The organism is Kaistia algarum (genome assembly GCF_026343945.1).
In the GTDB taxonomy this organism is placed as follows: Bacteria; Pseudomonadota; Alphaproteobacteria; order Rhizobiales; family Kaistiaceae; genus Kaistia; species Kaistia algarum.
Map to the genome: position 1 here is coordinate 625471 of NZ_JAPKNJ010000003.1, position 55002 is coordinate 680472.

Genomic DNA, 55002 nt, shown 5'->3' on the forward strand with positions numbered 1-55002 from the left:
ACGACGCTGTCGCCGGCGCCAAGCGCGGCCTTGACGATTTCCGCGCCGATGCCGCGCGTCGCGCCGGTGACGAACCAGATCCTGCTCATGGGTAACTCCTTGGGTCAGCGTTCGGAAGATGGCGCTTGCGCCGCCATGGCGTTAGCCGGATGCTGGCGCCTTCTTGCACGATCCTCGCAGAATGCCGATCTTGAGCATGGCGGGGATTGCGCGGGGTGCCGCCTCGCGCGAAAGGAAGCGCATGCCTCAACTGGATGAACTGCGCGAGATTGTCTTGCGCAACGCCGTGCCCGGCCGCACATCGACGGCGGTTCCCCGCCTCCATTTGCTTCGTTCCGACGGAACCACGCTTCCGGCTCCCGCCTTTTACGAGCCTGTCTTCGTCATGGCCGTGCAGGGCGCCAAGCGGCTGCTGGTCGGCGGGCAGGCGCTTGTCTACGATCCCACGCGGTTTCTTCTCGTCGCCGTGGACCTGCCGGTAACGGCCTGCATCGTCGACGCCACGCCCGATGCTCCCTATCTCTGCGTTTCGCTGCGCCTCGATCGTCTTGCCATTGTCGACATCCTGGCGAGCCTGCCCCCGGCTGCCGATAGACCGATGCAGGATGTCAGTCTGGTCTTGGGCGAGATCGGGCCAGAATTGCTTGATCCTGTCTTGCGCCTCGCGCGCCTCATCGAATGCCCGCAAGACGCGGCGATCCTCGGTCCTCTGGTCGAGCGCGAGATTCTATACCGGCTGCTCATCGGCCCGGCCGGCGGTGTCCTCCGCCAGATGGTGGCGCAGAGCAGCCGCCTCGCGCGGGTCGACCGCGCGATCGACTGGATCAAGCGCCATTTTCACGAGCCGATGCGTATCGATGCGCTGGCTGAAATCGCCGGCATGAGCCCGGCGTCGCTGCATCGCCACTTCAAGGCCGTGACGGCGATGAGTCCGCTCCAGTACCAGAAGCAGATGCGCTTGCAGGAAGCACGACGGCGGCTCGTTTCCGAATCGGACGGCGCCGGGACAATCGGATTTTCGGTCGGCTATGAGAGCCAGTCGCAATTCAGCCGCGAATATGCGCGCCTGTTCGGAGCGCCGCCAGCTCGTGACGCCGAGCGGCTGCGCGCCTTCGCCGGCGGCGATCCGGGGCGTATCCTGTCACAGGCCTGAGCCTTCGTTCATCATGGAAATCAAAATGCGCCTCTCCCGCCCCGCTCTTCTCGCTGCTGCGCTCATCCTGACATCCGCCGCCGGTGCCGCCGCCACGGAGGGACCAGCGGGTCATTGGCGCGCCCTGACGATCTGGGGCAAGTCCGTCGCAGAAAAACCGGCAAGCGAGCTCGACCTGTCGGAAAAGGGAAACGTGACCGGAACGGGCGGCTGCAACCGCATGTTCGGCAAGGCAAAGATTTCCGGCTCCAAGATCCATTTCGGGCCGCTCGGCAGTTCGATGATGATGTGCGAGCCGGCTGTCGTGAAGCAGGAACAAAAGTTCCACGCTGCGCTCCACGACGTCCGAAGCTGGCGGATCGAGGGGAAGAAGCTGGTCCTCGAGAGCAAGACCCGCAAGCCGATCCTGGTGCTCGAACCCAAATAGGCGCGCCGGCCGGAAGTCTGGCCCCTTCCAGCGAAGCGGGAACCCGGCCGCGTGAAGGAAAACAGCTCATCCGGAGGAAGGAGCCATTCGGCGATTTCTCGGCCGCCGAATGGCTTGATAGGCCTCAGGCCGACATCGCCTTGTTCAGGTTCTCGCTGACCTTGTCGAGGAAGCCAGTCGTCGAGAGCCATTTCTGGTCCGGGCCGACGAGCAGGGCGAGATCCTTGGTCATGTCGCCAGCCTCGACGGTGTCGACACAGACCTTTTCCAGCGTCAGCGCGAATTTCGCCAGCTCGGCATTGTCGTCGAGCTTGGCGCGATGGGCGAGGCCGCGGGTCCAGGCGAAGATCGAGGCGATCGAATTGGTCGACGTCTCCTTACCCTTCTGGTGCTCGCGATAGTGGCGCGTCACCGTGCCATGGGCGGCCTCGGCCTCGACGGTCTTGCCGTCGGGGGTCAGCAGCACCGAGGTCATCAGGCCGAGCGAGCCGAAGCCCTGCGCAACCGTGTCGGACTGGACGTCGCCATCATAGTTCTTGCATGCCCAGACATAGCCGCCGGACCATTTCAGCGCCGAGGCGACCATGTCGTCGATCAGGCGATGCTCATAGGTGATGCCGGCGGCCTTGAAGGCGGTCGCGAACTCCGCGTCGAACACTTCCTGGAACAGATCCTTGAAGCGGCCGTCATAGGCCTTGAGGATCGTGTTTTTGGTCGAGAGATAGACCGGGTACTTCCGCATCAGGCCGTAATTCAGCGAGGCGCGGGCAAATTCGCGGATCGATTCGTCGAGGTTGTACATCGCCATGGCGACGCCGGCGCCCGGGAACTTAAAGACTTCCTTCTCGATGATCGTGCCGTCCTCGCCCTCGAACTTGATCGTCATCCGGCCCTTGCCGGGAACGAGGAAGTCGGTCGCCTTGTACTGGTCGCCGAAGGCATGGCGGCCGACGATGATCGGCTGGGTCCAGCCGGGTACGAGGCGCGGCACATTCTGGCAGATGATAGGCTCGCGGAAGATGACGCCGCCGAGGATGTTGCGGATCGTGCCGTTCGGCGACTTCCACATCTCCTTCAGGCCGAATTCCTTCACGCGCGCTTCGTCCGGCGTGATGGTCGCGCATTTGACGCCGACGCCGACGCGCTTGATAGCCTCGGCGGCCTCGATCGTGACCTTGTCGTTGGTCGCATCGCGATGTTCGACGCCGAGGTCGTAATATTCGAGGTTCAGATCGAGGTAGGGATGGATCAGCTTGTCTTTGATCGCCTGCCAGATGATCCGAGTCATCTCGTCGCCGTCGAGTTCGACGACCGGATTGGCTACCTTAATCTTCGCCATGGAAACAGAGCCTCGTTGGGGTTGATCGGACCCGGCAGGCGGTGAAGACCGCGAAGGCGGGTGCGAGTGCAATGCGGAATTTGCTATAGCATCGAGGGGAGGGGGCGCAAAGGCGCGTGACGACGTTCGGCGCCGCATGACGAAGGTCAAGGCGCCCGGCGGCGATCGCGGCTATGTCGGCCTCGGTCTTTCCGCCAGACCTTCAAACAGCCTCCGAGGTACCGATGGCCCGACTTTTTCGATCGTCCGCGATCGTGCTTCTCACCCTGGTGGGTCTTGCCGGCAGCGCCATCGCGCAGCCGGAGGACGCCGCCCACCGGCTCGGCGACAATCTCTATACCGGCGGCATGGATGTCGGCGTCAGCGGGCAGGGGCTGAAGAGCGTCTTTGCCGCCGGCGAGAGCGTATCGCTCAAGGCCGCCATTGCCGGCACCGCGCATATGGTCGGGCGCGACGTTCGCTTCGAAGCGCCGATCGGCGGTAGCCTCTACGGGGCCGGCTTTTCCGTTGCGATCGACGCGCCGGTCACCGGCAGCGCGATTGCGGCAGGCTATGATGTCGAAATCACCGCCAAGGGATCGCTCGGCGGCGACGCGCTTCTGGCGGGCCGCTATGTCCGCCTCGATGGACCGGTCGCCGGCCACGCGCTTCTGACGGGCGACGTTGTCGAGATCGGCGCCCCGATTGGCGGCTCGGCCGAGATCCGCGCGCGGGAAATCCGCTTCAAGCCGGGCGCCCGCATCGACGGAACGCTGAGCTATTGGAGCGACAAGACCCTGGCCATTCCGGCGGAAATCGTCTCAGCAGACCGGGTCACGGCCCATCTCCTCGATCTCCCGGTTGACCATTTCGCCCGCGATCTGGTTGGCGGGCTGGTCGTCATGCTGCTGGTGCTGCTCGTCGCTGGGGCGCTGTTCATCCTGGCGCTGATGCCGCTGCTTTCCGGGGCCCGCACAGCGCTGGTGAAACGGCCGTGGTGGACCTTCCTGGCCGGCATCGTCGCGCTGTCGGTGCTGTTCGGATCGATTTTCGTCCTGGCGATTTCGTTGATCGGGATACCGCTCATCCCGGTCGTGCTGCTGCTGACGCCGTTCCTGCTCGCCGCGGGATACCTCACCAGCGCCTATGCGCTGGGCGGCGCTCTGGTCGATCGGTTCCGGGTGCGTTCGTCGGAGAATCGCTGGGCCGCGCTCGCCGCGCTGGTGGTTGGCCTGATCGCGCTCGGCCTCCTGCACTCCATCCCGATTTTCGGATGGGTCGTCGGCGTGGCCGCGACACTGCTGGGGCTCGGGGCGCTGGCGCGCCGTCTCTTCGCCGGGCCGGCTTCAGCCATGGCGGCGTAGCGCGCATACTGCGACAGGGCTTTCCGCCCGGTCGCAGCCGTGCTTGGCATACTCCGGCGCCGCAGTGGGCGCCGGGATTGGCCTGTTCCAGGCTTCTCTCGCCCTCAGGCGATCCGCTTCGCCGCGAGGCCTAGCGCGATATAGCTCCAGCCGGTGAAGAGCAGCGAGATGCCGGCGAGCGTGCCGGGAACCCAGAGGCCCGAGAACGGGTACTGCGAGAGGATCATCACGCCGACCAGCAGCGCGACGATGCCGGCGGCGAGGATCCAGCCCCAGCCATCATGCGGCCGGAGGCGGAAGCCCAGCACGATCTGGAAGACGCCCTTGGCGATGAAGACGGCCGCGATGACCAGGGTCAGCGCGATGCTACCGGTCGCGGGCGACATATAGATCGCTATGCCGCCGATGAGCATGATGATGCCAATCAGGAGTTGCCAGATGAAGCCGGTCCAGCTCTGCACGCTGAAGGCCTGCCAGATCTGGAAGATGCCCGCCACGACGAGAACCGCCGCCAGGAAGATGCCGACCGCGATCGACGAGACCAGCGGCATGGCGATGGCGAAAAAGCCACCGATGAGGAAGACGATGCCGAGGAGCATGAACCAGCCCCATTTCTCCTGCACCGTCTGCGAAATGCTCTTATAGACCGTCGTTGCCATGACCCAACCCTCCGACTCGACTTCGCAATTGTCGCGCAATGGAGGCGGGGAGACAATTGAATGTTGCATACAGCCGGAAGCCCGTATGGGCGCGGCTGGCATGCCAGGCACGGATGCGGTAGGACCGGACCAGCATGTCTTCCAACATTCTTGCCCGATGAACGATATTTCACTCTCTCTTCTCGCCGATGGGCCTGCCGTTATTTTGGTCGAGCCGCAGCTCGGCGAGAACATCGGCACGGCCGCGCGGGCGATGGCGAATTTCGGCCTGATGGACCTCCGGATCGTCAAGCCGCGCGATGGCTGGCCGAGCGACAGCGCCCGCCGGGCCGCGAGCCGGGCCGATCATGTGTTCGACCGCATCCGCCTCTTTCAAAGCGTCGAAGAGGCCGTCGCCGATCTCGGCTATCTGGTGGCGACGACGGCGCGCCCCCGCGATCTGGCGAAACCCGTGCGCGGGCCGGCCTCGGCGGCGCCGATCATGCGCGGCCACATCGCGGCCGGCATTCGGCCCGGTATACTGTTCGGCCGCGAGCGCATCGGGCTTACCAATGAAGAGATATCGCTCGCCGATGAGATCGTGACACTGCCGATCGATCCGCGCTTCGCCTCGCTCAATGTGGCGCAGGCCGTGCTGATCCTCGCCTATGAATGGCGCCGCAGCGGTCTGGAGAGCGAGGAGGAGGGGCTGCGCTTCACCACGCGTCTCGATTCCCGTCCGGCCAGCAAGGAAGAGATGCTCGGCCTCTACGAGCATCTGGAGCGGGCGCTCGACGCCGTCACCTTCTTTCGCCCGCCGGAAAAGAAGCCGTCCGTCGTCGCGACGCTTCGCGCCATGTTGCAGCGGGCGAGCTTCACCGAGCAGGATGTGCGCACGCTGCGCGGCGTTGTCGCGGCGCTGGAGAACAGACCCACCCGGCCGCGCCAACGCGCTGATGGCTCGCTTACCACCAGCCGGGAGAGCGAGGATTGAGCCTCCGCCTCCTCGTCTTCGATTCGGGCGTGGGCGGCCTTTCGGTGCTGAAGGAGATTCGCCGCCGCGTGCCGGCCGCCGAAATCGCCTATGTCGCGGACGATGCGGCCTTTCCCTATGGCGACTGGGAAGGCGAACCGCTCAAGGATCACATCGTCGCGCTGATGGGCCGCCTGATCGAGCGGCACCGGCCTGACGCCGTCGTGATCGCCTGCAATACCGCTTCGACGCTGGTGCTGCCGCCGCTGCGGGCCACGCATGCCATTCCCTTCGTCGGTACGGTCCCGGCGATCAAGCCGGCGGCGGAGACGACGAAGAGCGGTGTCATCGGCGTGCTGGCGACGCCGGGGACGATGAGGCGCGACTATACGCGCGAGCTTATCCGCCAGTTCGCGCAGAGCTGTCACGTCCGCCTTGTCGGCTCGTCGGAACTGGCGCCGCTGGCCGAGGCGGCCATGCGCGGCGAGATCATTGAGGACGAAGCGATCCGTATCGAGATCGAGCCGGCCTTCATCGAGGTCCAGGGACGGCGCACCGACAAGGTCGTGCTCGCCTGCACGCATTATCCCTTCCTGCTTGAGCGCTTTCAGGCGCTCGCTCCCTGGCCGGTCGATTGGATCGACCCGGCGGAGGCGATCGCCCGCCGAGTCGTCTCCCTGCTCGGCCTCACCGAGGCGCCGGAAGAGCCGCGTGGCGCCGGATCGGCTTACCTGACTTCGGGTAAGTCTTGGCCGGCGGCGCTGCTACCGCTGCTGGCTGGATTCGGGCTGAAGGCGGGATAAGGATCAGGCGCCACCGGACTTTGCCGCCGCGATGATATCGAACGATCGCATCCTGTCGGCGGGCTCGTAGAAGTCCGAGGTGATGATCAATTCGTCGGCACCAGTCTGCTCGACAAAGGCTTCAAGGCGTTGCCTGACCGTTTCCGGGCCGCCGATGATGGCAACACCGAGATGCGAGCGCACATAGGCTTCTTCGCGCTCGTCCCAAAGGCCGTCCATGCTTTCGACCGGCGGCACCAGCACGGTGGGACGACCGCGGACGAGGTTGATCAGGCGTTGATAGGTCGAGGTGGCGAGGTAGTGCGCCTGCTCGTCGCTGTCGGCGGCGATGACCGGCAGGCCCACCATCAGATGCGCCTTCTCCAGATATTCCGACGGCTTGAAGAAATGCCGATAGACGTCGATCGCCTCCATCAGCCGCTGCGGCGCGAAATGGCTGGCAAAGGCGAAGGGCAGGCCGAGCATGCCGGCCAGTTGCGCCGAGAAGGTCGAGGAGCCCAGCAGCCAGACGGGCACGTTCGAACCTGAACCGGGGACGGCGCGCACCCGCTGCAATTCGCCCGGCGCGGCGAGGAGCGCGAGCAATTCCTGCACATTGCGAGGGAAGGCGTTTTCGTCATCGGCGAGATCGCGGCGCAGTGCCCGCGTCGTCAGCGGATCGGTGCCGGGCGCGCGGCCGAGGCCCAGATCGATGCGGCCGGGATAGAGCGCCTCCAGCGTGCCAAACTGCTCGGCAATGACGATCGGGGCGTGGTTCGGCAGCATGACGCCGCCGGAGCCGACACGGATCGTCGAGGTCTGGCCGGCGATATGCCCGATCAGCACCGAGGTTGCCGATGAGGCGATGCCCGGCATGTTGTGATGCTCGGCCAGCCAGAAGCGCTTGAAACCGAGGCCCTCGACATGGCGGGCGAGCGCAACGGCCTGCGCGAAGGCCTCCGTGGCCGTTCCTCCCTGGCGGATCGGGGCGAGATCGAGGACGGAGAGAGGCGTATCGGCGAGCTGCGGCATGGGAGGTTCCCGATTGGCTGTCGCCCCTATCTGGGGTTTCCGATCGCGCTTGGCGAGGGGCAAACCGTAAGACGAGCTTATCGATTTTTGAAGAGCGCCGTGCGCCGCTTCAGCAGGAAGCGCCGGACGGCCGGATCGCTGGCAAGGCCGATCGCGCGATCGAAGGCTTCCGCTGCGCTGTCAGCGTCGTCGGCGCGGGCGAGGAGATCGGCGCGTGCGGCCCAATAGGGCTGATATTCGGCGAGACGAGGCTCGGCCGCGATGCCGTCAAGCGCAGCGAGGCCGGCTAGCGGTCCCTCAATCTCGGCGAGCGCCAGGGCGCGGTTGATGACGATCACGGGCGAGGGCACCAGCGCCACAAGCGCATCATAGAGACGGAGCAAGTCCGACCAGTTGTCGACGCCGTCGCGGTGGCGCACGGCGTGAGCCGATTGCAGCGCGGCCTCGATCTGATAGCGGCCGATCCTGCGGAGCGATGCGGCGCGTCGCAGCAGCGTCTCGGCCTCGCTGATCCTTGCGGCGTCCCAGAGCGCCGGCGACTGTTCGGACAGCGGAACATAGTCGCCGCTATTGCTCCGCCGGGCCGGGCGGCGCGCGTCGGTATGGAGAAGGAGGGCGAGGAGACCGATCGCCTCGGCTTCGTCCGGCAGCAACTCCGCAACGATCCGCGCCAGGAATATCGCTTCCCCGGTCAGGTCCCGGCCGTCGGCCTCCATATTGCCCCAACCCTCGGAATAGGCGGCATAGATCGCTGCGAGCACCGCATCCAGCCGCTCGGGCATCGCTTCGCGGTCGGGGATGGCGAAGGGGATGCCGGCCTCGCGGATCTTCGCCTTGGCGCGCACGAGCCGCTTGGCCATCGCGGCCGGCGAGGCAAGGAATGCGGAGGCGATCTGCTTCGCGTCGAGGCCGAGCACGACCTGCAGCATCAGGGGCGTGCGGATGTCGGGATCGAGCGCGGGATGGGCGGCGGTGAAGAGGAGGGCGAGGCGCTGGTCCGGGATGGCCGCCCGGCCGGTTTCGTCGATCTCGTCCGCGAGGATGCGGAAGGCCTCGGCGAAGGCATCGCCGGTGCGCCGACGCCTCGCCTGGTCCGTCATCTTCCGCCGCGCCGTGGTCATCAGCCAAGCCTCCGGATTGTCGGGCGGACCTTTCTGCGGCCAGTCTACGAGCGCGGCGGCAAAGGCCTCGGCGAGGGCGTCTTCGGCGGCAGCCACGTCACGCGAGCGCGCCGAGAGGATGGCGACGAGCTTGCCATAGCTCGCCCGTGCCACACCCTCGGCAAGCAGGCGCGACGCTTCCGCGCTCACTGGCGCGCCGGCTCGTAGCGAAGAAGCACGCAGCCGTTGTGGAACCGGCGCACCTCCAGGGGCTCGACGCCGAAGCGCCGCGTCTGCCCCTCGAACATGGATCGTCCCCCGCCCAGAACCAGCGGGAAGACGACGATCTGATATTCGTCGACGAGGTCCGCTTCTGCCAGTTGCGCCACGATGCTGCCGCTGCCCAGAACGGCGAGGTCGCTGTCCCGACCTTTCAATCGCTCTATCTCGCCAATGAGGTCGCTGCGGACGAGCCGCGTATTGTGCCAGTCGGCGCTTCCGAGCGTCCGGGAGAAGACGATTTTCGGCAGGGCGTTCATCCGCTCTGCGACAACGGGATTGGCGCTGGCGGCCCAGTTGGTGGGCCAGAAACTCGCCATCATCTCATAGGTGACGCGGCCGAAGACCAGCGTGCTGCCGCCTGCGGCATTGCCCTCGACGAAAGCATCGAACTCCTCGTCGCGTCGGCCCTTGGCCCAGCTCATATCGCCGTGCCGGTCGACGAAATATCCGTCGACCGACACCTGCTCGAAGACACTGAGACGCGCCATCGACGGTCTCCTCTGATTGCGGCTTCAGCCCGACATCGGCCAGATGGGCCGGACTTCGACGACGCCGTGGCTGACGGTCGGACAGCGCGCCGTCCAGGCAAGAGCCGCGTCGAGATCGGGCGCCTCGATCAGGAAATATCCCCCGAGCTGCTCCTTGGTGTCGGCATAGGGGCCATCGAGAACGAGTGGCTTACCATCCTGCAGGCGGACGGTCGTCGCCAGATGGGTCGGCTGGAGGCGGCCGGTGCCGACAAGCGCTCCAGATTTCGTGAGCGCTTCGATATAGGCGCCGTAGGCGGCAATGCCCTCCGCCTGCTGCTCCGGCGTCATGGTCGGCCAGGCGGTCTCGTCCAGATAGAGCAGGAGCATGTACTGCATGGTCTGTCTTCCTCGTGCGAAAGGTCGGAGCCCTATGCCCCGCCAACCCAATGACGCGCGAGCTTCGCCCCGATGGACAAAGCCGGCGAAAAAATCTTGGACCATGTGACCTATCCCGCTTTCATTGACATGGCGAAGCATCCCGCCTAATAGAGCGCCCGTGGCAAGCGGGTCCTTCGGGGCCCGTGTGTCATTTCACGCACCCGCGGATGAGGCTTCGGTCTGGTCCTGTCGGTTCGCCTCCGAGGGCGGGCAGAGGAGGGCGCGTGTCCCTGAAACTCTATCCTCAAGGGATATGCGATGTCGAAGCGTGCTTCGTCCAAACATAAGATTGACCGCCGTCTTGGCGAAAACCTCTGGGGCCGTCCGAAGTCCCCGGTCAACAAGCGCGAATACGGCCCGGGCCAGCATGGCCAGCGCCGCAAGGGCAAGGTGTCCGATTACGGCACCCAGCTCCGCGCCAAGCAGAAGCTCAAGGGCTATTACGGCAATATCTCCGAGAAGCAGTTCCGGAAGATCTATGCCGAGGCGACGCGCCGGAAGGGCGATTCGTCCGAGAGCCTGGTCGGCCTGCTTGAGTGCCGTCTCGACGCGGTCGTGTACCGCGCCAAGTTCGTGCCGACCGTCTTCGCCTCGCGCCAGTTCGTGTCGCATGGCCACGTCAAGGTCAACGGCCGCCGCGTCACCATCCCGAGCTACTCGGTGAAGGTCGGCGACCTGATCGAGGTCAAGGAGAGCTCGAAGCAGCTCGCCATGGTTCTCGAGGCGACCCAGCTCGCCGAGCGCGACGTGCCGGATTATATCGAGGTCGACCATCACAAGATGACCGCGACGTTCTCCCGCGTACCCGGCCTTGCCGACGTGCCCTATCCGGTCCAGATGGAACCGAACCTGGTCGTCGAGTTCTATTCGCGCTGATTTCTGTCAGTCGCCAAAATGCGAAAGGCCGCCTCCGGGCGGCCTTTTCTGTTTCGGGTGGCCACAACTTTGCGTCGGTGCTTCGCTCCGTCTATGAAGTCGCCCGGGGAGGGGCCTTCACCGATGAACAGAGCTGATCGTTCACAGCACGGCGCGCCCTTGGGCTTTGCCGCGATCCTCGTCACCATCGTGACCTGGGCTTCCGCCTTCGCGGCCATCCGCGTCGGGCTGCGCCATCTGACGCCGGTCGAGCTTGCGGCGGCGCGCTATCTGATGGCGGCGGTCCCGGCCGGGCTCTATCTGCTGATCATGCGGCCGCCTCTGCCGGCGTGGCGCGATCTGCTGCGGCTCGCCATCATCGGCCCCCTGTTCATCGCCGCCTATTCCGTGCTGCTCAATACCGGCGAGATGACGGTTGCTGCCGGGCCCGCTTCCTTCATCATCCAGATGAACCCGGTGATCGTGGCGCTGATCGCTCTGCCCATGCTCGGCGAGCGCTTCGGACTTTGGGGCTGGGTCGGCACGGCGATCTCGTTCGTAGGCGTCGCCTTCATCGCGTTTGGCAGCGGCGAGACCTTCGGCTTCGATCCCGGCGTGCTGCTGATCCTCGCCGCCGCGCTCTGCACCTCGGTATCGACGATCATCCAAAAGCCGATGCTCGGCCGCATGCCCGCGCTTGTCGTGACCGCCTGGATCCTCTTCATCGGCGCGCTACCGCTATTGCCGGCGGTCCCGGATACGATCGAAGCGCTCGGCCGCGCCCCGACCGATGTCGTGGTGGCGATCCTCTATCTCGCCCTGTTCCCCACCGTCATCGGCTATTGGACCTGGGCGATCGCGCTCAAGCAGTTCCCCGCCGCCCGTGCCTCCAACTTCCTTTATCTGATCGCGCCGACAGCGACCGTGATCGGCATCGTCTGGCTGGGCGAGGTACCGACGCCGGCCGCCCTTATCGGCGGCGCGATGGCGATCGGCGGCGTCGTCCTCGTCAACGCGATGCGGCGGCGCTGACGCCGCCGCGTCGGGCTCACGCCGCTGCCAGCGTGGCCATGTCGATAACGAAGCGATATTTCACGTCGCTCTTCAGCATCCGGTCATAGGCCTCGTTGACCTTGTCGATCGGAATCATCTCGATATCGGCGGTGATGCCATGCTTGCCGCAGAAATCGAGCATCTCCTGTGTCTCGGCAATGCCGCCGATCAGCGAGCCGGCGAAGCGGCGTCGGCCCATGATCAGGTTCGAGACCTGGACACTCAGCGGGCTCGGCGGGGCGCCGACCTGGACCAGCGTTCCGTCGCGCTTCAGCAGGGCCAGATAGGCATTGATGTCATGGTCGGCAGAGACGGCGTCGAGAATGAAGTCGAGCTTGCCGGCCCAGGGCTTCATCGCCTCGGGACCGCGCGTCACGACGACCTCGTCCGCACCGAGACGCATCGCATCGCCGCGCTTGCTCTCGGAGGTCGTGAACATCACGACCTTGGCGCCGAGCGCATGCGCGATCTTGACGCCCATATGGCCGAGGCCGCCGAGCCCGACGATGCCGACTGTCTGCCCCGGGCCAACCTTCCAATGGCGCATCGGCGAATAGGTCGTGATGCCGGCGCAGAGCAGAGGCGCAACGGCCGCGAGGTCGAGATTCTCTGGCAGACGCAGCACGAAAGCTTCGTCGACGACGATCGCCTTGGAATAACCGCCATAAGTCACGCCGCCGGTGTGCTTGTCTGGGGCGTTATAGGTGCCCGTATTGCCGACGAGGCAATATTGCTCCAGCCCCTCGACGCAGCTTGAACAGGTCCGGCAGGAATCGACCATGCAGCCGACGCCGGCAAGATCGCCGACCTTGAAGGCCTTGACCTCGGCACCGACGCGGCGAACACGGCCAACGATCTCGTGTCCGGGAATATTGGGATAGACCGTTCCCGGCCATTCGCCGCGGGCGGTATGGAGATCGGAATGGCACACGCCGCAATAGAGGATCTCGATCTCGACATCAGTCGGGCCGGGATCGCGTCGCTGGAACGAATGGGGGGCAAGCGGCGCGTCGGACGACTGCGCGGCATAGCCGGTGCAGATGAACATCGAAGGCTCCATGGCGACGGGCAATGGCGAGAGGCGCCGACAAAGGTCGACCCATAGGGTCAGAATAGAAGCTTGGACGGGAAGGACAAGGCCGGCGTCGGCTGGAGCGCCGGCCGCGGTTGCGTCGCTGATCGGTTCGGGGCAAAAAAAGCGTCACTTCGAGCGGACCGGCCGCAGTCTACGACAATCGCAGTATCAAAGACGGACGGCGTGATCGCATCATGGTCGATGAGGTAAAAGAACAGCCGGACTTCGACCTCGAGGATGTGATGAAAGATCTGATCGCATTTCGCTCGAACGTCAGCTTCCACCTCACCACTGAGAAACCATTGCCAACGAAGTTTGAAGCGCCGCTATGGCAGGCGTATCACCTTGTTGCCGATGTTATCGAAGAGCTGACGGCGATGTACAAATACGAGGAGCGTGGGCTGACGTACTTCAAACCTACTGTTTCGGGCGAGGAGCCTGAACCGGGTCGCTAACGGACTTCTAGCGAAGGCGATCGTCGCACAATTGATCCGAATTTCGCCTTCGCCTCGGCTGCTCGGACCGCCATTGCGCTGGGCGGCGCTTTTCGGCAAAGAGAACGCCGAAGCTGGAGCCGCCATCCATGTCCGAAACGCTCGATCCCGCCGATGATCTGGACGCGGGCGGTGCCCACCCGCTCTTTCGCCGTTCGCCGTCCTCGGTAGAGTTCGGCAAACTGCGCAAGCGCCTCGTTCGGCAGACGCGGCAGGCGCTGGACGATTTCGCCATGGTGCGGCCGGGGGATCGCTGGCTGGTCTGCCTTTCCGGCGGCAAAGATTCCTATGCGCTCCTTGCCGTGCTCCTGGATCTGAAATGGCGCGGGCTGCTACCGGTCGATCTGCTGGCCTGCAATCTCGACCAGGCGCAGCCGGGCTTTCCCGCCGACGTGCTGCCTGATTTCCTGGAGGGCATCGGCATGCCCTACCGGATCGAGCGGCAGGACACCTATTCGGTCGTCATGTCCAAGGTGCCGACGGGCAAGACGTATTGCGCGCTGTGCTCGCGGCTTCGCCGTGGCCATCTCTATCGCGTCGCCCGCGAGGAGGGCTGCCAGGCGGTGGTGCTCGGCCATCACCGCGAGGACATCCTCGAAACTTTCTTCCTGAACCTCTTCCATGGCGGCAAGCTCGCCACGATGCCGCCCAAACTGGTCAATGAGGAGGGCGACCTCTTCGTCCTGCGCCCGCTCGCCTATGCGGCGGAAGACGACATCGCCCGCTTCTCGGCGGCGATGGAATTCCCGATCATCCCCTGCGATCTCTGCGGCTCGCAGGAAGGGCTGCAACGCAACCAGATCAAGGCGATGCTGGCGGATTGGGAGAAGAAGTCGCCGGGCCGCAAGGAAACCATGCTGCGCGCGCTCGGGAGCGGCAATCCCTCGCATCTGCTCGATCGGACGATGTTCGATTTCGCGGGACTGAACCTGCGGACTTAGGTCACGCGACTGGTCTCATACCGGTTCTGAAAGAAGCTGCTACGCGCTCTCACAGTCGGTCGCGGTTCAGACGAAGGGCGAGGAAACGCCCCCGCTAGAAGCAAAAAAAAGGCGCGACCTCACGGTCGCGCCTTCTCTTATTCCGCTTCAGCAGCCTTTACGGCATCACGCAGCGATATTTGCGGCCGTCATAGCCGGTGAAGGTGCCGGTCGCCGGATTGAAGCTGCGGTAGCGCTGCGAGCAATAGGCGATGTAGTCATTGCCGCCATATTGCGGGGCGGCATAGCGCGGCTGGTTAATCGCGCTACCGATCATCGCTCCGGCTGCGAGGCCGATCACGCCTGCGGCGAGGGCAGCACCCGGGTCGTTGTAGTAGCTGCCGCGGTAATAGCCCGGACCGTTCCAGCCGCGGTAGCGCGGCGGATAATATCCGGGACCGCGCCAACCAGGCCCGCGATTGTTCCAGCCGCGCTGGGGACCGCCTTGCCAGTTCCGGCCTTGCCAGTTCTGCGCCACGTCATAAGAGCCATCCGCTCGCACACCCTCTGCGGCGCTGGCGCCCGTTGGCAGTGCAATTGCGGAAGATGCCAGCATTGCGGCAGAAATGGTTCCGACGATCGTCGTTTTCATCGCTGGGTTCATATCGTTTCTCCTCTTTCCGCGAGGCTGCGTCTCGGACCGACGTATATCGATCGAACAACGGCCTTCGCGACATTGTCGCCCGTGGGTACAAAACGATGGAGATCCGGATAGGTTCCCAGATTAGCTCTTCCATACAAAAAGACGACGCATGATTGAACATACGTCGTCTTGAAACGCTGCCGAATGAGTTGCTGAATTCAGGCGGTCTGGGCTACCGCGACGCCCTTTTCGGCGAAGAAGGCCTGGATTTCGCCAGCCTGGAACATCTCGCGGACAATGTCGCAGCCGCCGATGAACTCACCCTTCACATAGAGCTGGGGAATGGTCGGCCAGTTGGAATAGGTCTTGATGCCCTGGCGGATTTCCGCGTCAGCGAGCACGTTGATGCCCTTATAGTCGACGCCGAGAAAATCGAGGATCTGGACGACCTGGCCCGAGAAGCCGCACTGCGGGAACGCTGGCGTTCCCTTCATGAACAGGACGACGTCGTTCGTCTTCACTTCATTGTCGATGAAGGTTTCAATTTCGCTCATTGCACTTGCCTTTCGTCGTCCGGTTCAAGGCCGGGAACGGAATATGGAATCTAGGTAGGGGATCGTTTCCATCCTGTCGAGATCGGTGAACCGCGATCTGGGCGACAAGACGGCAAATTCCTTCACTCCGGCGCGCTCGTCTGCAGGGCAAGCGCGTGCAGGGCGCCGCCCATGTTCCCCTTGAGCGCGGCATAGACCATCTGGTGCTGCTGGACGCGGTTCTTGCCGCGAAACTGTTCCGAGACGACTTCGGCGGCATAATGGTCGCCATCGCCGGCGAGGTCGCGGATCACGACCCTGGCATCGGGCAGGGCCGATTTGATCAGGCTTTCGATATCGTGCGCTTGCATCGCCATCGCTTGTCCCCCTCGGCCGCTTGCCGCGTTCGGTAACCGGACGAACTAGAATTCGCCGGCCATGAACGCCGGAAACCAATTCTCATGGGCCTCGGCGAGCTTTGCAACCGATATGGTGGCGATTTCCTCGATTGCGAGGGTCTCGCCGCCGACCGTGCCAAGCTGGGTCAGCGCAAGGCCGGCCGCGTCGGCGATGCTCTCGATCGTCGGCAGCGCCTCGGGGCTCGCGGTCACGACATAGCGCGACTGATCCTCGCCGAAGAGATAACCATGCCGGGTCGCCATCGTTTCGGGCAGCTGGATCGTGGCGCCGAGCTTGCCGGCCATCGCCATTTCGGCCAGCGCAATCGCCAGGCCGCCATCGGAAATGTCGTGGCAGGCGGTGACGAGGCCTGAACGGATCAGCCCGCGGACGAGGTCACCGGCGCGGCGCTCGGCCTCGAGATCGACCGGGGGAGGGGCGCCCTCCTCGCGGCCGAGAATTTCGCGCAGATAGATCGACTGGCCGAGATGCGACCCCGCCTCGCCGATCAGCAGGATGACATCGCCGGCCTTCTTGAAAGCCACGGTCGCCATCTGGCCGATATCGGGCAGCAGTCCGACGCCGCCTATCGCCGGGGTCGGGAGGATGCCGACGCCATTGGTCTCGTTATAGAGCGAGACATTGCCGGAGACGATCGGGAAGTCGAGCGCCAGACAGGCGGCGCCGATGCCCTCGATCGCGCCGACGAGCTGGCCCATGATCTCGGGCTTCTCGGGATTGCCGAAATTCAGATTGTCGGTCGCGGCCAGCGGCTCCGCTCCGACGGCCGACAGATTGCGCCAGCATTCGGCGACCGCCTGCTTGCCGCCTTCGAACGGATCGGCCTCGCAATAGCGCGGGCTGACGTCGAGCGAAAAGGCGAGTGCCTTCTTCTCGTGACCTTCGACGCGGATCACGGCCGCGTCGCCGCCGGGGCGCTGTGCGGTGTTGCCCTGGATCAGGTGGTCATACTGTTCCCACACCCAGCGGCGGGAGGCCATGTCGGGTGAGCCAATGATCGTCAGCAGCGCGACGCCGTAATCGTTCGGCTCGGGGATCGAATCGGCACCCAGTTTCGCCAATAGCGGATTGCGGACGAAAGGCCGGTCATATTCCGGCGCCTCGTCGCCCAGCTCCTTGATCGGCAGATCGGCGACGACCTCGCCATGGCGCAGAATGCGGAAGCGAAGATCGTCGGTGGTGTATCCGACGACCGCGAAATCGAGACCCCATTTCCGGAAGATCGCCTCGGCCTCGGCTTCCTGCTCTGGCCGGAGCACCATGAGCATGCGCTCCTGGCTCTCCGAGAGCATCATCTCATAGGCGCTCATGCCCTCTTCGCGGCACGGCACCTTGTCGAGGTCGAGCTCGATGCCAAGATCGCCCTTTGCTCCCATCTCGACGGCGGAGCAGGTGAGGCCGGCGGCGCCCATGTCCTGGATCGCGATCACCGCACCGGTCGCCATCAGTTCGAGGCAGGCTTCCAGCAGCAGCTTCTCGGAGAAGGGGTCGCCGACCTGCACGGTCGGACGCTTTTCCTCAATCGAATCATCGAATTCGGCCGACGCCATGGTGGCGCCGCCAACGCCGTCGCGGCCTGTCTTCGAGCCGAGATAAACCACGGGAAGGCCAACTCCCTCGGCCTTCGAATAGAAGATCCGATCGGCGCGGGCGAGGCCGGCCGCAAAGGCGTTGACGAGGATGTTGCCATTGTAGCGGGAATGGAAATTCACCTCGCCGCCAACCGTGGGCACGCCGAACGAATTGCCGTAGCCGCCAACGCCCGAGACCACTCCGGAAACGAGATGCCTTGTCTTCGGGTGGTCGGCCGCGCCGAAGCGCAGCGCGTTCATCGCCGCAACCGGCCGCGCGCCCATGGTGAAGACGTCTCGCAGGATGCCGCCGACGCCCGTCGCCGCACCCTGATAGGGCTCGATGAAGGAGGGATGGTTGTGGCTTTCCATCTTGAAGACAATGGCCTCGCCATCATCGATATCGACGACGCCGGCATTCTCGCCCGGACCGCAGATCACCCGCGGACCCGTGGTCGGCAGGGTCCTCAGCCATTTCTTCGAGGATTTGTAGGAACAATGCTCGTTCCACATCGCCGAGAAGATGCCGAGTTCGGTCAGCGTCGGCGTGCGGCCGATCAGATCGAGGATGCGCTGATATTCGTCAGCCTTCAGACCATGGCTGGCGATGAGTTCGGGCGTGATCGGCGTATCGTTCTGAAGCACGGGATACCTCGGCCTTGGCGATGCTGCATGCGATAGTGCGCGGGCGCCGCTCTGTAAATGGTCCGGTGTAACTCTTCGCAGGTTGCCTCACCCCGCAACGGCGGATTAGCTCACTTGTCTCCATGTCGAAGGGATCCAGCCTTGCAGTTCAATCACGTCGCCAATCGCGTCGCGGCCCAGCATTTCGATACGATCGTCGAGCTGTTCCGCGACCATCTCGGCTTTGTCGAACTGCGCCGCAATGAGCGCGCGATCTGGATGCGTCAGCCTGGCGCCAATATCGACCTGCAATTCTCCCGCGTCGCCGCCTCGCGTGAGGACCCGGAGCGGGAACGCTCGCAGGTCTCGTTCCTGAGCGTGACGCCGCGGCAAGACCTTGAAAAGCTGGCAGAATGGCTGTTCGCCAAGGGGTTGATCGCCACGGTCGGGGCTTATTCCGACCGGGAATTCTACCTCGACGCGCCGGAGGCTCTGGTCGATTTCGTCATCGAGGCGATGCGGCCGGAACTCGCCGACTATCCGGTCAAGGTCTGACCGTCAGGCCGCCAGCAGGCTCTCGAACAGCGGTCGGCCGTCGAGGCCGCCATTCAGCGGCTCGATCAGGTTTTCCGGGTGCGGCATCATGCCGAGAACGTTGCGTTTTTCGGACAGGATGCCGGCGATGTCGTCGATCGAGCCGTTCGGATTGCCGACATAGCGGAAGGCGATGCGGTCCTCGGCCTTGAGGCGCGCCAGCGTCTCGTCATCGGCGCGGTAGTTGCCATCGCCATGCGCCACGGGGGACCGGATAACGGCGCCCTTCTCGTAGCGGGCCGTGAAGGCCGAATCGGTCGTCTCGACCCGAAGCTTCACTTCCTTGCAGATGAATTTGAGCCCGGCATTGCGCATCAGCACGCCCGGCAGCAGCCCCGCCTCGCAGAGAATCTGGAAGCCGTTGCAGACGCCCAGGACGGCGACGCCGCGGTCCGCCTCGCGGCGGATCGCCTCCATGATGGGCTCGCGCGCGGCGATCGCGCCGGAGCGCAGATAGTCGCCATAGGAGAAGCCGCCGGGGACGACGATGAGATCAACCTTCGGCAGGTCGTGCTCGCCATGCCAGACGACGGCCGGACGATGACCGCTGATCTTCTCGATCGCGGCGATCATGTCGCGTTCGCGATTGGAGCCTGGAAAGACGACGACGGCTGATTTCATGGTGGCTTCGATTCGCTGTTCAGACGGTTTCGTTCAGTTCGAGACGCCGCTCGATCCGCTCAAGGCGGGAATCATGTCGGGCGAGAATTCCATAGATATTGTGAACGTCTTGCTGCAGCGAGATCATGTGGCCGCGAAACGCTTGCATCTCAGCCTTGAGTTCGTCGGTCTTCTGATCGATGCGCGCAATATCGCCGGGGATCGACTTCAGGATTTCGTAAAGCAACTCGCTCGAAATCTCGGCCATTCGCGGATCCTCGCGCGCTGGCTATCCGACAATATCGACACGATAGTTCTCGATCACCGTATTGGCCAGAAGCTTCGCGGCCATGGCTTCAAGTTCGGCCTTGGCCTTGGCGGCGTCGCTGCCTTCGACTTCGATGTCGAACACCTTGCCCTGGCGGACGCTGGCGATGCCGGCAAAGCCGAGCGAGCCCAGCGCGCCCTCGATCGCCTTGCCCTGCGGATCAAGGACGCCGTTCTTCAAGGTGACGGTAACGCGGGCTTTCATGGCTTCGATCTTTCGGTTCGAACGACGGCTCGTAGATAGCTCGTCCTCATAAGCGCCAAGCGAAGCAAAGGGAAGTCTCGAGGCGATACGAGACCGGGCACCCTTCATGCGCCCGATCCCCTAGACACCGCCTGTCAACCTGGGCGCCGGAAATCGCCACTCTTGAAGGCTTTAACGAGGTTGGCTCGCGCAAGTTTCTCTGACTCGGCTCCCGATGTCAGGATGTAGAGGTTTGAGCCCTGGTAGATCAGCATGATGGCGGCGGATACGCCCCGGATATTGCCGTAGAGATGAACAGCCGTATAGTCCTTAGTGGCAGTCTTCTTGATCTCGCTGAATTTCATTCCGCCATCTTGTCCGTCGAAGCCATAATAGAGGGCGCCGTTGATCAGCGCACGGACATTGGCATAAGGCTTGTTGAGCTGCTCTTCACTATCGGAGAGCGTCTTGATCTTGCCGAGTTCGACGACGGCGTCGCCGCCGCAGGCGGCGGTTTCGCAGATGAAGCGAACCCCACCGAATGTCTTTTGGGCTTTCCATCCTTCGCCGGTCAGCGAGATCGTTGGATCAGCCTTGGCCTCGACGGCAAAGCCTGCCGCGAGAGTTGCCACCAAAAATAGGAGTGAGATAGATCGAAACAGCGTCATGAGCCCCCGCAGCCGCTGGTTGAAACGGGTGGCAAGCTAATGGCGGGGCGGGCGGATGTCGAGGCAGAAATGAAGAGGGCGGCGATGGTGATCGCCGCCCTGAGGATTGTATCGCTTGAGGCCGGTTACTGTACCAGAACCGGGCCGCCGCCCTGCGGGCGCTCGGGCTCGATCAGGATACCGAGACGGCGTGCGACTTCCTGATAGGCTTCGACGAGGCCGCCCATGTCGCGGCGGAAACGGTCCTTGTCGAGCTTGTTCTGTGTCTGGACGTCCCAGAGCCTGCAGCTGTCGGGCGAAATCTCGTCGGCGACGACGATGCGCATCATGTCGCCTTCCCAGAGCCGGCCGCACTCGATCTTGAAATCGACGAGCTGGATGCCGGCGCCGAGGAAGAGGCCGGACAGAAAATCATTGACGCGAATGGCAAGCGCCATGATGTCGTCGATTTCCTGCGGCGTCGCCCAGCCAAAGGCGGTGATGTGCTCTTCAGAGACCATCGGGTCGTCGAGCGCATCGGCCTTGTAATAGAACTCGATGATCGAGCGCGGCAGAACCGTGCCCTCCTCGAGGCCCAGGCGCTTCGCCAGCGAACCGGCGGCGACGTTGCGCACGACGATTTCGAGCGGGATGATCTCGACTTCGCGGATCAACTGCTCGCGCATGTTGAGCCGGCGGATGAAGTGAGTCGGGATGCCCATCTTGTTCAAATGGGTAAAGATGTGCTCGGAAATGCGGTTGTTCAGCACTCCCTTGCCGTCCACGACCTCATGCTTCTTTTTGTTGAAGGCGGTCGCGTCGTCCTTGAAGAATTGAATCAGCGTTCCGGGCTCAGGTCCTTCGAAAAGGATCTTGCCCTTGCCCTCATAGATGCGCCGACGGCGGTTCATGGGCACATACCGTGGTTTGAGGAAATCCATATGGCCGGGGTTCCAATATAACGGGATTCGCCGCGGCGAAGCTATAACGAGCGGCCGCCATCGGCCGTTCGCGCGGCGTGAACCTACTCGATCGCTCACCAATTCACAATGTGCGATACTGCGGCGTTTTCCTGCGCCTGACGGTGAGCTGCGCCGGTTTCTGGAAGGCGCATCCGGCGTTGATTTGGGGTACCTCGCGCGATATGCAAGGGCCCGGCAGCCGCTCGGCACGCAAACATCGGAGAGATCGCCCATGACGACGTTCGACCAGCGCAAGGACGCCTTCGAGAATCGATTCGCCCATGACGAGGAACTGAAGTTCCGGGCCATGGCGCGGCGCAACAAGCAGCTCGGCATTTGGGCAGCGGGACTTCTTGGCAAGAGTGGCGACGCCGCCGAGGCCTATGCGAGCGAGGTCGTTGCCTCCGATTTCGAGGAAGCCGGCGAGGAAGACGTCTTCCGCAAGCTCCGCCAGGATTTCGATGCGGCCGGCGTCGCGCAGTCCGACCATCAGATCCGCCGCACCATGGACGAGTTCCTCACTGCGGCGATCGAGCAGATCCGCACGGAAGGCTGATCCCGCCATCCGGTCATTGATCATGACAGCCCCAACGCTCGCCGAACTTCTGCGTGCCGGAACATGCCAGTTTTCGGCCTGGATCGGCATGCCCGAGCCACTCGTCGCCGAGGCATCGGCGCGGGCCGGCTTCGACTGCGTGACCCTCGACATGCAGCACGGGCTGCATGACCCCGCGAGCGTGATGCGCGCGATCGGTGCGGTAGCCCTTGCCGGGAAGCCGTCCCTGGTCCGCATTCCGGTCGGCGATTTCGCCATGGCGAGCCGGGCGCTCGACATGGGGGCGAGGGCCGTCATCGCGCCGATGATCAATTCGGCGTCGGACGCGAAGGCGTTCGCGACGGCCATGAAATATCCGCCGATCGGCGAGCGCAGCTGGGGTGCGGGCAGGGCGATGCAGATCGTCGGAGTGGACGATCCAGCTGCATACCTGCAGACGGCGAACCATGCGACCCTGGCCTTCGCGATGATCGAGACGCGCGAAGCTGTCGCCGCCTTGGGTGAGATTCTTGCGGTGCCGGGGATCGACGGCATCTTTGTAGGGCCGTCAGATCTGTCGATCGCCCTGTCGAATGGCGCCTCCGTCGATCCGCTGCGCGAGGACAATGCCAGGGCCATCGGCGAGATTCTGACGTTCGTGAAGGCGGCCGGTAAGCTCGCCGCGACCTATGCGATCACCGGCTCCCAGGCGCGGGGCTACCGCGATCTCGGCTTCGATCTGGTGGCGATCGGCATTGACGGCGGCTATCTGCGTCTCGGCGCCTCCCTGCTTCTCGCCGAAGCAAACGGACAGTAACTCATCCTCTTTTGCATGAAGTCGTGAGCAACGCTATGTTTTCTCCAGCAGCGAGTCGTGCTGCTCGGGGAGGACACCATGCAAAAAGCACTTGCCGAATTCATCGGTACATTCACGCTCGTATTCTTCGGCTGCGGTGCGGCTGTGATTGCCGGTCCGGTGATTGCCGCCGCCAACACTGTCGGCGTTCTCGGCATCGCCTTCTCCTTTGGCCTGGCGATCGTCGCGATGGCCTATGCGATCGGGCCGATTTCGGGCTGTCACGTCAATCCGGCGGTCAGCCTCGGCGCGCTCATCGCGGGCCGGATGACGGTGGGAGACTTTGTCACCTATGTGATCGCGCAGGTGCTTGGCGCCATCGTCGGCGCTGCCGTGCTGTATCTCATCATGTCCGGCAAGGCCTCGGGTTGGTCCGGCGGCATGGGGACCAACGGCTGGGGAGCGGGCTATCTCGGCGAATACAACACGGTATCGGCGTTCGTGTTCGAACTGGTCGCGACCTTCATTTTCCTCGTGGTCATCCTCGGCGTCACGCACAAGCTGGTGCCGCACCACTTCGCTGGCCTCGCCATCGGCCTGACGCTGACCATGATCCACATTGTTGGCATCAACGTCACGGGCGTGTCCGTCAATCCGGCGCGCAGCATCGGGCCTGCGATCTTTGCGGGCGGCGCGGCCATATCGCAGCTCTGGCTGTTCATCGTGGCGCCGCTTCTGGGCGCAGCGATTGCCGGCTTCGTCTATCGCGCCGGCATCCTCTATGGCGGCGAGACCTGATCGCATCGTTCGCGATGCCAGACATGACGAGCCCGCCGAAAGGCGGGCTCGTTGCGTTTGAAAGCTAGGTCTTGGCGAGTTCCGCCTCGATCGCGGCAACGACCGCCGGATCCTCGGGCACCGTCTTCGGTGCGAAGCGGGCGGCTACCTTGCCGTCGCGGCCAATCAGGAACTTCTCGAAGTTCCAGCTGATGTCTTCGTCACCGGCGAGCGCGTCGTAGAGCGGATGGCGGTCCTCGCCCTTGACCGAGATCTTGGCGAACATCGGGAAATCGACGCCATAGGTCGAGCGGCAGAAATCCTGGATTTCCTCGTTCGTGCCCGGCTCCTGCCCGGCGAAATTATTGGCCGGGAAGCCGATAACGGTGAGGCCGTCGTTCTTGTACTTGGCGTAGAGCGCCTCGAGCCCGTCATATTGCGGCGTCAGCCCGCATTTCGAGGCGACATTGACGACGAGCAGAACCCGCCCGGCATAATCGCCGAGCGAGACTTTCGAGCCGTCGATGCGATCGACGGGGATGTCATAGAGAGGGGAGGGCATGCGGGGCTCCGGTTGCTGTAAGCACTCCTGAACATAAGGCCGCAGCGTTGAAGCTCAAGCCGCTCCCGTTTCGCCGAACACGCGGCGGAAGATCGTGTCGACATGCTTGGTGTGGTAGGCGAGGTCGAACTTCTCTTCGATTTCGGCCTCCGAGAGGGCGGCGCGGACATCCGGGTCGGCCTTGAGCTCGGTGAGGAAGTCGGCGCCCTTCTCCCAGACCTTCATAGCGTTGCGCTGGACGAGCGAATAGGCGTCCTCGCGCGATACGCCCTTCTGCGTCAAGGCGAGCAGGACGCGCTGTGAATGAACCAGGCCGCCGAGTCGGTCGACATTGCGCTTCATCGTCTCGGGATAGATCAGCAGCTTCTCGATGACGCCGGCGAGGCGGCTGAGGGCAAAATCGAGCGTCACCGTTGCGTCGGGTCCGATCATGCGCTCGACCGAGGAATGCGAGATGTCCCGCTCGTGCCAAAGGGCGACATTTTCGAGTGCCGGGACGACCATGCCGCGCACGAGGCGAGCCAGACCGGTCAGATTCTCGGTCAGCACCGGGTTGCGCTTGTGCGGCATCGCCGAGGAGCCTTTCTGGCCGGGCGAAAAATACTCCTCCGCCTCCAGCACCTCGGTCCTTTGCAGATGACGGATTTCAGTTGCCAGACGCTCGATCGACGAGGCCACGACGCCAAGCGTCGCGAAATACATCGCGTGGCGGTCGCGGGGGATCACCTGCGTCGATACGGGCTCGACCTTGAGGCCGAGAGCCGCCGCGACATGCTCCTCCACGGCCGGATCGATATTGGCGAAGGTGCCGACCGCGCCGGAAACGGCGACGGTGCCGATTTCCTCGCGGGCGGCGACGAGCCGGGCCCGGTTGCGGTCGAACTCGGCATAGGCCTGCGCCAGCTTGACGCCGAACGTCGTCGGCTCGGCGTGGATGCCGTGGCTGCGGCCGATCGTGACCGTGTCGCGGTGCTCGAACGCACGGCGCTTCAGCGCAGCGAGCAGGCGGTCGACATCGGCGATCAGCAGATCGGCGGCGCGAACGAGCTGGATATTGAGGCAGGTGTCGAGCACGTCGGACGAGGTCATCCCCTGATGCACAAAGCGCGCATCCTCGCCGACGATCTCGGCAAGGTGGGTCAGGAAGGCGATGACGTCATGCTTGGTGACGGCCTCGATCTCGTCGATCCTCTCGATGTCGAAGCTCGCCTTGCCGCCCTTCTCCCAAACGGTCTTCGCCGCGGAGGCGGGGATCATGCCGATCTTCGCCATCGCGTCGAGCGCATGTGCCTCGATCTCGAACCAGATCCGGAACTTCGTTTCCGGCGACCAGATCGCCGTCATTTCGGGGCGCGAATAGCGCGGGATCATGAGCTTTCCTCATTGCTGCGGCGCCAATGAAGCGGAGCGCCGCGGACGTTACAATTGCGGCGGGGCTAGCCGGGAAGCTGGGCGGTCACGGCAAGGTACCGCCCGTCCGGTCCCTCGAAGCCCTTGGTCAGAACCATGACGATCACGGCCAAGCTCGCCGGCTGGCCGAACGGCTGACGGATGACGACGTCGTGGATGCGATAGTCGAGCGGAACGCCGCGACTCTCGGGAAGCGACTTGTCCTCATGCAGGACGCGGCTCCCTTCCGGCGTGTCGAGGATCAGGCGATAGCCGAAAGTCTTGGCGTCGCCAGCCCAACTGACGGTGGCGGGAAGCGCGATCCGCTCCAGCCGCAGCTTCCAATCCGGATTATCGAGTTGAAGCACCGGCCGACGCTTGAAGATGATTTCGTAAGGTTCGCGCCCGCTCTCGGTGATCGGGTTGGAAGCAAGGAGATCGCCACGCTCGTCGATATTGGCGATCAGCGGCGCTGCTTGCTCCGAGGCTGAACGACAGGCCGTGGCGACGCGCGCGGTCTCGTCGTCGATCCGCTTCCGGACCGGCGAGCCGGGGACCCATGCATCCTTCGCCGTGTCGATCACGAAGATGTTGCAATAGGGGAAGCCGGATCCGTCCTGGACGCCGAATTCCTCGAAGGCGAAGCGCGAGCCGTCCGCGGAGAAGCCGAGAATATCGCGTCCGGCGAAATCGCCGGCCAGCACCGCGCTGCCCGAGGCCACAAGGAGGCAACTCACCAGCAACGCGGTCCATGACGCACGCCTGTGGAAGTGGCTGTCAGGCGAATTGGGTGCCACCACGGATCGCCTCGATGTTCCTCGCATAGGCCTCAGGCCCTCCCTTGAACACGGCCGAACCTGCCACCAGCACATCGGCGCCGGCCCGGACGACGGCTTCGGCCGTATCCGGCGTGATCCCGCCATCGACCTCGATGTGGATCGGCCGGCCTTCGATCAGGAGGCGTACCTGGCGGATCTTCTCGATCGACGCGGGAATGAAGGCCTGACCGCCAAAGCCGGGATTGACGCTCATCACCAAGACGAGATCGATATCGTCCAGCACATAGGAAAGAGCTTCGACGGGCGTCGCTGGATTGATCGCCACACCCGCCTTCTTGCCGAGACCGCGGATCGCCTGCAGCGAACGGTGGAGGTGCGGCCCGGCCTCGGCGTGGACCGTCATCCCGTCGGCGCCCGCTTCGGCGAAAGCCTCCAGGTAAGCATCGGTCGGGGCAATCATCAGATGGACGTCGAAGAACTTGTCGCTGAGCGGACGCAAGGCCGCGATCACCGGTGGACCGAAGGTGATGTTCGGCACAAAATGGCCATCCATGATGTCCAGATGGATCCAATCGGCGCCGGCCGATTCGACGGCCCGCATTTCCTCGCCTAGCCGCGAAAAATCGGAGGCTAGGATCGATGGGGCGATCAGGGGGCTCGGGGCCATGGCCGACGGTCTCCGGCTGCTCGGGACGATTGTTCCGGGCCGTATCATGCCGGCGCTCGAACGGCAATTGCAGTCGTCGGGGCGCGGGGGCAAACTTGCGTTCCGCGACGCTGCGGCGCCCCATGGATGGTTAAGGGTGCTGCATCGTCGTGGCTGTCGTCAACATGAGTAGTCCATGGAAAAGTTCGATACGATCGTGCTCGGCGCCGGTATCGTCGGTGTCTCGGCAGCGATCCATCTCCTGAAGCGCAATCGCTCCGTCCTGCTGGTGGACAAGGCGCCGGCCGGGGAAGGAACCTCCTACGGCAATGCCGGCGTGATCGAGCGCGAGGGCTTTTACCCGATCGTTTTCCCGCGGCAGGTTGGTGAACTCGTCGGTATTGCCCGCAACAACCAGACGCGGCTCCACTATAATCCCCGTTTCCTGCCGAAGGTTGCGTCCTGGCTGTTGCAGCTTCGGGCGGCGTCTTCGGAGGCCGGAATTGCGGCTTATGCCGAGGCGATGAACCCGATCCTGTCCCATGCCGCGGCCGAGCATGGAGCGCTTGCCGGGAAGGGCCGGGCCGTCGAGTTTTATCGCGGCACGGGTTGGCTCCGCGGCTACCGCACCGCGCAGAGCTTTGATGCCGGAACCAAACGGCAGCTGGCGCTCGCCGATCATTTCGGCGTTCGCTATCAGGTGCTCGGCGCCCACGAAATCTCCGATCTCGAACCGGATCTCGCCCCGGTCTTCGAGCGCGCGATCCTGTGGCCCGACTCGGTCTCTGTCTCGAGTCCAGGCGGCGTCACCAAGGCATTCGCCCGTCTGTTCGAGCTGATGGGCGGAACATTCGCGCAAGGGGATGGGCGATCGCTGCGCCGGGAAGGCGATCTTTGGACGGTCGATTATTCGGGCCTGTCGGCGCAGGCGCCAGATGTGGTCGTGGCTATGGGACCGTGGTCGATGGACCTGCTGCGCCCGCTCGGATACCGCTTTCCCTTCGCGGTGAAGCGCGGCTACCATCTTCACTTCAAGCCCCGTGGCGACGCCGCGCTAGACCGTCCCGTCGTCGACGTGGACCATGGCTATGTCCTGACGCCGATGCGTCAGGGTTATCGGATTACCTCCGGTATCGAGTTCGATGATCGCGATGCGCCGCCGACGCCGGTGCAGATCGACCGCATCCTGCCGCAGGCGCGCGCGATCTTCCCGCTTGGCGAGCCGATCGAGCGCGAGCCCTGGATGGGCGCGCGGCCCTGTTTTCCAGATTCGATGCCGATCGTGGGTCCGGCGCCCCGCCATCCCGGCCTGTGGCTCGATTTTGGCCACGGACATTTGGGATTCACCCTCGGACCGGCCACGGGCCGGCTCCTGGCGGAGCTGATCACGCGGGAGATGCCCTTCGTCGATCCGGATCCGTTCCGGGCGACGCGGTTCCGCGGCTGATCACTCAACCTGAACTACGTTGCCGTCCTGCCAGCGGAAGATGGAAAAGGCCGGGATCTGCGCGCTGCCATAGTCGCTGAAGGCGACATTGCCGAGGACTGTTTGGAAGGTGTCCTTCTGGATATGCGCCGCGATGGCGGCGTTGTCCGAAGCACTAGCCCGTGCCGAAGCCCAGATCTCGACACCGGCATAGGCCGGCAGGACGAAGCCGACCGGCTCGATGCCGGACGCGCGGAAGTCGGCGATTGCCTTGGCGGCGCCGGGGACTCGGCGCCAGTCGGTAAAGAACGTGAACAGCGTTCCGTCTGCCCGGTCGCCGGCCAGATCGGTGAACTGCGTCGTGGCGATCGAATCGGGGCCCATGACCACCATCGCCGACTTGGCTGCCCGCAGCGACTTCAAGATGGCGGCGATATCGGCCTGATAGCCGCCGACGAAAACCACATCGATCGCGTCGTCGATCAGCCGGCCGGCCAGGTCGTCATAGTCCTTCGCGCCGCCGTCAAAATTATCCCGGCGCGCCTCGCGGATGCCGGCGTCGCTGAGCGACTTGCGGACGCCCTCGGCGATCGGCTGCGCATAGGGCGATCCATCGTCCAGGATTGCGATCCTGGCCTTGGCGTAGCGTCGCGCCAGGAAACTGCCGGCGACTAGCCCTTGAGCCCGATCGGCGGCGGCGAGGCGGAAGATCGACGGTCCTGCCCGCCGGTCGGTGAAGGAATCGGCCGAGACAGCCGGCGAGATCAGGACGATGCCGCTCTGCGCATAGACCGAGGCAGCGGCCTGCGCGGCTTCGTAGCAGACATGACCGATGACCAGCACGTCACCGCGTCCCGCCGCGCGGTTCGCCGCCGCTGCCGCGTTCTCGGCCTTGCAGGCGTCGTCTTCGACATCGAGCACGACCGTCTCGCCGCCGATGCCGCCCTTCGCATTCAGATCGGCAACCGCCTTCTGGACGCCGTCGCGGACCTGCTTACCCAGTGTCTGGAACTGGCCGGTCAGCGGCGCGATCACCGCGATGCGGATATCCGCCGAGGCCGGAGCGGCGAGGGGGATCGTGATAAGGGGAAGAACGAGGCGTCGGAGCATTGGGGAATCCGCATTCGCTGGAAGCGCGGATCCGATCATGCCCGCCGCGCGGACAAAAGAAAACGCCCGCCCCCCTGTTGGGAGCGGGCGTCGCTGTGATCCTTGGGATCAGAGCTGCTTGTAGTCGAGCTTGCCGTCGGCGCCCTTGATCCAGGAATAGACGACATAGTCGGCCGTCGTGCGGTCGCCCTTGGCGTCGAAGGAGAGCTCGCCGATGACGGTCTTCCACGGGCCGCCGGACTTCACGACTTCGGCGACCTTCTGCGGGTCGGCGGTGCCGGCCTTGGCGATCGCCTGGGCGATGACCTGCACGCCGGCATAGGAGTAGAGCGTGTAGGCTTCCGGCTCGAAGCCGTTGGCACGGAACTTCGCGACGACTTCGGCCGCATCCGGGTTCAGGCGCGGATCCGGGCCGAAGGTCATCAGAGTGCCTTCGGCGGCCGGGCCGGCGATGGCGGCGAATTCACGGTCGGTGATGCCGTCGCCGGAGAAGAGGACCGCCTTCAGGCCCTGCTCGGCGGCCTGGCGAACGATGAGGCCGGCTTCCTGATGCAGGCCGCCATAATAGATGACCTCGACGCCGGCCGACTTCATCTTGGAGATCAGCGACGAGAAGTCCTTGTCGCCGACATTGATGCCTTCGTAGATCACCTCGGTGACGCCGCCGGCATTGGCCGTCTTCTTGGTCTCGTCGGCAAGGCCCTGACCATACGGGGTCTTGTCGTGGATGATGGCGAGCTTCTTGTCCTTCAGATGCTCGATGATGTACTGGCCGGCGACGCCGCCCTGCTGGTCATCACGGCCGCAGGTGCGGAAGGTGTTCCAGAGGCCGCGCTCCGTGAACTTGGGGTTCGTCGAAGCGGGAGAAATCTGGAAGATGCCGTTCTCGGCATAGACTTCCGAAGACGGGATCGACACACCGGAATTGAAGTGGCCGAGCACGTAGGTCACGCCGTCACCAACGAACTTGTTGGCGACCGAGACGCCCTGCTTGGGGTCGGAGACGTCATCGCCGAGCTCGACGACGAACTTGGAGCCATTGACGCCACCGGCGGCATTGATGTCCGCGGCAGCCTGCTCGGCGCCCTTCTGAAGCTGCGCGCCAAAGGCGGCGTTCGGACCGGTAAGCGGGCCGGCAATACCAAGCTTGATGTCATCTGCATGGGCTGCGCCTGCAAATGCCAGTCCCGCTGCAAGCACGAGACCGGTCATCAGGGATTTCTTCATAGATAGTCTCCCGTTATCGCTGGAAGTACGGCCTTATCGGCCTGTCGGCGGATGGTAGGCACGCCTTATCGAACATCTTGCCGATTTTATCGTGTCTGTCATCCGGATTCACGATTGTGACTGTAACGATCCTGTTGTCTTGCCGTTAAGCTTACTTTGCACGCCAGGAAAGAACTCCCGACTTGTCGTAGAGCCAATAATATTGCGAGACCATCTGGTTGGCCAAGGTGTAACGATAGGCTGCCGAACCGACCACCAGGAGAACGACGAGGTCGACGAGCCAATAGTGCAGGGAGAGCAGCGTGCCCCCGAAAAGCGCGAAATCGATGAAGCGGACACCGAAGGAGAGGATCGCCACATAGGCGATGACCGGAGCGAAAGGTCGCCAGGTGAGCGCACAGGCGCGCCCCGCCATCCACGCTCCGGCGGCCGCAAGCATTTTGAAGACCAGGAGACCGATCGAGAAATTCTCAAACAGGATATTCATCGTCGTCCCTCCCAATATTCCATGCCCGCGCGAGAGGATTTGCCTGTCCGGGGCATCAATGTGCGCCGCCTTCGAGATAGGCAGCCCGGATCTCCGGTTTCTCCAGCAGTTCCTTGCCAAGGCCCGACATCGTCACCGAGCCGTTGACCAGAACATAGCCGCGATGGGCGAGCTTGAGCGCGTGATAGGCGTTCTGCTCGACCAGGAACACGGTCAGCCCCTCCGTCCGATTCAGATCCTTGATGACGTCGAAGATCTGCTTGACGATCAGCGGAGCGAGGCCGAGCGAGGGCTCGTCCAGCATCAGGAGTTTCGGGCGTGCCATCAGCGCGCGGGCGATGGCGAGCATCTGCTGCTCGCCGCCCGAAAGCGTGCCGCCGCGCTGGCCGACGCGTTCTTTCAGGCGCGGGAACAGCGTGAACATGCGTTCCACGTCCGTATCGAAATGCGCCAGGTTGTCGATCGCGGCGCCCATCTGCAGATTTTCAAGCACGGTCATGCGCGGGAAGATGCGCCGGCCCTCCGGCGATTGCGCAATACGCAGGCGCGCGATCTCATGCGTCGGCATGTTCGTGATGTCGCGGCCTTCGAAAAGGATCTGCCCCTCTCGGGCTCGTGGATTGCCACAGATCGTCATCATCAGCGTCGACTTACCGGCGCCATTGGCACCGATCAGCGTCACGATCTCACCCTGGTTGACTTCGATGTCCACGCCCTTCAGCGCGATGATCTTGCCATAGAATGTCTTGGCGCCGCGAACCTGCAGCAGCGGCGTTCCGGTCGGGGCGCTCATCCGGCGGACTCCTCGGCGATTTCCTGCAATTCCTCCTCGACCTTTTCGACCTCGGAATCGTCGACTCCGAGATAGGCCGCGATGACGCGGGGATCGTTGCGCACCTCGGACGGCGTCCCATCGGAGATCTTGGTGCCATATTCGAGCACCACAACGTGGTCGGAGATTTCCATCACCACAGACATGTCGTGCTCGATGAGCAGGATCGACGTCTTCTCGGTTTCGCGAATTCCGAGCAGCAATGTGTTGAGTTCGGCGGATTCACGCGGATTGAGGCCCGCCGCCGGCTCGTCGAGGCAGAGCAATTCAGGGCCCGTGCACATGGCGCGCGCGATCTCGAGCCGCCGCTGGGCACCATAGGGCAGTTCGCCCGCCGAATCGTCGGCACGGGCTGTCAGTCCGGTACGGTCGAGCCAATATTTGGCGCGCTCCACAGCGGCCTTCTCGGCCCGCTTGTAGCCGGGAAGGCCGAGCACGCCGAGAAGGGTCATGCCCGAGGCGATCATCAGTTTGTTGTGCTGGGCGACGAGCAGGTTTTCCAGCAGCGTCATGCCCGAGAACAGCCGGATGTTCTGGAACGTTCGCGCGACCTTCGCCTTGGCCGAAATACGGAAATCCGCCATCCGTTCCAGCAGGAAGCTGTCGCCGCTGGCGTGCTTCAGCAAGAGCATGCCCTGCGTCGGCTTGTAGAAGCCGGTGATGCAGTTGAAGACGGTCGTCTTGCCGGCGCCGTTCGGTCCGATCAGCGCCGTGATGTCCCCGCGGCCGACCGAGAATGACAGGTCATTGACCGCCACGAGGCCGCCGAATCGCATCGATACATGCTCGACGGTGAGCACTGGATCGGCGGCCCAAGGCGCCGAGGAGGGTTCGGGAGAAGTGGAGAGGGCAGTGGCCATCAGCCGTGGCCCTCCTTCACCATCGAACTCGATATCGATTTTCGCTCGGTGAGGAAGATCGTCGGCTCACGCGCACCGACGAAGCCGCGTGGCTTCCAGATCATGATCAGCACCATGGCCAGACCGAAGAACAGCATGCGGAACTGGTCGGGATCGAAATTGTCGCCGAAGACGGCCTTCAGGAAATCGAGCTCGCGCAACAATTCCGTGCCGCCGATCATGGCGACCGCCGCGAGGGCGACGCCAATCATCGATCCCATGCCACCGAGGACGACGATCGCAACGATGACCGCCGACTCCATGAAGACGAAGGATTCAGGGCTGACGAACCCCTGGCGCGCGGCGAAGAACGAGCCGGCAAATCCGCCGAACATGGCGCCGAGCGCGAAGGCGGTGAGCTTCGTATTGGTGGTGTTGATGCCGAGCGAGCGGCAGGCGATCTCGTCCTCGCGAAGAGCTTCCCAGGCCCGGCCGACGGGCAGCTTGCGCAGTCGCAGCGTGACGAAGGCGGTGAGCAGTGCGAGCAGCAGGATCAGATAATAGAGGAATATCTTGTAGTAGGCCGACGACATCGGCAGGTCGAACATCTTGGCGAAGCCGTCGGGCGAGGCGTCGAAGCGAATGCCGAACAAGGTGATCTTCGGAATCGAGCTGATGCCCGAGGAACCGTTGGTGAGTTCCCGGAAGTTGATCAGGACGAGGCGAATGATCTCGCCGAAGGCCAGCGTGACGATGGCCAGATAGTCGCCCCTCAGGCGCAACACCGGGAAGCCCAGCATGATGCCCCAGAGCGCGGCGAGGATGCCGGCCATCGGCAGCAGGATCCAGAACGACAGGCCGAAATGGGTCGAGAGCAGGGCGTAGGAATAAGCGCCGACCGCGTAGAAGGCGACATAGCCAAGGTCGAGCAAACCCGCGAGGCCGACAACGATATTGAGGCCCCAGCCGAGCATCACATAGATGAGGATCTGGATGCCGAAATTGTCGACCCATTTCAGCGAGCCCTGAAAGCCGAGAAGGCTCACGATGATCGCCGGATAAAGGAAGAGGAAGACGAGCGAGACGCTCGGAAACCATTTCGCGAAACTGGCTTTCCGCGCGGTCTGTCCGGCGGTTGGGGCCGGCTTGTCCCGCAGCTTGCGCGTGGCAAGCGTCGGCCAGATCACCGTGGTAAGCAGGAAGCGGCCAACGACCACGATCCCGACGATGATGGCGACGAGCCCCCACCGGGTGTTGAGGACCAACTCGTTTCGCATGTTCTGCTCGGTCTTCAGGCCAACGAGCGGCCCGAAAATACCGAGGGCGATCACGCCCGACAGAATAGCGTCCTTGACGGCGGCGGCAGGGTTCATGCCAGCCGACGCGTTTCCTTTCTGAACGGCCATCGTCACACCTTCTCGACTTCGGGTCGCCCGAGCAGGCCTTGCGGCATGAAGATGAGCACGATCGCCAGAATGGAGAACGAGGCGACGTCCTTGTAATCCATCGAGAAATAGCCGGACCAGAACGTCTCGATCAGCCCGATCAGCAGGCCGCCGAGCACCGCGCCGGGGAGCGACCCGATGCCGCCGAGAACCGCGGCCGTGAAGGCCTTCACGCCAGGCGTGAAGCCGTCGGAGAAGTTGACGACGCCATAATAGGTGAGGAACAGCGTGCCGGCGACCGCGGCCAGCGCCGCGCCCATCACGAAGGTCAGCGAGATCGTGCGGTCGACGTTGATGCCGAGCAGGGCGGCCATCTTGCGATCCTGCTCGCAGGCGCGCTGTGCGCGGCCGAGCGATGTCTTCTGGACGAGATACCAGAAGGCGGCCAGCAGCACCGCGGTCACGACCCAGATCAGGATCTGCTTGTAGGAGATCGTCGCGGCAAAGCCGTTGCGATCCATCAGGGTGATCGTGCCGGACAGCACCGGTGGCATCGGCTTGTTGCGCGGCCCCTGCGCGATCTGGATGAAGTTGGAGAGCACGATCGACATGCCGATCGCGGAGATCAGTGGCGCCAGGCGGAACGAGCCGCGCAGCGGTCGATAGGCGACACGCTCAATGGCCCAGCTCAACAGGCTCGTCAGAACCATCGCGATCACCAGCACGATGATCAGGCTGAGAATGATCGACGAAATGCCCAGGACGGTGGTCAACAGCAGGAAAAATATCATTGCGATGAAGGCCGACACCATGAAAACGTCGCCGTGAGCGAAGTTCACCATTCCGATGATGCCGAATACCATCGTGTAGCCAATGGCGATCAAGCCGTAAATCGACCCGAGCGTAATGCCATTGACCAATTGCTGTAGGAATACTTCCATATGCAGAGGTCCCCGGTGCAGCCATCTTATTTCTTTTCGGAGGTCCGTGCGTGAGCCAGCCTCTCGTTGTTCCTTTGGCTTAGCAATTCGGCAGGCACAAAACAACAGCAGTTGGTCGTACGAATCGGTTCAACGGGCTTTCAAGCAAACATCATAGGATTAGCGTCGACGGCCGGGTTCTCCCTGCAGAATGCCGTGTTGGAGCGGACCAAGCGAGAAGAGTCGCTTCGGAGATCGAGTCCGGAACGGCTCATAAAGTGCTGGAAATGATAGGATATATGCCGGCCTCAGGCCGCGGCTTTCGTCTCGTTGGCGCGCGGATCAAGGGCGATGGCTTCCGGGGTCGCGCTCCGCAGTGGCGGGATCGACTGGAACGCGTCGCGTGGTACTTCGCGGGTTGGCGGCCGGCGCGTCAATCGGAAAGCCGTGTAGCCGATCAGCACGACATGCACGATCCCGCAGAAGGTGAAGAGGCCTTGCGGACTGAGCCATTCCATGGCGAAAGCGCCGATGATGGGCCCGATCATCGTGCCAATGCCGGAGAGCAGTAGCAGGCCGCTGGCGATCTTCACGAAATCGTCCGGCGCGGCGTAGTCATTGGCATGGGCCACGGCCAGGCCATACATCGGATAGACCATCCCGCCGAACAGCGTCACGAGGCCGATCACGACCCAGGAATTGGTGGGCGCGAGCAGGGAGATGGCGACGCTGACGACGATGGCGGCGGCGGCGACCCCGATCAGGACGTAGCGGCGGTCGAAGCGGTCCGACAGGCGGCCGAGCGGTACCTGCGTGATCGCGCCGCCGAGAACCGCGCCGCTCATGACCAGGGCGATCGCCTGCGTCGGCAGTCCGATCTTCTGGGCATAGACCGCCCCCAGCGTTCCGAAAGCGCCGTTCACCATGCCCACCAGGAAGCAGGCGACGCCGGCGACCGGCGAGTTGGCGAAGATCACCCGAAGATCCAGCTTGGTTGCCTTGAGCGGGCGCGGGGTCTGTGCGGTCGAGAGTGCCGAGGGCAGGATGGCGAGCGAATAGAAGATCGCGCCGAGGACGAAGAAGAAATAGCCTTCGGTCGGCGCGGTCGCGATCAGGAGCTGGCCGGCGGTCGAGGCACCGAAATTCACCATCTGGTAGATCGAAAAGATCGTGCCGCGGTTCTCGCGTGTCGCGCGCTCGTTGAGCCAGCTCTCGACGATCATGGCTGCGCCGGCGAAGCAGAAGCCCGAAAAGGCTCTGAGCCCGATCCAGGCCCAGGGCGATACGAACAGTAAATTCAGGAGGATCGCGACGCTGGCGATCGACGCCATGACGCCGTAAGCGCGCACATGCCCGACGCGGCGGACGATCTTCGGCACGATCAGGCAGCCAAGGACAAAACCGACCGCCCATCCCGTGCCGATCAGGCCGAGTTCGGTGGTGGTAAATCCCTCGATCGATCCACGTATCGGCAGCAATAATCCGTGAATACCGCCGGCGACGAGAAGCAGGGCCGATCCCAGAAGGAGAGCGGCAATGGGAAATAGCTGTAGAGCCATGATGTGTGGAGCGCCGGAGGGCGAGACGTTGAAATTGCCGCTTCCGTTCTTCTCCGTTTGCGCCATGTCGAAAAGATGGCACTGCGAGAAAAATTGTACTGAATCGAGGCGTTTGCCACGATTTTCGGCAGTGCTTTAGCCGCCTTGGCCGTCGAGGGCGGCGCGAAGGGAGAGGAGATCGCGCCAGACGAGACGCTTCTGCAGCGGCTGGCGCAGCAAATAGGCCGGATGCAGCGTGGCCATGGCACGAATCGACCGCTTGCCAGTGTCATAGCTGTGCCATTGGCCGCGGAGGCGCAGAATGCCTTCCGTGGTGGCGAGCAGTTCCTTCGCCGCCGCTCCGCCGAGGCAGATGAGAAAATCGGGATCGGCGAGTTCGATCTGGCGCTCGATGAAGGGCCGGCAGATCGCCGTTTCCTGTGGGGTCGGCGTGCGGTTGCCGGGCGGGCGCCAGGGCACCACATTGGCGATGTAGACATCGTCGCGTGACAGTCCGATCGCAGCCAGCATGCGGTCCAGCAACTGGCCGGAACGGCCGACGAAGGGAACGCCCTGCAGATCCTCCTCGCGGCCCGGCGCCTCGCCGACCAGCATGACGCGGCCGGCAGGGTTGCCGTCGGAAAAGACGAGCGATTTGGCGGTCAACTTCAACGCGCAGCCTTCGAAGCCGGTTAGCGCCTCGCGCAGCGCTTCCAATGTCGGGGCTGCGTGCGCCAGCGCACGGGCGGCGCGATGGCCCAGTTCGGGATCGGGTGGCGCTTCGGCCGCCTGAAGCGTGACCGGGCGGGTAAGCTCGGCCGGTGCTGCCGCGGGTGGCTGCGCCATCGGGCGAGGTGGCGCCAGCCGGTCGGTCGGCTCTTCCTCCACGGCCACGTCGACGCCATTGGCGACGTACCATTCGAGAAGCGCTGCGATCGCGTCGCGCGGCATGGGGGAAGTATCGGGGGACATCGGCGTTGTTGTCACTCGGGCCACACGCCCTATCTCGATCCTAACGCCCTGCCGAACGAATGACAAAACAGGAACAGCCCGTGAAATCCCGATTGTCCCCGTTCCTGGCGCTCCTGGCCCTTATCCCTTTGCCCGCTGCCGCCGATGTCCTAACCGGAACCGCCGCTTTTGGAGATTGGGGCGCCGATCGGCCCGGCGTCGAACGGTGGATCCGTCCACAGGATCTTCCCTTGCCGATGGCGACGCAGTCGGTCGCCGTGACCGCGAACGTCGTCAAGCGTCCCACGGGCGGGAAGCCGCGCGTCCCGCCGGGTTTCGACGTGACGCTGGCCGCCGAAGGGCTTGCTGGTCCGCGCACGCTCCGGACGGCACCGAACGGCGATATCTTCGTCGCCGAGACACGTGGCGGGAAGGTCAGCGTGCTGGTCTTCGGGGCTGATGGCAAAGCGACGCACGAGGCTTTCGCGAGCGGCCTGAACCGGCCCTATGGCCTCGCCTTCTACCCGCCCGGCCCCAATCCCAACTATCTCTACGTCGCCGAGACCAACCGCGTCATCCGTTTCCCCTACCGCGCAGGGGACCGGGTTGCGTCCGGGGAACCCGAAGTCATCGTTTCCGGCCTGCCCACCGGAGGCCATTCGACGCGCGATATCGCCTTCTCGCCGGACGGCAAGCAACTCTTCATCGCCGTCGGATCCTTGTCCAATGCCGGCGACGGAGTCTCGGGCGAGCCGCCCGGAGGCATTGCCGCGTTCGAGCGGAAATTTGGCGTGGGCGCAGCCTGGGGCAAGGAAACCGGGCGGGCTAGCGTGCTGACGGCCGATCCCGACGGCAAGAATCTACGCCATTTCGCCAATGGCATCCGCAATTGCTCGGGCGTTTCCATCCAGCCGGCGACCGGCGCGCTCTGGTGCGCGACCAATGAGCGGGATGGCCTCGGCGACAATCTGCCGCCCGATTTCGTCACTCGCGTTGAGGATGGGGCCTTCTACGGCTGGCCGTGGTTCTATACCGGAGCCAATGTCGACCCACGCCATAAAGGCGAGCGAGGCGATCTCGCCGGCAAGGCGACCACACCCGATGTGCTGATCCAGCCGCACTCCGCGCCGCTCGGCCTCGCCTTCTACGAGGGCGATTCCTTTCCGGCCGAATATCGTGGCGACGCCTTCCTCGCCTTGCATGGGTCGTGGAACCGCAGCGGACCCACCGGCTACAAGGTCGTGCGCGTCCGCTTCGAGGATGGCAAGCCGACCGGCGCCTACGAGGATTTCATGACCGGCTTCGTCCTGTCGCAAAAGGCGGTGTGGGGCCGGCCCGTCGGCGTCACAGTCGGCAAGGACGGAGCGCTCTATGTTTCGGAGGATGCCGGGGGCTCAATCTGGCGGGTCCAGCCGCTGCCTTGAGCCGCTATGCTCTCGATCGCGGGTCTCGGACGCTGACGAGTGGCGGATAACGCCGAAACGTGCCGCCCAGTGATAGTTTTGTGACAGGAACGGGCTGCGATCGTTGCATGCTGCGTAGGGCTCTTCTAAAGAGGCGACATCCGAACGAGCGAGCCATTGATGACCGAGCATCCGGATCTTCCCCAACGCGAGGCGATGGAGTTCGACGTCGTGATCGTCGGCGCCGGGCCCTCGGGTCTGGCCGCCGCCATCCGGCTGAAGCAGCTCGATCCCGATATTTCCGTGGTCGTCGTCGAGAAGGGCTCCGAGGTCGGGGCGCATATCCTGTCGGGGGCGGTGATCGACCCCGCGGGTCTGGACGCGCTGCTGCCGGAATGGCGCCGCGAGGACGATGTCCCGGTGAAGACGCCCGTCACCGAAGACCGCTTCCTGTGGCTGGGGCCTGCGGGCGGCGTTCGGCTGCCGAATTTCGTCATGCCGCCGCTGATGTCGAACCATGGAAATTTTGTCGTCTCGCTGGCCAATCTCTGCCGCTGGCTCGCCAGCAAGGCCGAGGCGGTGGGCGTCGATATCTATCCGGGCTTCGCGGCAGCGGAGCTGCTGCGCGACGATACCGGGGCGGTCGTCGGCGTCGCGACCGGCGATATGGGCGTTGGCCGCGACGCGGAGCCGGGGCCGAACTTCCAGCGCGGCATGGAGCTTCGCGGCAAGTACACGCTACTCGGTGAAGGCGCGCGCGGTTCGCTGGCCAAGGAGGCGATCGCCGCCTTTGGCCTTGCCGAGGGGCGGGAACCGCAGAAGTTCGGCATTGGGCTCAAGGAGCTATGGCAGGTCGACCCGTCTCGCCACCGGCCGGGCCTTGTCCAGCATTCCTTTGGCTGGCCGCTGGGCAATGGAACGGGCGGCGGCTCGTTTCTCTATCATTTCGAGGACAACCAGGTCGCCGTCGGCTTCGTGGTGCACCTGAACTACCAGAACCCCTATCTCTCACCCTTTGAGGAATTCCAGCGCTTCAAAGCCCATCCGTTGATCGCGCCGGTGTTCGAGGGTGGGCGGCGCATCGCCTATGGCGCGCGGGCAATCACCGAGGGCGGCTGGCAGTCGGTTCCGAAGCTGACCTTTCCCGGCGGCGCGCTGATCGGCTGCTCGGCCGGCTTCGTCAATCTTCCCCGCATTAAGGGCAGCCACAACGCGATTTTCTCCGGCAAGATGGCGGCAGAGCATGTCGCTACCGCGTTGGCCGAGGGCCGGTCGGGCGACGAGATTTCGGGTTTCGAGGAAGGCTGGCGTGGTTCGGCCATCGGCCGCGATCTCAAGCGGGTTCGCAACGTAAAGCCGCTCTGGTCTCGCTTCGGCACGGCGCTGGGCGTCGCGCTCGGCGGCGTCGACATGTGGGCGAACACGTTCGGCCTTTCGCTGTTCGGTACGCTGAAGCACGGAAAGTCCGACGCGGCGGCTACCAAGCCCGCCGCGCAGTTCCGCCCGATCGATTATCCGAAGCCGGATGGCGTGCTGACCTTCGATCGTCTCTCCTCGGTGTTCCTGTCGAACACGAACCATGAGGAAGACCAGCCGGTGCATCTGAAGGTCGTCGATCCGGCCTTGCAGAAATCATCCGAGCACGACGTCTATGCCGGCCTGTCGCAACGCTACTGCCCGGCTGGCGTTTATGAGTGGATCGAGGAGCCGTCAGGACCGCGCTACCAGATCAACGCGCAGAACTGCGTCCACTGCAAGACCTGCGACATCAAGGACCCGAACCAGAACATCGTCTGGACGACGCCGGAAGGGGCAGGCGGACCGAATTATCCGAACATGTGAGGGCGCCGCGCGCCACCGCGATGATTCCGAAGGTCGGAACCTCGAATCGGCTCGCTATGTGAGCAGAAACTCCAGCACAGTCCGATTAAACGCTTCCGGTTGCTCGACATTGGTGAGGTGCGCGGCCTTGCGGATCACCTCTAGCCGGGCGCCATCGATCGTAGCGACCCATTCGCGGGTCTTGTTCGGCTGCACCCCGGGGTCCGAATCGCCGCAGAGTACGAGGGTCGGCACCGGGATCAGTTCCAGATCGTCGCGAAGGTCCATCTCCGCTAGTGCCTCGCAGCAGGCGGCATAGCCGGCATTCGACGTTCCGAGGATCATCGCGCGGATGCGTGCGACCGTCTCCGGGTTGCGGGCGCGGAAATCGTCGGTGAGCCAGCGCCCGACGACAGCGTCGACCAGCGCCTCGACGCCTTCATTGCGTGCCGTATTGGCGCGTCCTTCCCAGACATCGCGAGGCGCGAGGTGGGGGGCAGAGGAAGAAATGACAATCTTTTCAACGTGTTCGGGCGAATTGGCCCCGAGCCACGCCGCTGTCATGCCGCCCTTCGACATGCCGACGATATGGGCGCTCTCGATGTCGAACGCCTCCAGCACGGCGCGGGCGTCGCGGCCGAGCCGGTCGATCGTGTAGGGCATATCCGGGATGTCGGACTGGCCATGGCCGCGATCATCGAAGCGAATAATCCGGAAATGTTCAGAAAAGGCCGGGGTCTGGCCGTCCCACATGGCGTGGTCGCTACCCAGCGCATTCAGGAAGAGAAGGGGTGGCTTTCCGTTGTCCGGCGCGGCCTCCACATAGAGACCAATCCCGTCGTCCATCGTGATCCGTGGCATATGCCCGTTCCCCGTCCTCTTTCCGGCTTTCGCTTCCACTCGTGGATCCAGACCAATCCCACCGAGTTTCCCCCATGTCACCATGGGCGGCGGCCGCGTCAAGCGGTATAAGCGACGATAGCGGCGTGATGGAGCCGTCGTATCTGTCGGGAGCATGGAAACAGGGATGTCGGAAGCGGCCATGCCGGACTCGATCGACGCAGTGATCCGCCTTCTGGCCGAGGGTGGCTATCTGGCTGACCGCTCGCTGGCGACAGTCGTGTTCCTGTCCCTTCGTTTGGGCCGACCTCTGTTTCTCGAAGGTGAGGCGGGCGTTGGCAAGACCGAGATCGCCAAGGTCCTGGCCACGCAGCTCGGGCGAAGACTCGTGCGTCTTCAATGCTATGAGGGGCTCGACGTCGCCTCCGCTGTCTATGAGTGGAACTACGCGGCGCAGATGGTGGAAATCCGGGCCGCCGAGGCTGGCGGACTGGCGGACCGGGACCGGCTGGTCGCCGATGTCTTTTCGGAGCGCTTCTTGATCGAGCGCCCCTTGCTGGCCGCCTTGCGGGACGATGCAGCTGGGCCGCCCGTGCTGTTGATCGACGAACTCGACAGGGCCGACGAGGCGTTCGAGGCCTATCTCCTTGAAATCCTTGCCGATCATCAGGTAACGATCCCCGAGCTTGGTACCATCAAGGCGTCTCGCCCGCCGATCGTCGTCGTCACGACCAATCGAACGCGCGAAATCCATGACGCGCTGAAGCGGCGCTGCCTCTATCATTGGGTCGATTATCCCGACGAGGCGCGCGAACTGGCGATTCTTCGCGCCAAGGTGCCCGGCGCCGGCGAGCGGCTGTCGCGCGAGATCGTCGCCTTTGTGCAGGCGCTGCGGCGGCTGGACCTGTTCAAGAAGCCGGGCGTTGCCGAGGCGATCGACTGGGCGGCGGCGCTGGTGGAGCTCGACCAGATCGCGCTGGAGCCGCGCATGATCGGCGATACGCTGGGCGTTCTCCTTAAATATCAAGATGATATCGCAAGGCTCGATGCGAGCCGTGTGACCGCCTTGCTGCGCGAGACGCAAGCGAGCCTGGAGGCGGCGGCGTGAGCCCGGATGATTCCGGCGCGTTTCTGGCGGACAACATCGTCCGCTTCGGCCGCATGCTGCGCCGGGCAGGATTGCCGGTTGGGCCGGATCGGATCGCCGAAGCGGTCCGCGCGACGGAACTGGTCGGGATCGCCTCGCGGCAAGACTTCAGGGCCGCCCTGGGAGCGACGCTTCTGTCGGGCCATGATCAGGAGGCCGTGTTCGATGTTGCCTTCGGCCTCTTCTGGCGCAGCGGTCATCTGGAGGCGCCCGTTCTCGCCCAGAAGCCGCCATCGTCGAAATCCGGCCCGCTAGCTGAGCCGCCTCTGCCCGGATCGGCGCGCGCTGTATCGGCCCTCTTCGATTTCGCTGACACCGAATCGCCGGAGGAACCGACCGAGCGACAGCTTCGCCTTGCCGTTTCCTCCGCCGAGGCCCTTCGCCGGCGCGACTTTGCCCAGATGAGCGCCGATGAGGTCCGGGAGGTCGAGCGGGTCGTTGCCAGCATGCGGCTTCCCGACGACGAGCGACCGACGCGGCGGCGGGTAGCGGCGCGGCGCGGCGAGATTGATCCGCGCCGAACCTTTCGCCTCGCCCTGCGGAGCGGCGGCGAACTTATCTTGCCGGCTTACCGAAAGCGGGCGGAACGGCCGCCGCCGGTGGTCGCGCTGCTCGATATATCGGGGTCGATGAGCGCCTATAGCCGGATCGTGCTGCATTTCCTGCATGCGCTATCAAGGCATCGTCGGGTCGAGACCTTCCTGTTTGGAACCAGGCTTACCAATGTCAGCCGCCCGCTGCGGCAGCGCGATGCGGATGCGGCGCTGGCCGCCTGCTCGGCTTCGGTCGCCGACTGGTCCGGCGGAACGCGGATCGGCGCGGCGCTGGCCGAGTTCAACCGGCTGTGGTCTCGGCGCGTGCTGGGGCAGGGCGCGATCGTGCTGCTCGTCACCGACGGCCTGGAGCGGGAGGACGTCGAGGCCCTCGCCGCGGAGGCCGACAAGCTGCAACGTTCCTGCCGGCGCCTCGTCTGGCTGAACCCGCTGTTGCGCTATGACGGCTTCCAGGCGAAGGCGCGGGGCATTCGGGCCCTGCTGCCCTATGTCGACGAACTGCGCTCGATCCATTCGCTCGGTTCCGTCGAGGGGCTGGTGCGCGCCCTATCCAACGATAAGTCCGGCGAAGCCGATCCGCGACGTTATCTGGCTGCCGCCTGAGGAGATGATTCTATGACCCTGCTTGGAACTGACGATCGCGACCCGCTGTCGATCGCCGAAGCTTGGCTTGCCGAAGGCAGGGCGGTGGCGCTGGCGACCGTCGTCGAGACCTGGGGCTCGGCGCCGCGTCCGGTCGGCAGCCATCTGGTCGTCGATGGCGAGGGCCGGTTCGAGGGCTCGGTCTCGGGCGGCTGTGTCGAGGGCGCCGTGGTCGGCGAGGCTGCCGAGGTGCTCGCGGAAGGAAAGCCGCGCCTGCTGGAATTCGGTGTGGCCGATGAGACGGCCTGGCGGGTCGGCCTTTCCTGCGGTGGCCGCATCCGGATCTATGTCGAGAGGGTGGGCTGATCGTGGACCGATCGACGCTGGAGAGGCTGAATGCGGTGCGCCGCGACCGCAAGGCGGCTATCCTCGTGACGGATCTGGCGAGCGGGGCGGAACGGCTTGTTGCCGAGGAATCGGCAATGAGCGATCCGCTGGCGCTCGAGCTCTCCGCGCGGTTTCGCTCCGGGCGTTCCGGTCTCCTGGCCGAGCCCGGCCAGGGCGAGGTGTTTCTCACCGTCCACCTGCCGCCGCCGCGCCTCGTCATGATCGGCGCGGTCCATATTTCGCAGGCTCTTGCGCCGATGGCGCGGATCGCCGGCTTCGACATCACCATCATCGATCCGCGCACCGCCTTTGCGACCGAGGAGCGCTTTCCGGATGCGAGGCCGCTGGCCGAGTGGCCGCAAGACGCGCTGGAGACCGCGCCGCTCGACGGCTTCACGGCGCTCGCCGCGCTAACGCATGATCCGAAGATCGACGACATGCCGCTAGCTGCGGCGCTGGCCGCCGGCTGCTTCTATGTCGGGGCGCTTGGCAGCCGCAAGACACATGCAAAGCGTGTCGACCGGTTGCGGGGGATGGGGGTATCGGAAGAAGACGTCGCGCGTATACGCGCTCCGATCGGGCTCGCGATCGGAGCGCAATCGCCGGCCGAGATCGCCGTCTCGATCCTTGCAGAGACGATATCGGCCCTGCGCCAGCGCGGGACGGCGGCGTGAGATTCGGCCCGGTCGATCTCGACGCTTCCGAGGGCGCGTTTCTCGCCCATTCGGTCGACGCAGGGTCGACAAGGCTGCGCAAGGGAACCCGGCTTGGAATAGCCGAGATTGTGAGGCTTCGCGAGGCCGGCGTCCGATCCGTCGTCGTGGCCCATCTCGATCCGGGCGACGTTGCGGAAGACGAGGCCGCCGGCCGACTTGCCGGGGCAATGCAAGGCGCTCTCCTTAAGGCAGCAGCGCCTTTCACCGGCCGCGCCAATCTCCATGCCGATGCCGCCGGCCTCCTCGTCGTCGACCGGCTCGCTGTCGACCGGCTGAACCGCATCGATCCGGCCATCACCCTGGCCACCTTGCCGGAACTTCAGCCCGTCGAAGCTGGGCAACTCGTGGCCACTGTGAAGATCATTCCTTTCGCCGTCTCGGCCGACAGTCTGGCGGCAGCGGAGCGCGCTGTCGGCGGCGGCACGGTGCTCTCTCTCGCGCCGTTCCGCCCCCGAAGGATCGGCTTGGTCGCGACGACGCTGCCATCGCTGAAGACATCGGTGCTTGAGAAGACCAGGCTGCGGCTCGAAGCGCGGCTTTCCGCGGTTGGATCGGTTCTGATCGGCGAGCGTCGCGTCCCGCATGAGGCGGCGGCGGTCGGCGAGGCGTTGCTGGGCTTGGCCGGCGAGGGAGCGGACCTCCTGGTCGTCTTCGGCGCCTCGGCGATGGTTGATGCCGGCGATGTGGTGCCCGCCGGGATCGAGGCAGCCGGTGGGCGGATCGTCCGGCTTGGCATGCCGGTCGATCCGGGCAATCTGCTGGTTCTGGCCGATCTGGGCGGAGTCCCGGTGGTCGGCGCACCAGGCTGCGCCAGGAGCCCGAAGGAGAACGGCTTCGACTGGGTGCTGCGCCGCCTGCTGGCTGGCCTTGAAGTCACCGCGGACGATATTGCCGGGCTCGGCGTCGGCGGCCTGCTGTCGGAGATCGGCACGCGGCCGCAGCCGCGCGAGCGGCCAGCCGAAGCGGGCGGTGTTGCGGCGCTCATCCTGGCGGCCGGGGAGGGGCGGCGTATGGGCGGGCCGACCAAGCAGTTGGCAGAACTAGGCGGCCGAAGCCTCGTTCGCCGTGTCGCGGAGGCCGCCCTGGCAAGCCGCGCCGCCCCGGTGGTTGTCGTGACGGGACATGAGCGGGACGCCGTGGAAGCCGAACTGGCCGGCCTTGATGTGATGCTCGCCTTCAATGCCGACTATCGCGGCGGGCTGTCGACATCCCTGCGCCGAGGTGTCGAAGCGCTTCCTCCCCGTGCATCCGGCGTGCTGGTTCTTCTGGCGGACATGCCCTTCGTCACCCATGCGATGATTGACCGGTTGATCGACAATTTTGGGGCCGACCATCCGCACTCGATCGTCGTGCCGACCCATGGCGGCAAGCGCGGCAATCCGGTGCTATGGCCGCATCGTCATTTCGCTGCGCTTCGGGCAATCGAGGGGGATACCGGCGCGCGGCACCTTATTGCGGACAAAGCCGACGAGATTGTCGAGGTCGAGATCGGCGAGGCCGCGGCGCTCGATCTCGACACACCCGCGGCTCTGGCCAACGTCGGCGGGACGATCGGCCGCTGACAGATAGCGGGCATCGTCGCGGCGCATCACGGATGCTGCGTTGCAGCATTGACGGGCGCCCCGATGCAGGGATTATGGGCTGGATATTTCACCGTCCCCTTTCCCGTTTTGATTGTCCCAATGAGCGGCGCAGCCTTCGCCCTGGTCGTCAACATGTTGCTGGCCGTTCTGGTCGCGGCGACATTTCTCGTGCTCGCGCGAACGGCGGCCTCTCCCGGCGTCCGATGGTTCGGGTTGAGCTATGCCATCGGGGCGGGGACACCGCTCAGCGAATTGCTGGTGCGCCTGTCGCCGGTTCCCGAGCCCTTCATATTCCTGAGCTTTGCCACTTTCTCGCTTGCCTTCCACGTCATGGCAGCAGGGCTCTCGCGCTACTATCACGTCCCGTTGGCCCGATGGTTCCTGCCGGCCTCCTTCGCGGCATCGCTGGGCGTGAGGCTGCTGATGTGGCGGGCGCCGCGCGGCGTCTTCGTCTATGAATTTGCCTATCAACTCGCATTTACGTTCGCGCTGATGATCTGCACCACGATCCTCCTGATCGGTGCGCCGCGCCGGTGGCTCGACCGGTTGCTGACTTTCACTTTCGCACTGACGGCGATGCATTTCCTGGTGAAACCGTTCCTCTCCGTAATAGTTGGCGCGGGCCCGACGGCGCGGGACTACATCGACAGCCGATATGCGCTGATTTCACAGTCCGTCACGGCGGTCGCCCTGATCGCTACGGCGCTGTCGCTGGTTCTCGTCGTTGTCAGGAACATTCTGGAGGCAGCCGGCCGCCAGGCGGATATCGATGAATTGTCGGGTCTTGCTAACCGACGCGCCTTTGACCGGGATGCGAGCGCCGTGCTCGCTCGCCTTGGCCAGGGCGAACCACCCTGTGCTGCGCTGATGTTCGATCTTGATCATTTCAAGTCGATCAACGACAGCCACGGCCATGCGGCTGGCGACGACGTGATCCAGGCCTTTGCGAAAGTCCTGCGCGAGATCATGCCGCGGGATGCGATCATCGGGCGCATGGGCGGCGAGGAATTCGCGGTGCTGCTCCAGGGTTCGGACGACTTAGTGGCCAAAACGATGGTGCAGCGGGTCCGCTCGCACTTTGGCGCCATGTCGTTTACCGGCTCTGACGGCCCGTTCCGGGCGAGCGCCAGCTGCGGGCTCGCGGTCCCCGAGCCAGGCGAAACGCTGCACAGCCTGATGATACGCTGCGACCGCGCCCTCTACCGCGCCAAGGCCGAAGGCCGCGACCGCCTCGTTGTGGCGAGGTAAGCCGGATTGTCCGTGATTGCCGCTTTTGGCAGCACTCAGCCGGCTTTGCTGCTAATCCTTTGATACAACGAGACAATCGCTGAAATCGCACTTGAAATCAATGCTGCGCTGCGGGACGATTTCATGCGTCCCGAGGGGACGGACCCGATCGCAATGCCGAGGTGCTCATGGCTTCATCCCTGCTGCGTCAGCTTTCCGGATACGGTCTTACCACTGCCGAGATCCTCTACCGCCTGCCGGATCATCCCAGCATGCTGCAGAGCTTCGTCTGGCAGGAATATGATCTCGCGCCGCAATTTCCGGAGCTCAACCGCTTCCTCGCCTTCTGGAAGCGCGAGATCGAGGGTCCGCTCCATTCGGTGAAGATCGCCCATCAAAGGCTCATCGGCGCCGCCGAGGTGCGGATGGCGCAGGCGGAGTTCGCGCTGAACTGAGAAGCGTCCTCAATCCCGGCCGTAGGGCGGGGGAGGGATGGCCTGGTGGGCGGCGCGCAGTGCCGCCGACCAACGCTCGCGCAAATCGAGGAAATATTCATCGTTGCGGTCGATCCGGTGCGAGATCTCGACCGCGATCGCATCCCGCCGAATGGTGGCGACGTCCACGGGCATGCCGACACCGAGATTGGAGCGGATTGTCGAATCCATCGAGACGAGGCCGAGCTTCATTGCCTCCTGCAAGCCGGTCTCGCTGGTGACGGCGCGATCGAGAATCGGCTTGCCATATTTGTGCTCGCCGATCTGAAGATAGGGCGTGTCGGCGGTCGCCTCGATGAAATTGCCGGCCGAATAGACCATGAACAGCCGCAGACGGCCGCCCTTGACCTGTCCGCCCAGCAGCATGGTGACATCGAAGCTCGCCGCCTGCTGCTCCATGGATTTTCCGTGGATGCGATAGACCTCGCGGATCGCGCGGCCCACGAATTGCGCCACCTTGAACATGGTCGGGATCGTGAAGATCGTCTCGATCTCGCCGGTATCGGGATCGCGGATCCCTTCCGTCAGCACATTCAGCACCGACTGGCTCACCGCGAGATTGCCGGCGGTTGCGATAGCGATGACGCGCTCACCTTCCGTCTGGAAGAGGTGGAGCTTGCGGAAGGTCGCGATGTTGTCGAGGCCGGCGTTGGTACGCGTGTCGGCGATCATCACGAGACCCTCGCGCACGAGAATCCCAACGCAATAGGTCATGTGGGTACCTTCCCCTGGGCCGACGGCGGATTGTCGGGACAAAGGGTACGAGTCGCAAGGCTAAAGGAGACGCAGTCCCCTACCTCTTTGCCGCACGGGCTTCCGTGACACGGATCGAGACCTTCGGCGGCGCCATTCCGTCGCCATAGGCGGCGCCGCGCACTGGCGCGGCCGCGACGCGGTCCAGCCCGATGGCGAGGCGGACATAGCGATCGGTCGGGCAGAGATTCATCGAGGCGTCGAAGCCGAGCCAGCCGACGCCCTCGACGAAGGCTTCGGCCCAGCCATGCTCGGCGACCGCCGGCTCCGCCTCTTCCGGCCAATGAAGATAGCCGCTGGCATAGCGGGCAGGGACGCCGAGATGGCGCGCCGCGGCGATGAAGACATGGGCGATGGCGCGCGCGTCGCCCTTGCCCTCGGCGAAGGTTGCGATGGCGCTGTCGTCCTCGGTGTGGCCGACCTCGATCGCGCCGTTCACCGCCTCCATCAGCGAATGCATGCGCGACAGCGGATCGGCGGACGCGCGTTGGCCAAGCTGGGTCGCGAAATCGCGAATGGCCGGGCCGGACAGAGTCGAACTCGTGTCTCGCAGGAAGACGGAGATGGGGAAGCGTTCGGACTGGCCGCGAACCATGCCGGCCATGTCATGGGTCTCTACCTCGCCGAGCGCGGTGATGACCAGGCCGTCGAGTTTGCCCTCGGTGGTGAAGGATTGCAGCACATTGCCGAACGGATCGGTCGTCGTCGACAGGCGGCAGTCGTGATCGACCTCGATGCGCCAGTTGATGACGAACTGGCCGTCATGGCCGCGCGGGGTCAGGCGCAATGTCTGGATCGCGCCGCTTGCCGGCGGATCGTAGACATAGGTCGTTTCGTGAACGATACGGAGGCGCATGAAACCGGTCCGTCAGGCGAGATACTGGTCGGTGATGGCCTGTCCGAGACGCCCGTTCTCGGCAATGAACTCCGTCAGGAATTCGTGCAGTCCCCCCTGGAAGACATCGTCGATGGTCGAGTTCTGCAGCCGATTGCGCGTCGAGCGGGCGACGCGCTGCGCCGGGCCCTGCCTGCCATAGGCAAGCGAAAGCTCGTCGAGATAAGCGCAGATATTGGCGTAACAGGCGGCGAGCGAGCGGGGCAATTGCTCGTTCAGCACGAGCAGGTCCGCCACCAGCCAGGGCTTCAGGCTCTCGCGATACACCCAATGATAGGCGGTATTGGCCGAGACCGAGCGCAGGATCGACGACCACTGGAAGAAGTCGAGCCCGCCGCCGACGCTCTCATGCTCGGGCAGCAGGAGGTGATATTTGACGTCGAGGATGCGCGCCGTGTTGTCGGCCCGCTCGGTGAAGGCGCCGAGGCCGGAGAAGAAATAGACGTCGTTGCGCAACATCGTGCGGTTGGCGGAGCCGTCGAAGCGCAGCGAGGCCTCCTTCACATAGGTGAGGAAGTCGTTAAGCTGCAGGCGGTTGTGCGTGACGCCGTCGAAGCGCTTCAGTCCGAGCCAGGCCCCGTTGATCGCGTCCCACATTTCCGTGGTGAGCGCGGTGCGCACCGTGCGCGCGTTGACGCGGGCCCGCTCGAGGCACGAACGGATCGATGACGGGTTCTTCGGCGAGAAGGCGAGAAACTCGACCACGTTCTCCGCCGTCGCCGGCTTGCCGAGCGAGGTGAAGAGGCCGAGCGAGCCGGTCGCTGCGACGGCGGATTCCCACTCGTTCGAGCCACCGGCATAGGAGATCGGCATGGCGGCGAGGCGGTTGGCCGCGTCGACGATGCGGGCGGTATTCTCGGCGCGCTCGACATAGCGCGCGAGCCAGAACAAATTGTCGGCGGTACGGCTCAGCACGGCGATGAACTCCGGAAATTACGCATCGAGCACCCATGTATCCTTGGTGCCGCCGCCCTGGCTCGAATTCACCACCAGCGACCCTTCCTTGAGCGCGACGCGGGTAAGCCCTCCCGGCACGATCCGCACCTTGTCGCCACCTGTCAGAACGAAGGGGCGCAGATCAACATGGCGCGGCGCGATGCCGGATTCGACGAATGTAGGCGAGGTCGAGAGCGCCAGCGTCGGCTGGGCGATGAAATCGTCCGGATCGGCCTTCAGCTTGGCGGCGAATTCGGCGATCGATTTCTTGTCGGCTGCCGGGCCGATCAGCATGCCATAGCCGCCGGAACCGGCCACTTCCTTCACCACCATCTCGGGGAGATGATCGAGAACATATTTCAGCGCGTCGGGTTCGCGGCAGCGCCAGGTCGGCACGTTCTTCAGGATCGGCTCCTCGCCGAGATAGAACCGCACGATCTCAGGCATGTAGGAATAGACGGCCTTGTCATCGGCCACGCCCGTTCCGACGGCATTGGAGAGCGTGATGTTGCCGGCACGATAGGCGCTCATCAATCCGGGAACGCCGAGGGCCGAATCGGGTCGGAAAGTCAGCGGATCGAGGAAGTCGTCGTCGAGGCGGCGATAGAGGACATCGACGCGCTTCGGCCCCTCGGTCGTGCGCATGTAGACGACATTGTCGCGCACCTGCAGGTCGCGTCCCTCGACCAACTCGATGCCGAGCTTGTCGGCCAGGAACGAGTGCTCGTAGAAGGCGCTGTTGTAGGGCCCGGGGGTGAGCAAAGCGACTGTCGGATCGGCGGGGGCCGAGCGCGGCGCCACGGATTTCAGCGTCGCGAGCAGAGCATCGGGATAATTCTCGACCGGCTCGATGCGCTGTTCGGCGAAGAGGTCGGGGAACAGCCGCATCATGACTTCGCGGTTCTCCAGCATGTAGGAGACGCCGGAAGGCGTGCGGGCGTTGTCCTCCAGAACGTAGAACGTATCTGGGTCGATGCGGACGATGTCGATGCCGGCGATCATGACATAGATGTCGTGGGCGAGCTTCAGCCCTGCCATCTCGGGGCGATAATAGGGATTCCGATAGATCAGGTCCTCCGGCACGATACCGGCGCGCAGGATCTCGCCCTTCGAATAGATATCGGCGAGGAAGGCGTTCAGCGCCTTAGTCCGCTGCTCTAGCCCACGAGCGAGGATCGTCCATTCGGGTTTGGTCAGGATGCGCGGAATGATATCGAACGGGATCAGCCGCTCCTCGCCCGCCTCGTCGCCATAGACGTTGAAGGTGATACCAACCCTGCGAAACAGGAGCTCGGCCTCGGCGCGCCGCGTGGCGAGAAGATCGGGCGGCGTCGAATCGAGCCAACGTTTCAGCACCTCGTAACCCGGCCGGCAGCCATCGCTGCTTGCACCCATCTCATCGAAGGCAACGACCATCAGCGCGCGATCTCCGTCTCGTCTCCAGGCCTTCCCGGCAAGCCGCATGCCAACGGCGCTATCGGTAGGCTTTTCGTCAACCGCGAAGCAGCCAACGGGATCCATTGCATATGAGCCGGGCAGAATTGGCTAGAGGCAATCGAAGAAATCACACGGCACGGAGTGACGCGGCGCGAAAGGCGGCAATTGCTTAAGGATTGGGCGGATGGCATGCCGCTTCCGGCCAAGGCTTCGACGGCGATCGATAGGATGTGGATGCAGTAACCTGCGGACGGAGCAACCGGTCTTCACATTGAGATCGGAAGCTACGACCGGGATTGCCAATCCTGACTGAATGAGCCTTCGTGCCGGAAGGCGCCCGCTTCTACGAGGCTTGAACAAGCGATCCGGTTTGCGATGGCGCCGACGGTCGTCCGCGACACACACAGATTTCAAAATGCGTCAGTGTAGCCGTCGGATGCTCACACCGTTCGCTCGACCGGCGGCGTAGCGGACCCGTGCGGTCGAAGAACTCGAGAGAGCGCAACGTAGATTGCGTCCTGTCGTCCAACGTGGCTCTCATCGCCATCGACGTACCATAGCCGGTCGATGGGCAAAGAGAAGAACGTATCGATTCAGTATTAACTAGTAGTTTATCAGAAAAAATTCGTATCGGAATAAATAATAATAGTAATATTTTAATATTAATCGTATGACGTAGAAAACTATAACCTAGGGAGTGTGAAATATTTCGTTAACAGCCGCTATTTCACCCTAGCCAAGACGGCGCGTGCCCTCGTCCATCCGGTTCAAGTAGTCCAGTCTCCGGCTTCGGCAGCGCGCGTCGAGAGCCTCGAATTTCCGCTTGGCGGGGCTGGCGTTGCCCCTTGCAGATATGCGAATCTGCGCTGCCGGACCCTATATTGGGTCAGGGGAAATCAAGGCAGGGAACACAATCGATGACTTCGGTGAATGAGGTGGTCGCCGGCGAAAGCGGCGTGATTTCCGTCGATTACCGTGACCCTAACGCGCCGGCGCTGTTTGCGCAGTCGCTGCGTCAGTCGGGCTTTGGCGTGGTCCGCAACCACCCCATTCCGCAAGATCTGGTCGAGGAAATCTACGCCGAGTGGCTCGCCTTCTTCGACAGCGACGACAAGTTCAAATATCTCGTCGGCGAGAAGCATGACGGCTATTTCCCGCCGCATCAGGCGGAGACCGCGAAGACCGGCAAGAAGCGCGACCTCAAGGAGTATTTCCACATCTATGCCTGGGGGCGCTACCCGGACGAGGTCTCCGACGCGGCGCGCCGCTATTCCGATCTCGCCGGTGCGCTGGCTTCCGAATTGCTGGGGTGGGTCCAGGACAACACGCCGGACGAGGTCAAGGCGCGCTTTTCGGTGCCGCTGCCGGAGATGGTTCGCGGCAGCTCCGGCTCGCTATTCCGCATCCTGCGATATCCGCCGCTGACGGGCGAGGAGGACGCGGACGCGGTTCGGGCCCATGCGCACGAGGACATCAATCTCTTGACCATCCTACCCTCTGCGAACGAGCGTGGGCTGCAATTGGTGAACGCCAACGGCGAATGGGTCGACGTGCCGTTCGATTTCGGAACGCTGGTGATCAACACCGGCGACATGCTTCAGGAAGCGTCCGGTGGCTATTACCGCTCGACGACTCACCGGGTCGTCAATCCGACGGGCGACGCTGCGAAGCGCTCGCGCATCTCGATCCCGATGTTCCAGCAGCCGCGACCCGACGTCGTTCTTTCTGAACGCCATACGGCGGGCAGCTATCTGGCCGAAAGGCTGGCGGAATTGTCGCGGAACAACAAGTAGCCACCAGATCCAGCAACGCTTCCTGCGCCTAAGACCTGCGCGCCACAAGTCCCTTCATGATGCCGACGTGAACCAGATCTTCGGCGGGAACGAGCAGCAGCTCGTCCGGTCCATATTCGTCGGCCTCTTCCAACAGCTCTTCGGAGAGGCCCTTGGCCAGCAGGAAGTCGCGATAGCGCAGCCTCGCCTGCTCGGCCGCATAGATACTGGTCTCGGACTGGTCATCCGTCAGCGCGTAGATCGCATGGAGGCCGAGGTTCAGCCCTTCCTCGGCATAGGCTTCGGGGGAGGCGACCGCGAGGATGATGCAGGCGCTCGCACATGTCTCCCGGACGATCACGGTAAGGCCACGTTGGCGAATGATATCCGCGACGGCAAGCGCCTCGTCGACCAGGCCGCCATCGCTGGTGATCTCGATGGCGCGAAGAGGCCCCGACGCCTTCTCGACCTCAAGGATCGCGTCGGTGAGACCTGGGGTGATGTTGCCGCGGATGGCGAGGACGCCGGTAGCGGCTTCATACCGCAGTTCGAAAGGGTCCATGGCCGCAATGGCGCTAGCCTCGTCCAAGGCCAACGGCAGCCGACGGACACTTGCCCCTGCCCCGATTCCCTCGGAAATGAGCAACAGGACCGCGACGGCAAGCAGCGCGCCCGCCCCTGCGGGACGACCCATCCGCCGGAATAGCCGCGCGATCGTCAGCGTCGCAAAGATGGCAACAGCCAGCAACAGGGCGCGGCCCGCGACAAACGCGATCG

At 64.1% G+C, this 55002-nt stretch carries 60 protein-coding genes (2 of these 60 cut by a window edge); 24 read left to right on the forward strand and 36 right to left on the reverse strand.

The features are described 5' to 3' along the window. Positions 1-89 carry the beginning of an oxidoreductase gene (locus OSH05_RS21175; protein ID WP_104220838.1) on the reverse strand. Its footprint begins 769 nt before the window's first position, so the window shows 89 of its 858 coding nt (coding positions 1-89); the start codon lies at positions 87-89; its stop codon lies off the left edge, out of view. Between the two features lie 152 nt (positions 90-241). Between OSH05_RS21175 and OSH05_RS21180 the strand changes: the two genes are divergently transcribed. Both OSH05_RS21180 and OSH05_RS21185 read left to right on the forward strand, forming a co-directional pair. Further along, positions 242-1153 (forward strand): AraC family transcriptional regulator, encoded by a 912-nt coding sequence (locus OSH05_RS21180; protein WP_104220892.1) that lies wholly within the window; start codon positions 242-244, stop codon positions 1151-1153. 25 nt (positions 1154-1178) lie between these two features. Continuing rightward, positions 1179-1580: an META domain-containing protein gene (locus tag OSH05_RS21185; protein WP_165801698.1), complete on the forward strand. Its 402-nt coding sequence runs from the start codon at positions 1179-1181 to the stop codon at positions 1578-1580. Between the two features lie 124 nt (positions 1581-1704). On the opposite strand, the gene OSH05_RS21190 is transcribed toward OSH05_RS21185, so the two are convergent. Then, positions 1705-2919: an NADP-dependent isocitrate dehydrogenase gene (locus tag OSH05_RS21190; protein WP_104220840.1), complete on the reverse strand. Its 1215-nt coding sequence runs from the start codon at positions 2917-2919 to the stop codon at positions 1705-1707. Positions 2920-3143: 224 nt separating this feature from the next. Between OSH05_RS21190 and OSH05_RS21195 the strand changes: the two genes are divergently transcribed. Further along, on the forward strand, positions 3144-4262 hold the full coding sequence (locus tag OSH05_RS21195) for a hypothetical protein (protein WP_133163157.1): 1119 nt from the start codon (positions 3144-3146) through the stop codon (positions 4260-4262). A gap of 104 nt (positions 4263-4366) precedes the next feature. Here the strand turns inward: OSH05_RS21195 and OSH05_RS21200 are convergent, their stop codons facing one another. Beyond that, entirely contained in the window at positions 4367-4921 is a 555-nt protein-coding gene (locus tag OSH05_RS21200; RefSeq protein WP_104220842.1) for an HdeD family acid-resistance protein, read from the reverse strand. Between the two features lie 157 nt (positions 4922-5078). Between OSH05_RS21200 and OSH05_RS21205 the strand changes: the two genes are divergently transcribed. Then, on the forward strand, positions 5079-5894 hold the full coding sequence (locus OSH05_RS21205; protein ID WP_104220893.1) for an RNA methyltransferase: 816 nt from the start codon (positions 5079-5081) through the stop codon (positions 5892-5894). Beyond that, positions 5891-6676 carry a glutamate racemase gene (gene murI, locus OSH05_RS21210; RefSeq protein ID WP_104220843.1) on the forward strand — a complete coding sequence of 262 codons (786 nt, stop codon included), beginning with the start codon at positions 5891-5893 and terminating at the stop codon, positions 6674-6676. The genes OSH05_RS21205 and murI overlap by 4 nt, the downstream gene beginning before the upstream one ends. Positions 6677-6679: 3 nt before the next feature. Here murI and OSH05_RS21215 read toward each other — a convergent pair whose 3' ends face one another. From OSH05_RS21215 to OSH05_RS21230, 4 genes are all read right to left on the reverse strand, one after another. Continuing rightward, positions 6680-7687, reverse strand: coding sequence for an LLM class flavin-dependent oxidoreductase (locus tag OSH05_RS21215; RefSeq protein WP_104220844.1), 1008 nt, complete (start codon positions 7685-7687; stop codon positions 6680-6682). 77 nt (positions 7688-7764) lie between these two features. Continuing rightward, positions 7765-8997, reverse strand: a complete 1233-nt coding sequence (locus OSH05_RS21220) for an RNA polymerase sigma factor (RefSeq protein ID WP_104220845.1) — start codon at positions 8995-8997, stop codon at positions 7765-7767. Further along, positions 8994-9557, reverse strand: a complete 564-nt coding sequence (locus tag OSH05_RS21225; RefSeq protein WP_104220846.1) for a dihydrofolate reductase family protein — start codon at positions 9555-9557, stop codon at positions 8994-8996. Before OSH05_RS21225 ends, OSH05_RS21220 begins: the two co-directional genes overlap by 4 nt. A gap of 24 nt (positions 9558-9581) precedes the next feature. Next, positions 9582-9935, reverse strand: coding sequence for a YciI family protein (locus tag OSH05_RS21230; RefSeq protein WP_104220847.1), 354 nt, complete (start codon positions 9933-9935; stop codon positions 9582-9584). Between the two features lie 300 nt (positions 9936-10235). Here OSH05_RS21230 and rpsD point away from each other — a divergent pair, with 300 nt between their 5' ends. Then, positions 10236-10853, forward strand: a complete 618-nt coding sequence (rpsD, locus tag OSH05_RS21235) for a 30S ribosomal protein S4 (RefSeq protein WP_104220848.1) — start codon at positions 10236-10238, stop codon at positions 10851-10853. A 123-nt stretch (positions 10854-10976) separates the two neighbouring features. Continuing rightward, a complete protein-coding gene (locus OSH05_RS21240) occupies positions 10977-11864 on the forward strand; it encodes a DMT family transporter (RefSeq protein ID WP_104220849.1) in 888 nt (295 codons plus the stop codon). A 16-nt stretch (positions 11865-11880) separates the two neighbouring features. Here OSH05_RS21240 and OSH05_RS21245 read toward each other — a convergent pair whose 3' ends face one another. Continuing rightward, positions 11881-12933 carry an NAD(P)-dependent alcohol dehydrogenase gene (locus tag OSH05_RS21245; RefSeq protein WP_104220850.1) on the reverse strand — a complete coding sequence of 351 codons (1053 nt, stop codon included), beginning with the start codon at positions 12931-12933 and terminating at the stop codon, positions 11881-11883. A 221-nt stretch (positions 12934-13154) separates the two neighbouring features. On the opposite strand from OSH05_RS21245, the gene OSH05_RS21250 reads away from it, so the two are divergent. Beyond that, positions 13155-13415 (forward strand): hypothetical protein, encoded by a 261-nt coding sequence (locus OSH05_RS21250; protein ID WP_104220851.1) that lies wholly within the window; start codon positions 13155-13157, stop codon positions 13413-13415. Positions 13416-13543: 128 nt separating this feature from the next. Then, positions 13544-14395, forward strand: coding sequence for a tRNA 2-thiocytidine(32) synthetase TtcA (ttcA, locus tag OSH05_RS21255; protein ID WP_104220852.1), 852 nt, complete (start codon positions 13544-13546; stop codon positions 14393-14395). 157 nt (positions 14396-14552) lie between these two features. Here ttcA and OSH05_RS21260 read toward each other — a convergent pair whose 3' ends face one another. The 4 genes from OSH05_RS21260 to purL all read right to left on the reverse strand — a co-directional run bounded on the left by OSH05_RS21260 (position 14553) and on the right by purL (position 18186). Then, positions 14553-15038: a BA14K family protein gene (locus tag OSH05_RS21260; RefSeq protein WP_104220853.1), complete on the reverse strand. Its 486-nt coding sequence runs from the start codon at positions 15036-15038 to the stop codon at positions 14553-14555. 197 nt (positions 15039-15235) lie between these two features. After that, the gene (gene grxD, locus OSH05_RS21265) at positions 15236-15571 is read right to left on the reverse strand and encodes a Grx4 family monothiol glutaredoxin (RefSeq protein ID WP_104220854.1); all 336 of its coding nucleotides are present in this window, start codon (positions 15569-15571) and stop codon (positions 15236-15238) included. Between the two features lie 122 nt (positions 15572-15693). Next, on the reverse strand, positions 15694-15927 hold the full coding sequence (locus tag OSH05_RS21270) for a BolA family protein (RefSeq protein ID WP_104220855.1): 234 nt from the start codon (positions 15925-15927) through the stop codon (positions 15694-15696). 45 nt (positions 15928-15972) lie between these two features. Further along, positions 15973-18186, reverse strand: coding sequence for a phosphoribosylformylglycinamidine synthase subunit PurL (purL, locus tag OSH05_RS21275; RefSeq protein WP_104220856.1), 2214 nt, complete (start codon positions 18184-18186; stop codon positions 15973-15975). A gap of 141 nt (positions 18187-18327) precedes the next feature. Between purL and OSH05_RS21280 the strand changes: the two genes are divergently transcribed. Next, entirely contained in the window at positions 18328-18720 is a 393-nt protein-coding gene (locus OSH05_RS21280) for a hypothetical protein (protein ID WP_104220857.1), read from the forward strand. A gap of 3 nt (positions 18721-18723) precedes the next feature. Here the strand turns inward: OSH05_RS21280 and purQ are convergent, their stop codons facing one another. From purQ to purC, 5 genes are all read right to left on the reverse strand, one after another. Then, entirely contained in the window at positions 18724-19380 is a 657-nt protein-coding gene (gene purQ / locus OSH05_RS21285) for a phosphoribosylformylglycinamidine synthase subunit PurQ (RefSeq protein ID WP_104220858.1), read from the reverse strand. A 19-nt stretch (positions 19381-19399) separates the two neighbouring features. Then, positions 19400-19627 (reverse strand): hypothetical protein, encoded by a 228-nt coding sequence (locus tag OSH05_RS21290; protein ID WP_104220859.1) that lies wholly within the window; start codon positions 19625-19627, stop codon positions 19400-19402. Between the two features lie 21 nt (positions 19628-19648). Further along, positions 19649-19891, reverse strand: a complete 243-nt coding sequence (gene purS, locus OSH05_RS21295; RefSeq protein ID WP_104220860.1) for a phosphoribosylformylglycinamidine synthase subunit PurS — start codon at positions 19889-19891, stop codon at positions 19649-19651. A gap of 134 nt (positions 19892-20025) precedes the next feature. Next, the gene (locus OSH05_RS21300; RefSeq protein WP_133163158.1) at positions 20026-20538 is read right to left on the reverse strand and encodes a hypothetical protein; all 513 of its coding nucleotides are present in this window, start codon (positions 20536-20538) and stop codon (positions 20026-20028) included. 125 nt (positions 20539-20663) lie between these two features. Further along, on the reverse strand, positions 20664-21428 hold the full coding sequence (gene purC / locus OSH05_RS21305) for a phosphoribosylaminoimidazolesuccinocarboxamide synthase (protein WP_104220862.1): 765 nt from the start codon (positions 21426-21428) through the stop codon (positions 20664-20666). 283 nt (positions 21429-21711) lie between these two features. On the opposite strand from purC, the gene OSH05_RS21310 reads away from it, so the two are divergent. The 3 genes from OSH05_RS21310 (at position 21712) to OSH05_RS21320 (ending at position 23608) form a co-directional block, all read left to right on the forward strand. After that, positions 21712-22035, forward strand: a complete 324-nt coding sequence (locus OSH05_RS21310; RefSeq protein ID WP_104220863.1) for a DUF1476 domain-containing protein — start codon at positions 21712-21714, stop codon at positions 22033-22035. 22 nt (positions 22036-22057) lie between these two features. After that, complete coding sequence (locus OSH05_RS21315; protein WP_104220864.1) at positions 22058-22831, forward strand: HpcH/HpaI aldolase family protein; 774 nt, start codon at positions 22058-22060, stop codon at positions 22829-22831. Positions 22832-22909: 78 nt separating this feature from the next. Then, complete coding sequence (locus OSH05_RS21320; protein WP_104220865.1) at positions 22910-23608, forward strand: MIP family channel protein; 699 nt, start codon at positions 22910-22912, stop codon at positions 23606-23608. Between the two features lie 64 nt (positions 23609-23672). On the opposite strand, the gene OSH05_RS21325 is transcribed toward OSH05_RS21320, so the two are convergent. The 4 genes from OSH05_RS21325 to rpe all read right to left on the reverse strand — a co-directional run bounded on the left by OSH05_RS21325 (position 23673) and on the right by rpe (position 26984). Then, positions 23673-24149 (reverse strand): glutathione peroxidase, encoded by a 477-nt coding sequence (locus tag OSH05_RS21325; protein ID WP_104220866.1) that lies wholly within the window; start codon positions 24147-24149, stop codon positions 23673-23675. A gap of 54 nt (positions 24150-24203) precedes the next feature. Then, on the reverse strand, positions 24204-25520 hold the full coding sequence (purB, locus tag OSH05_RS21330) for an adenylosuccinate lyase (RefSeq protein ID WP_104220867.1): 1317 nt from the start codon (positions 25518-25520) through the stop codon (positions 24204-24206). A gap of 65 nt (positions 25521-25585) precedes the next feature. Further along, positions 25586-26275 carry a DUF2259 domain-containing protein gene (locus OSH05_RS21335; RefSeq protein WP_266352917.1) on the reverse strand — a complete coding sequence of 230 codons (690 nt, stop codon included), beginning with the start codon at positions 26273-26275 and terminating at the stop codon, positions 25586-25588. A 40-nt stretch (positions 26276-26315) separates the two neighbouring features. Continuing rightward, positions 26316-26984 carry a ribulose-phosphate 3-epimerase gene (gene rpe, locus OSH05_RS21340; protein WP_104220869.1) on the reverse strand — a complete coding sequence of 223 codons (669 nt, stop codon included), beginning with the start codon at positions 26982-26984 and terminating at the stop codon, positions 26316-26318. A 175-nt stretch (positions 26985-27159) separates the two neighbouring features. Between rpe and OSH05_RS21345 the strand changes: the two genes are divergently transcribed. Beyond that, entirely contained in the window at positions 27160-28410 is a 1251-nt protein-coding gene (locus OSH05_RS21345; RefSeq protein ID WP_104220870.1) for an NAD(P)/FAD-dependent oxidoreductase, read from the forward strand. Here OSH05_RS21345 and OSH05_RS21350 read toward each other — a convergent pair whose 3' ends face one another. From OSH05_RS21350 to OSH05_RS21390, 9 genes are all read right to left on the reverse strand, one after another. Then, complete coding sequence (locus tag OSH05_RS21350; protein WP_165801700.1) at positions 28411-29499, reverse strand: branched-chain amino acid ABC transporter substrate-binding protein; 1089 nt, start codon at positions 29497-29499, stop codon at positions 28411-28413. A 108-nt stretch (positions 29500-29607) separates the two neighbouring features. Next, positions 29608-30726: a branched-chain amino acid ABC transporter substrate-binding protein gene (locus OSH05_RS21355; protein WP_104220872.1), complete on the reverse strand. Its 1119-nt coding sequence runs from the start codon at positions 30724-30726 to the stop codon at positions 29608-29610. A gap of 151 nt (positions 30727-30877) precedes the next feature. Further along, entirely contained in the window at positions 30878-31213 is a 336-nt protein-coding gene (locus tag OSH05_RS21360) for a DUF6867 family protein (RefSeq protein ID WP_104220873.1), read from the reverse strand. Positions 31214-31268: 55 nt separating this feature from the next. Beyond that, complete coding sequence (locus OSH05_RS21365; RefSeq protein WP_104220874.1) at positions 31269-32006, reverse strand: ABC transporter ATP-binding protein; 738 nt, start codon at positions 32004-32006, stop codon at positions 31269-31271. Continuing rightward, on the reverse strand, positions 32003-32905 hold the full coding sequence (locus tag OSH05_RS21370) for an ABC transporter ATP-binding protein (RefSeq protein ID WP_104220875.1): 903 nt from the start codon (positions 32903-32905) through the stop codon (positions 32003-32005). The genes OSH05_RS21365 and OSH05_RS21370 overlap by 4 nt, the downstream gene beginning before the upstream one ends. After that, on the reverse strand, positions 32905-34290 hold the full coding sequence (gene livM / locus OSH05_RS21375; RefSeq protein WP_104220876.1) for a high-affinity branched-chain amino acid ABC transporter permease LivM: 1386 nt from the start codon (positions 34288-34290) through the stop codon (positions 32905-32907). The genes OSH05_RS21370 and livM overlap by 1 nt, the downstream gene beginning before the upstream one ends. Before the next feature lie 2 nt (positions 34291-34292). Beyond that, positions 34293-35210 carry an ABC transporter permease subunit gene (locus OSH05_RS21380; RefSeq protein ID WP_104220877.1) on the reverse strand — a complete coding sequence of 306 codons (918 nt, stop codon included), beginning with the start codon at positions 35208-35210 and terminating at the stop codon, positions 34293-34295. Positions 35211-35497: 287 nt separating this feature from the next. Next, the gene (locus tag OSH05_RS21385; RefSeq protein WP_323181479.1) at positions 35498-36814 is read right to left on the reverse strand and encodes an MFS transporter; all 1317 of its coding nucleotides are present in this window, start codon (positions 36812-36814) and stop codon (positions 35498-35500) included. Positions 36815-36883: 69 nt separating this feature from the next. Then, positions 36884-37678, reverse strand: coding sequence for a uracil-DNA glycosylase (locus tag OSH05_RS21390; protein WP_407660438.1), 795 nt, complete (start codon positions 37676-37678; stop codon positions 36884-36886). A gap of 80 nt (positions 37679-37758) precedes the next feature. On the opposite strand from OSH05_RS21390, the gene OSH05_RS21395 reads away from it, so the two are divergent. Both OSH05_RS21395 and OSH05_RS21400 read left to right on the forward strand, forming a co-directional pair. Continuing rightward, positions 37759-39102, forward strand: coding sequence for a PQQ-dependent sugar dehydrogenase (locus OSH05_RS21395; RefSeq protein WP_104220879.1), 1344 nt, complete (start codon positions 37759-37761; stop codon positions 39100-39102). Positions 39103-39261: 159 nt separating this feature from the next. Further along, the gene (locus tag OSH05_RS21400; protein WP_104220880.1) at positions 39262-40923 is read left to right on the forward strand and encodes an electron transfer flavoprotein-ubiquinone oxidoreductase; all 1662 of its coding nucleotides are present in this window, start codon (positions 39262-39264) and stop codon (positions 40921-40923) included. A gap of 54 nt (positions 40924-40977) precedes the next feature. Here the strand turns inward: OSH05_RS21400 and pcaD are convergent, their stop codons facing one another. Continuing rightward, entirely contained in the window at positions 40978-41946 is a 969-nt protein-coding gene (gene pcaD, locus OSH05_RS21405; RefSeq protein WP_104220881.1) for a 3-oxoadipate enol-lactonase, read from the reverse strand. Here pcaD and OSH05_RS21410 point away from each other — a divergent pair. From OSH05_RS21410 to OSH05_RS21440, 7 genes are all read left to right on the forward strand, one after another. Further along, positions 41930-42850 (forward strand): AAA family ATPase, encoded by a 921-nt coding sequence (locus OSH05_RS21410; RefSeq protein WP_104220882.1) that lies wholly within the window; start codon positions 41930-41932, stop codon positions 42848-42850. The two genes, pcaD and OSH05_RS21410, sit on opposite strands and share 17 nt — an antisense overlap. Continuing rightward, positions 42847-44046: a vWA domain-containing protein gene (locus tag OSH05_RS21415; protein WP_407660439.1), complete on the forward strand. Its 1200-nt coding sequence runs from the start codon at positions 42847-42849 to the stop codon at positions 44044-44046. Before OSH05_RS21410 ends, OSH05_RS21415 begins: the two co-directional genes overlap by 4 nt. A gap of 12 nt (positions 44047-44058) precedes the next feature. Next, positions 44059-44391: an XdhC family protein gene (locus OSH05_RS21420; protein WP_104220883.1), complete on the forward strand. Its 333-nt coding sequence runs from the start codon at positions 44059-44061 to the stop codon at positions 44389-44391. A gap of 2 nt (positions 44392-44393) precedes the next feature. Continuing rightward, on the forward strand, positions 44394-45086 hold the full coding sequence (locus OSH05_RS21425; protein WP_104220884.1) for an XdhC family protein: 693 nt from the start codon (positions 44394-44396) through the stop codon (positions 45084-45086). Beyond that, positions 45083-46690, forward strand: coding sequence for an NTP transferase domain-containing protein (locus OSH05_RS21430; protein WP_104220885.1), 1608 nt, complete (start codon positions 45083-45085; stop codon positions 46688-46690). Before OSH05_RS21425 ends, OSH05_RS21430 begins: the two co-directional genes overlap by 4 nt. Before the next feature lie 120 nt (positions 46691-46810). Continuing rightward, on the forward strand, positions 46811-47959 hold the full coding sequence (locus OSH05_RS21435) for a GGDEF domain-containing protein (RefSeq protein ID WP_165801702.1): 1149 nt from the start codon (positions 46811-46813) through the stop codon (positions 47957-47959). A 167-nt stretch (positions 47960-48126) separates the two neighbouring features. Continuing rightward, positions 48127-48393 carry an usg protein gene (locus OSH05_RS21440; RefSeq protein WP_104220887.1) on the forward strand — a complete coding sequence of 89 codons (267 nt, stop codon included), beginning with the start codon at positions 48127-48129 and terminating at the stop codon, positions 48391-48393. A gap of 9 nt (positions 48394-48402) precedes the next feature. Here OSH05_RS21440 and OSH05_RS21445 read toward each other — a convergent pair whose 3' ends face one another. The 4 genes from OSH05_RS21445 to OSH05_RS21460 form a co-directional block, all read right to left on the reverse strand. Further along, a complete protein-coding gene (locus OSH05_RS21445) occupies positions 48403-49146 on the reverse strand; it encodes a peptidase (protein ID WP_266352920.1) in 744 nt (247 codons plus the stop codon). A gap of 79 nt (positions 49147-49225) precedes the next feature. Further along, positions 49226-50041: a transglutaminase family protein gene (locus OSH05_RS21450; RefSeq protein ID WP_104221657.1), complete on the reverse strand. Its 816-nt coding sequence runs from the start codon at positions 50039-50041 to the stop codon at positions 49226-49228. A gap of 12 nt (positions 50042-50053) precedes the next feature. Beyond that, entirely contained in the window at positions 50054-50995 is a 942-nt protein-coding gene (locus tag OSH05_RS21455) for an alpha-E domain-containing protein (RefSeq protein ID WP_104221658.1), read from the reverse strand. A gap of 18 nt (positions 50996-51013) precedes the next feature. Further along, positions 51014-52432, reverse strand: a complete 1419-nt coding sequence (locus OSH05_RS21460; RefSeq protein ID WP_104221662.1) for a circularly permuted type 2 ATP-grasp protein — start codon at positions 52430-52432, stop codon at positions 51014-51016. A gap of 938 nt (positions 52433-53370) precedes the next feature. Here OSH05_RS21460 and OSH05_RS21465 point away from each other — a divergent pair. Further along, positions 53371-54246: a 2OG-Fe(II) oxygenase family protein gene (locus OSH05_RS21465; RefSeq protein ID WP_104221659.1), complete on the forward strand. Its 876-nt coding sequence runs from the start codon at positions 53371-53373 to the stop codon at positions 54244-54246. Between the two features lie 28 nt (positions 54247-54274). Here OSH05_RS21465 and OSH05_RS21470 read toward each other — a convergent pair whose 3' ends face one another. Next, positions 54275-55002 carry the 3' portion of a hypothetical protein gene (locus OSH05_RS21470; RefSeq protein ID WP_104221660.1) on the reverse strand. 202 nt of this gene lie beyond the right edge of the window, so the window shows 728 of its 930 coding nt (coding positions 203-930); its start codon lies off the right edge, out of view; its stop codon occupies positions 54275-54277.

Coding starts and splice junctions, on each gene's coding strand:
- OSH05_RS21420 (WP_104220883.1), top strand. CDS start 44,059: ATGACCCTGCTTGGAACTGACGATCGCGACCCGCTGTCGATCGCCGAA.
- OSH05_RS21450 (WP_104221657.1), bottom strand. CDS start 50,041: ATGCGCCTCCGTATCGTTCACGAAACGACCTATGTCTACGATCCGCCG.
- livM (WP_104220876.1), bottom strand. CDS start 34,290: ATGGCCGTTCAGAAAGGAAACGCGTCGGCTGGCATGAACCCTGCCGCC.
- OSH05_RS21385 (WP_323181479.1), bottom strand. CDS start 36,814: ATGGCGCAAACGGAGAAGAACGGAAGCGGCAATTTCAACGTCTCGCCC.
- OSH05_RS21205 (WP_104220893.1), top strand. CDS start 5,079: ATGAACGATATTTCACTCTCTCTTCTCGCCGATGGGCCTGCCGTTATT.
- OSH05_RS21445 (WP_266352920.1), bottom strand. CDS start 49,146: ATGACCTATTGCGTTGGGATTCTCGTGCGCGAGGGTCTCGTGATGATC.
- OSH05_RS21250 (WP_104220851.1), top strand. CDS start 13,155: ATGGTCGATGAGGTAAAAGAACAGCCGGACTTCGACCTCGAGGATGTG.
- OSH05_RS21370 (WP_104220875.1), bottom strand. CDS start 32,905: ATGGCCACTGCCCTCTCCACTTCTCCCGAACCCTCCTCGGCGCCTTGG.
- OSH05_RS21180 (WP_104220892.1), top strand. CDS start 242: ATGCCTCAACTGGATGAACTGCGCGAGATTGTCTTGCGCAACGCCGTG.
- OSH05_RS21240 (WP_104220849.1), top strand. CDS start 10,977: ATGAACAGAGCTGATCGTTCACAGCACGGCGCGCCCTTGGGCTTTGCC.
- OSH05_RS21315 (WP_104220864.1), top strand. CDS start 22,058: ATGACAGCCCCAACGCTCGCCGAACTTCTGCGTGCCGGAACATGCCAG.
- OSH05_RS21190 (WP_104220840.1), bottom strand. CDS start 2,919: ATGGCGAAGATTAAGGTAGCCAATCCGGTCGTCGAACTCGACGGCGAC.
- OSH05_RS21400 (WP_104220880.1), top strand. CDS start 39,262: ATGACCGAGCATCCGGATCTTCCCCAACGCGAGGCGATGGAGTTCGAC.
- OSH05_RS21195 (WP_133163157.1), top strand. CDS start 3,144: ATGGCCCGACTTTTTCGATCGTCCGCGATCGTGCTTCTCACCCTGGTG.
- OSH05_RS21320 (WP_104220865.1), top strand. CDS start 22,910: ATGCAAAAAGCACTTGCCGAATTCATCGGTACATTCACGCTCGTATTC.
- purB (WP_104220867.1), bottom strand. CDS start 25,520: ATGATCCCGCGCTATTCGCGCCCCGAAATGACGGCGATCTGGTCGCCG.
- OSH05_RS21300 (WP_133163158.1), bottom strand. CDS start 20,538: ATGACGCTGTTTCGATCTATCTCACTCCTATTTTTGGTGGCAACTCTC.
- OSH05_RS21460 (WP_104221662.1), bottom strand. CDS start 52,432: ATGGTCGTTGCCTTCGATGAGATGGGTGCAAGCAGCGATGGCTGCCGG.
- OSH05_RS21245 (WP_104220850.1), bottom strand. CDS start 12,933: ATGTTCATCTGCACCGGCTATGCCGCGCAGTCGTCCGACGCGCCGCTT.
- OSH05_RS21390 (WP_407660438.1), bottom strand. CDS start 37,678: ATGCCGCGCGACGCGATCGCAGCGCTTCTCGAATGGTACGTCGCCAAT.
- OSH05_RS21310 (WP_104220863.1), top strand. CDS start 21,712: ATGACGACGTTCGACCAGCGCAAGGACGCCTTCGAGAATCGATTCGCC.
- purQ (WP_104220858.1), bottom strand. CDS start 19,380: ATGAAATCAGCCGTCGTCGTCTTTCCAGGCTCCAATCGCGAACGCGAC.
- OSH05_RS21395 (WP_104220879.1), top strand. CDS start 37,759: ATGACAAAACAGGAACAGCCCGTGAAATCCCGATTGTCCCCGTTCCTG.
- rpsD (WP_104220848.1), top strand. CDS start 10,236: ATGTCGAAGCGTGCTTCGTCCAAACATAAGATTGACCGCCGTCTTGGC.
- OSH05_RS21440 (WP_104220887.1), top strand. CDS start 48,127: ATGGCTTCATCCCTGCTGCGTCAGCTTTCCGGATACGGTCTTACCACT.
- OSH05_RS21360 (WP_104220873.1), bottom strand. CDS start 31,213: ATGAATATCCTGTTTGAGAATTTCTCGATCGGTCTCCTGGTCTTCAAA.
- ttcA (WP_104220852.1), top strand. CDS start 13,544: ATGTCCGAAACGCTCGATCCCGCCGATGATCTGGACGCGGGCGGTGCC.
- OSH05_RS21185 (WP_165801698.1), top strand. CDS start 1,179: ATGCGCCTCTCCCGCCCCGCTCTTCTCGCTGCTGCGCTCATCCTGACA.
- OSH05_RS21355 (WP_104220872.1), bottom strand. CDS start 30,726: ATGAAGAAATCCCTGATGACCGGTCTCGTGCTTGCAGCGGGACTGGCA.
- OSH05_RS21435 (WP_165801702.1), top strand. CDS start 46,811: ATGAGCGGCGCAGCCTTCGCCCTGGTCGTCAACATGTTGCTGGCCGTT.
- OSH05_RS21230 (WP_104220847.1), bottom strand. CDS start 9,935: ATGCAGTACATGCTCCTGCTCTATCTGGACGAGACCGCCTGGCCGACC.
- OSH05_RS21200 (WP_104220842.1), bottom strand. CDS start 4,921: ATGGCAACGACGGTCTATAAGAGCATTTCGCAGACGGTGCAGGAGAAA.
- OSH05_RS21465 (WP_104221659.1), top strand. CDS start 53,371: ATGACTTCGGTGAATGAGGTGGTCGCCGGCGAAAGCGGCGTGATTTCC.
- OSH05_RS21290 (WP_104220859.1), bottom strand. CDS start 19,627: ATGGCCGAGATTTCGAGCGAGTTGCTTTACGAAATCCTGAAGTCGATC.
- OSH05_RS21325 (WP_104220866.1), bottom strand. CDS start 24,149: ATGCCCTCCCCTCTCTATGACATCCCCGTCGATCGCATCGACGGCTCG.
- OSH05_RS21260 (WP_104220853.1), bottom strand. CDS start 15,038: ATGAACCCAGCGATGAAAACGACGATCGTCGGAACCATTTCTGCCGCA.
- rpe (WP_104220869.1), bottom strand. CDS start 26,984: ATGGCCCCGAGCCCCCTGATCGCCCCATCGATCCTAGCCTCCGATTTT.
- OSH05_RS21345 (WP_104220870.1), top strand. CDS start 27,160: ATGGAAAAGTTCGATACGATCGTGCTCGGCGCCGGTATCGTCGGTGTC.
- OSH05_RS21365 (WP_104220874.1), bottom strand. CDS start 32,006: ATGAGCGCCCCGACCGGAACGCCGCTGCTGCAGGTTCGCGGCGCCAAG.
- OSH05_RS21380 (WP_104220877.1), bottom strand. CDS start 35,210: ATGGAAGTATTCCTACAGCAATTGGTCAATGGCATTACGCTCGGGTCG.
- grxD (WP_104220854.1), bottom strand. CDS start 15,571: ATGAGCGAAATTGAAACCTTCATCGACAATGAAGTGAAGACGAACGAC.
- OSH05_RS21270 (WP_104220855.1), bottom strand. CDS start 15,927: ATGGCGATGCAAGCGCACGATATCGAAAGCCTGATCAAATCGGCCCTG.
- OSH05_RS21350 (WP_165801700.1), bottom strand. CDS start 29,499: ATGCTCCGACGCCTCGTTCTTCCCCTTATCACGATCCCCCTCGCCGCT.
- purS (WP_104220860.1), bottom strand. CDS start 19,891: ATGAAAGCCCGCGTTACCGTCACCTTGAAGAACGGCGTCCTTGATCCG.
- purC (WP_104220862.1), bottom strand. CDS start 21,428: ATGAACCGCCGTCGGCGCATCTATGAGGGCAAGGGCAAGATCCTTTTC.
- OSH05_RS21410 (WP_104220882.1), top strand. CDS start 41,930: ATGTCGGAAGCGGCCATGCCGGACTCGATCGACGCAGTGATCCGCCTT.
- pcaD (WP_104220881.1), bottom strand. CDS start 41,946: ATGGCCGCTTCCGACATCCCTGTTTCCATGCTCCCGACAGATACGACG.
- OSH05_RS21225 (WP_104220846.1), bottom strand. CDS start 9,557: ATGGCGCGTCTCAGTGTCTTCGAGCAGGTGTCGGTCGACGGATATTTC.
- OSH05_RS21215 (WP_104220844.1), bottom strand. CDS start 7,687: ATGCCGCAGCTCGCCGATACGCCTCTCTCCGTCCTCGATCTCGCCCCG.